This is a genomic window from Acinetobacter sp. P1(2023) (assembly GCF_028367635.1).
Taxonomy (GTDB): domain Bacteria; phylum Pseudomonadota; class Gammaproteobacteria; order Pseudomonadales; family Moraxellaceae; genus Acinetobacter; species Acinetobacter pittii_E.
On record NZ_JAQNDD010000012.1, the window covers coordinates 57,672 to 115,342 of the forward strand.

Here is a 57,671-nt window from a genome sequence, read left to right on the forward strand (position 1 = left end):
CGTTCACCTGATTTTTATGGCGAACCGTACCAAGTTCCAAGAATGCAAAACCTGCGTGCATGGCAAGAACCAAAACTGCACCAAGTAATAAGAAAAATAGATCTACATTTTGCATAGCATGCTCGAAAAAAGTGCTAAATTCCATTTTGGAACAAATCTGGGTCTGTAAATTGCACCAAAATAGATTTAAGGAATCTAAAAACCTAAGTTTGTCGAAACAAACTCAATTGCATAAAAGTGAATATGCAATAAGTGCACCAATTTGAATTAGAAAAGTGGTTTTTGGCGATAAATGGTGCGTCTATTTGGTTAAGATAGGGCAGTTATGGCGCTTTTTACGTTACAAGTCATCTAATGTGCTGATAAATTGACCTGAAAGAGTTCGTTATTAAAGTTTAAAAAGAATCGTTCATATTCTTAATGATCTGACCAAACTGATTGTGCGACTTCAATAAATGCTTTCACAGCAGGACTGATATGTTTTTTGTTTTTCACCGCGAGTCCAATAGAACGTTTAAGGTTCGGTTTAAAAGGGCGCTTAACCACATTTGGATAAAGTGAGAGGAACTCTTTGGTGATGACCATATCAGAGACAATGGACACCCCTAACTGGTTGTGAACCATGCTGACGATACTTAAAATTTGTGAAACATAAAATTTGATGTCTGGTTTCACATTAAAGTTTTTTAAAATTAATTCGACCTGATGTCGACTACCCGCCATTGTCATAATGAAAGGGCAGTTTTCTAGCTGTGCTGGATCAATGTAGAGCTGCTCTGCGAGTGGGTAACCATTTGGAATTAGGGCAACAAAACGGTCTTCAATTAAGGGAAATGTATCGAAGCGCTCATCGGGCATAATTAAAAAACCAACCTCGATGCGCCGTTCTAATAACCACTGAGCAACTTCTTTATCTTCACCTTCATCAATATAAATTTCGATTTTTGGGTAGCGTTGCCGAAAGGCTTCTAAAATTTCAGGCAATAAATAAATAGAGGATGAAGCCCCAAAAGACCCTATACGTAAAGTTCCTTCATTTAAACCGTGGATGGCAGCCACTTCTTTTTCTAAGGTATCAGAAATACTCAATAACTCTTTTACATGTGTAAGAAGCTGTTGACCTGTCGTGGTGAGCTCAATATCACTCTGGGCTCTTGAAATCAGGTTAATGCCCCATTGTTGTTCTAATGATTTAAGCGCATGGGAAACTGCCGACTGTGAAATGCCCAATTTTTCAGCGGTAGCAGTAAAGCTTTTTAGTTCAGCAATGAGTGCAAAAATTTCAAGCTGGGTAAAGGTCATGTTGTATTTGTTATGAGTAAAAACTCATTTTATCATGAGTTTTCATTATCTTTAATATATGAGTAAACCAAGGTAGTTGCCAAAAATAGCAAGCCCCACCAAACTCGAGTAAAGAAATGAATAGCATTGTTTTATCTCTTTTTCCCTTAGTTGCATTAATTGCATCGGGATACCTGTTTAAAAAATATCGTTTTTTTAGCGATGAGTTTTGGGCTGGGGCAGAGAAGCTGAATTACTATATTTTATTTCCCGCTTTGCTTTTCAGTACGCTATCGACCGCAAAAATTGACTTACAAAGCTTGAGTACAGCCATTATTGCAATGTTGATTGTGGTTTTAACAGTGACCGCCTTTTTATACATAATCCGAATGTTTTGGCACATACCACCCACACGTTTTGGTGTGCATGTACAAAGTATGGTTCGTTTTAATACCTATATTGGTTTGGCTTTAGTGACCTCACTTTTTAAAAGTGAAGGAATGGCAATTCTGGCAATTTTATTGGCGCTTTGCATTCCACTGGTAAACGTTATTTCGGTGCTTGCATTAACCTCTAAAGAACACATGGCAATTAAACCTGTTTTGATTGCACTCCTTAAAAACCCGTTAATTGCATCATGTGTGGTCGGGGCAGCAGTCAATGCACTTCACATCCCGATTTGGGAGGGTTTTGCTCAGTTTATTAAGCTTTTTTCAGTGTCGAGTTTGCCACTAGGTTTGTTATGTGTTGGCGCAGCTTTGCAGTTTATGCAAATTAAAAAAGACATTGTGGTATTAGCAGCAGACACGTTTGCTCGACTTTTAGCAGTGCCTGCCTTGGCTTATATGGTCTGTACGTGGTTTGATTTACCAATTTTTCAAACACAAATTTTAGTCATTTTCTTTGCGCTACCGACTGCTTCTGCTTCATACATTTTAACCAAAGTTTTAGGTGGCGATAGTCAGCTCATGGCAGCCGTGATTAGCTTTCAAACCTTATGTGCTGCGGTGACTTTACCACTGATGATTTGGTGGATTTCTTAAGATATAAATCTTTAGCCTGACTCGTATTTAAAGAATGCTTGGCTACCTTCCTCATCTGATTATTGCTACACTTTTTTCTTTTTCGGGTAGATGAGTATGTCCTTTGATCTCAAAGTCAGCTTGCAGCAAAGGTCGGAACCGTCTGCACAGCAGAAAAAACTGAATCGCCTGATTGATAAAATTGAGCAGCAAAAAATTAGCCTGAGCACATGGCAAAATGCACAAGCTGAGATTCAACAGCATATTCGGCAAAAACTGGTGCCTGTATATAGCGATTTGCATGAAGTGCTATTTCAGCAGTTAGAGCAACTCTGGAATATGTTGCATAGTCATGAGTTTTCCAAAGTAGATATACAACAACTCGATGAAAAAATTGCTCAGCTTGCACAAATGTTGAAGCGTTCCAAAATCTTATCTGCCGAACAGTTAGAGTTGGTGAAGCAAATCGATATCTTTTATCAACAACATGCAGGGGGAGTCGGTAAAAAGAATAAAAAAGCTCATTCAATAAAATTTGAATACGAAGTAAGTGCTGAGCAAAGTGCAGAGTTAGAGGAAGACTTTGAACAGTATGCGGCTGAGCAACAACAAGCGCGGGAACAGGCCAAACAGCAAAGGCAGCAACAGAAACGTGAACAAGCTGAGCAAATGGCAGCGCAGTCACTCAAAACAGTATATTTAAAAATTGCCGCGATGATTCACCCAGACCGTGAGCAAGATGAAACAAAGAAAGAAGAAAAAACTGAGCTGTTCCAACATGCAAGTCAGGCCTATGAAAAGCAGGATTTGTTTTATTTACTCAAACTCCAGTTACAACTTGAACAGAATAAAGGGTTAGGCGCTAAAGAACTATCTGCCGAGCAGTTGCGGTTTTATAAACTTGCTTTGGATGCACAAAGTCAGCAGCTTGAAAGTCAAATAGCTGAGATTTTGGATTCTTTTCAGTTAGCCAAGAATGTGAAAGCTGAGCATGTGCATATTAGTGATGTTTATAAAGCTGTAGATGCCGACTGTGCTGAGTTAAAACAGCAGGTGAAGTGGGAAAAAGAGCGGTTAAAACATATGAAAAAAGTGAGTGGGGTAGAGATGTTGTTGGGGCATGGGGTGATTTGAAACTTCTCTCCATGTTGGGGGATAGAATAATAATAAAAATCCCCTCATTAGAGGGGATTTTTTGAATCAAATGACTGTATTAAAGCGCAGCAATCTGCTCCATGTTCGCTTTAACTTTCTCTAACTGAGCAGCAAACTCAGCAAGCTTCGCTTTTTCACCTTCAACAACAGCTGCTGGTGCTTTAGAAACAAAGCCTTCATTTGCAAGTTTGCCCGCGATTTGGTCGTGTTGCTTTTGGATTTTATCCAAGTCTTTTTGCAAACGAGCAAGCTCAGCTTTAGGATCGATTAAACCTTTCATTGGTACAAATACCGATGCATGGCTAACAACGCTAGAGCAAGACAAAGGTGGCTCTTGGTCTTTATTCAAGAACTCAATGCTTTCAACTTTAGCCAATGCTTTGAACAATGCTTCAATACGAATGATTTGTTCACGTTCAGCATCAGATGTGTTTTGAAGTAATACTGGCAACAAGCGCGCATTACCTAAGCCCAACTCACCACGAATGTTACGTACTGCACCAATCAAACCTTGAAGCCATTGCATATCTGCTTCAGCTTGTTCATTGATTTTTGCTTGCTCAGGAATAGGGTATTGAGCAGTCATAATCGTTGGGCCGCCTTGACCAAGCATTGGTGCAAGAGTCTGCCAGATTTCTTCTGTCAAATACGGCATAAGCGGATGAGCCAAACGTAAAGAAGCTTCCATTACAGCAAGTAATACACGGCGTACTTCAGCTTTACGCTCTTCTGAAACTTCTGCATCGTTCAGAACTGGTTTAGTTAATTCAACGTACCAGTCGCAGTATTCATTCCAGATAAAGTCGTAAATCGCTTGTGCAGCAAGGTCTAAACGATACGTTGCAAACGCTTGATGTACAGCAGCTTCTGCTTTTTGTAGACGGCTAATAATCCATTGTTCTGGAAGTTCCCAAAGATCAGGACGAGCTTGTTGACCAACAGTTTGACCTTCAACATTCATCAGAACGAAACGAGTTGCGTTCCAGATTTTATTACAGAAGTTACGGTAGCCTTCAACACGTTTTAAGTCGAACTTGATGTCACGACCCGTGTTTGCAAGTGCACAGAACGTGAAACGAACTGCATCAGTACCGTAAGCATTAATGCCTTCTGGGAACTCTTTACGCGTTGATTTTTCAATCTTCGCAGCATCTTTCGGGTTCATTAGGCCAGTTGTACGTTTCGCAACTAAGCTTTCTAAATCAATACCGTCAATCAAGTCTAATGGGTCAAGTACGTTACCTTTAGACTTCGACATTTTTTGACCTTCACCATCACGTACCAAGCCGTGAACGTAAACAGTCTTAAATGGAACTTGCGATGAACCATCTTCATTTTTCATGAAGTGTAGGGTCATCATGATCATACGGGCAACCCAGAAGAAAATGATGTCAAAACCAGTCACCAACACATCTGTTGGGTGGAAGGTTTTTAAGAAATCGTTTGCTGCATCTTTTTGTGCGTCGCCAGTCCAACCTAAGGTTGAGAATGTCCAAAGTGCAGATGAGAACCATGTATCAAGAACGTCTTCGTCTTGTTTAAGTTCAACGTCAGCAGCGATGTTGTTTTTCGCACGTACTTCTTCTTCGTTACGGCCAACATAGATATTGCCATTTGCATCGTACCAAGCTGGAATACGATGACCCCACCAAAGCTGACGTGAAATACACCAGTCTTGAATGTCACGCATCCATGCCATGTACATGTTGCTGTACTGCTCTGGAACAAACTTAATACGGCCATCTTGAACTGCTTCAATTGCAGGCTCAGCAAGAGGCGCAATTTTTACGTACCATTGGTCAGTCAGTAATGGCTCAATGATCACGCCTGAACGGTCGCCGCGTGGAGCTTTTAAGTCATACGGTTGGATTTGATCTAACCAGCCTTCCGCTTCAGCTTGAGTAACTAATTTTTTACGTGCTTCAAAACGCTCTAAACCCGCATAGTCCGCAGGTGCAGTAATCGTTTTAGAAATTTGTTCGCCAGCTTTTGCAATATATTCAAACTCACCTAAAACTTCGGCGTTTTTGTTGAAGATATTAATGATTGGCAAGCTATTACGTTTACCTAGGTCATAATCATTGAAGTCATGAGCAGGGGTGATTTTTACACAGCCAGTACCGAAGTCTTTTTCAACGTAGTCGTCAGCAACGATCGGAATTAAACGGCCTGTGATTGGCAATACAATATTTTTACCAACAAGGTGTGCATAACGCTCATCTTCAGGGTGAACAGCAACCGCAGTATCACCAAGTAAAGTTTCAGGACGAGTTGTTGCAACGACTAAATAGTCTTTGCCGTCTTGAGTTTTAACTGATTTGTCTTCAAAGAAATATTTAAAGTGCCAAAGTGAGCCTTTTTCTTCTTTGCTTTCTACTTCAAGGTCAGAAAGAGCTGTTTGAAGTTTAGGATCCCAGTTTACAAGGCGCTTACCACGGTAAATTAAACCGTCTTCGTGCAAACGAACGAATACTTCTTTAACAGCATTTGATAAACCTTCGTCCATCGTGAAGCGTTCACGTGACCAGTCTACCGAAGAACCTAAGCGACGAATTTGTTTAGTGATTGTGCCGCCAGATTGTTCTTTCCATTCCCAAACTTTGTCGATGAACTTATCACGGCCTAAGTCGTGACGAGTTACACCTTGTAAGCCAAGTTGACGCTCAACAACCATTTGAGTTGCAATACCGGCGTGGTCAGTACCTGGTTGCCACAACGTGTTTTTGCCCATCATACGGTTATAACGGGTAAGGGCATCCATAATGGCATTGTTAAAACCATGGCCCATGTGCAAACTACCAGTGACGTTTGGTGGCGGAATCATGATACAGAATGATTCACCGTGACCAGAAGGTTTGAAGTAACCTTGTTCTTCCCACGTTTTGTACCACTTCTTTTCGATCTCGGTTGGATCGTATGTGGTGGCAATATTTTGAGCGGTTTGAGCGTCAGTCATAGTAGCTTAGATCGAATATGCATAAAAAATTGCACCTATTGTAGCAAAAAAATGCCTCGAAATTAATGTGCTGAAAACAGATAAACGGTTTTGTATTTTTTTCAAAAAACGGTAGATTTATGAAAGATGGATCACAATTTAATCGTGTAGCGACACGACACAAAAATTACAAAAGAATTGAAAAAGGATGCTGCTGATGAGTTATGAAGTTTTTTTGAAAATTTCCGATTCGACTTATACCCAATTCGAGGCTATTCGGCAAAAACTGCATGATGGGGTAAGCCAAAGTCAGGCAAAAGTTTTGGGGGATGTATTGTCTGAACTTTCTTGCGAAATTATTGAGCAGGTTTTTTCTGTACTTTTACAGTCAGGGAATACAACTATGTCTCCAAAACAACAAGCTGAGTCTGAAAAAGTTATTCAGCAAGTTTTAGAGACTTTTCGAAAATACATGCCTTGGTCGGTTTCATTTTTTGGAAATGAACGTCTTTTACCTTTAGTTGACTACATGACCTCTCTCATGAAAGAGCAGGGGCAGCAAGTTTATATTACCTATCCGGTCACACTTCAACTTGTACAACAAACCGAAACCCTTACGCAGCAAATTCGTGACGGTAATATGCAAAGTATTACGGCTGCATTTGAGACGCTTATAGAAATTGTGGATTTAGGCGTAACAAGCCTAGTACGTGAACCAAAAAAGCGTTTAAAATTTAATTTAGTTGTCGATAAAACTCTTAACGGAGTCATCAACATGACAACGCATTTGGGCTATAAACGTTTGGAAAAGTTAGGGACACAGGTCGATCAGACCACAGCAACTCATTATATCAACCACTTTTTGGCCTTCATGCATCAAGCAGCATAATTTAAAAAGATAATAGGAATATCACATGGCCAAACTTGATACTTTGCAAAATAAAGTGGTATGGATTACGGGCGCATCTTCTGGTTTGGGTAAGGCCTTAGCAGGAGAGCTCGCTTTACAAGGGGCAAAGTTGATTTTGACCTCGCGCCGTTTTGAAGAGCTAGAAGAGGTTCGGGTTGGTTTATTAAACCCAGATCATCATTTGTCTGTGGTTGCAGATATTACTGATGAAAAGCAGGTTCAAGAAGCTTACAAAGAGATTTTAAAGGCTAAAGGTCGTATTGACTGGCTCATCAATAATGCAGGTTTGAGTCAACGCGCTTTAATTAAAGATACGACCATGGCAACTGAACGCGCCATTATGGAAGTCGATTATTTCTCGCAAGTCGCGTTAACCAAAACTGTGCTGCCGACCATGCTAAAACAAAAGTCTGGTCGAGTTGTATTTGTGTCGAGTGTAGCGGGTTTATTAGGGACTCAGTACCGTGCAAGCTATTCGGCTGCTAAAGCAGCAATTCACATGTGGGCAAATAGTTTGCGTGCTGAGGTCTCAGATCAAGGTGTTGAAGTTTCAGTTATTTTCCCTGGTTTTGTAAAAACTAACGTTTCGTTCAATGCACTTAATGGTGCAGGGGAACCCCAAGGCCACCAAGATGAAGCAATTGAAAATGGTTTAGACGCGGATGTTTTTGCAGAGCAAGCTGTGAAAGCTTTAATGCAGGGTCAAGAATATATCGTTGTGGGGGGGACTAAAGAAAAACTAGGTGTAATGGTTTCTCGGATGTCACCAAAACTTCTTTATAAAATGATTCGGAAAACAAAAGTAAAATAAAAAAGTGATATTGCCGTGCTAAATTGGTGAAAAACCCGTATAGAAGGTTCGCCATGGATCAGGATTATCACCGTATTTTAGAAGTCATCACGCGTTTTCAATTGGTCTTTGACCAGAAAAATTGGGACGCTTTTGATGAGTTGTTGGCAGATCAGCTTGAGGTGGATTATTTTCAGTTTAGGGGCGAGCCTTTATGTGTCGTGTCTTGTCATGAGTATAAAGGTTCTCGGCAGCAAGCTTTATCCCATTTGCGACTACAGCACAATTTGAGTAATCCAATTATTCGTATTGAACAAGACCAAGCATGGCTAGAGTGTAATTATCAGATTTATCGTTTTTCAGAAAATGACTATTTTCATTCTTTTGGTCGTTATTACTTCACTTTGGCTAAACAACAGGACCGTTGGAAAATTACAGGGATTTGCCAACATTTAACTAAAAATATTGGTAATCCACGCATTCACTTTTCTGCTGTAGGGCAGTATTAATCTTTTACTGCTGTACCATATGCAAATACTTCAACCATTCCACCTTGCATACCAAGTTCGGTTGTACTCAGCCGAACTCCCATAATATGGTTAGCTCCTGCGGTATGGGCTTGTTGTTTTAAACGTACAATAGCCTCTCGGCGAGCACGCTCAACAATACTTTCATAACTGGTCAGTCTTCCACCCAAAACATTCTTTATAGATGCCAATACATATTTAAAATAGTCATGAGAAATGACCACATTACTGCTAATAAAATGGCCCAGTTGATCACTTGTTGCAAAACGATTGGTATCAATTCTGATATGGGCAAATTGTTGCTCTTTTTCTAAAAGTTCATTCAAATGTTTTCTTTCAATATGACGTCCAAAAGCCCAGCCAATACTGAAAAGAATGAGAAAAATAACAAGCTGAAAAATAAGATTGTCCATTTTCTACCTATGCATTAAATGGATCGGGTAGATGGGGCGCTTGAGGTTCCACAACTACTGCTGTGCCATATACGAATAACTCAGAAGCACCTTGGGCAATATTTGAAGTTGAAAAGCGTATACCGACAATTGCATTCGCACCAAGCTGCTGGGCTTTTACAATCATACGTTGCATGGCTTCTTGGCGAGATTCTTCTAATAATTCGGTATAACCCGTAAGTTCACCACCTACAATATTTTTTAAACTTGCCATCAAGTCACGGCCAACATGCTTACTACGAACCGTACTTCCATAAACAACATCAAGCTGTTTCAAAATCTGGTGGCCTGGAACACTTTCTAAATTACTCAGTAACATTGTTTTTTATCAATCTAAATTCTTAAGGTTTCAAGATAAAAAATATTCAGTTGAGTTGCAATAAAAAAGCCCACCGAAGTGAGCTTTTATGAATAAGTTATTTAAAACTTATTGCTTTTTAAGTTCAGCACTAGATGGTTGATTAACCACTGTATCGGAAGTATTTGCTTTTAAACCACCACCTAGAGTTTTGTATAACTCGATTTGGTTGTTTAAGTTTGCTTGTTGAAGCAATAACAAACCTTGTTCTGCTGAATAAGATGAACGCTGTGCATCAAGAACCGTTAAGTAACTATCAATACCAGCACGGAAGCGGGCATTTGAAAGTGTGTAGTTGCGGTTAGTTGCTTCTACTAAACGTTGTTGAGCTGTTAAACGCTCACCAATGTTGGCACGAGTTGCAAGTGCGTCATTAACTTCACGGAACGCAGACTGAACTGATTTTTCATAATCAGACAATGCAATTTTCTGATCAGTTTCAGAAATTTTTACATTGGCACGACGAGTGCCCCAGTCAAAGATTGGTAAATCTAAGCTTGGTCCAATTGACCACACAAAACCACCCGACTTAAATAGATCACTTAAGTCAGTTGATGCGTAACCTGCAGAACCCGTTAAGCTAATCGTTGGGAATAAACGTGCTTTTGCAGCACCGATATTCGCACCAGCAGCGCTTAAGTTATATTCGGCAGCTTTTACATCTGGACGGTTGTTAAGCAAGTCACTTGGTAAACCAGCTGTAAACACATTTTGTTGAGTAATGCGTTTTACAGGTTGGGTTGGCAACAAGTTTTGTGGAACTGATTGGCCTACTAACAAGTTCAACAAGTTTTGTGCTTGAGCAATCTGTGTTTTGTAGTTCGCTACATCATTACGCGCAGTTTCTACAGAAATCTGTGCCTGACGTAGTGGAACTTCACTGTCGATACCCACATCAAAACGTTTTTTGTTGAGATTGTAAGAGTCTTGCTGTGCTTTAAGTGTTTGCTCTGCAAGTCTTAAATTCGCTGTTGCGAAAGAATAATTTAACCATGCTTGAGCAACTTGACTGATTAGACTGATTTGAGTCGAATCACGTGCACTTTGTGTTGAAAGGTAACTATCTAACGCAGCATCTTTTAAGCTACGTACACGGCCCCAAAAATCAAGCTCATAGGCAGTTACACCCAAACCTACTTGATAAGTAGAGTAGGGGTTATTCGGATCACGGCTTTGTGAAACCTGACGAATTGCACTACCACTTGCCCCGATTGTTGGAAGCTGGTTATTCTGCGTAATTCGATATTGCTGTTGAGCACGTTCGATATTGAGCGTTGCTGTACGTAAGTCGCGGTTGTTGGCAAGTGCCAAATCAATCACTCCGAGCAAACGAGGGTCAGCAAAGAACTGTTTGTAACCCTGTTCAGCAATAGACGTACCAGAAGCGCTATATGTATAGCTTTGTGGAATATCGGTTTTCACGACTGGTTCTGGGCCGCGCATGCTTTGACAAGCTGACAAAGCAAGCGCAAGTGCAGATACCGCAATGCTACGACCTGAAATAGACCATACGTTTTGCATCACGATTTATGCTCCTGAGTGTTTATGGTTTTTGGTTTGTACTTAAAGATACTACGAATCCACACATAGAATACAGGGATAAAGAAGATACCTAAGAACGTTGCACTGAGTACGCCACCGAGTACACCGTAACCGACAGAGTGCTGACTTCCTGCACCAGCACCAGTTGAAAGGGCAAGCGGAAGTACACCAAAACCGAAGGCAAGGGTAGTCATGATAATTGGACGTAAACGCATTTTTGCGGCATGTAAAGTTGCCTCAATCAGGTCTTCACCTTTTTCCTGCAGCTCTTTTGCGAACTCAACAATCAAGATCGCATTTTTTGCAGAAAGACCGATTACCGCAATCATTGCTACCTGGAAGTAAATGTTATTTGAGAGATTTGGATCTCCTTTAATAATCATGCCCAAGTAAGTTAATACGATTGCACCAATAATACCGAGTGGTACTACAAGTAAAACCGAGAACGGAATCGACCAGCTTTCATACAATGCGGCCAAGCAAAGGAAAACGATTAACAATGAAAGTGCATATAAGAATGGAGCTTGAGCACCAGACTCACGTTCTTCAAGTGATAAACCTGTCCATTCATAGTCGAAACCTTGTAAGCCCATAGATGGTAACTTAGCAATAATTTCTTCCATCGCTTTCATTGAGTCACCAGAGCTTACGCCAGGTGCAGGTGTACCTTGAATGTTAACCGATGACACGCCGTTATAACGTTCAAGACGTGGAGAACCATATGTCCATTCGCCAGTAGCAAATGCAGAGAACGGAACCATCTCGCCTTTGTTATTACGTACATACCACTTGTTTAAGTCTTCAGGCATCATACGGCTACCCGCATCACCTTGAACATAAACTTTTTTCACACGTCCACGGTCAACGAAATCGTTAATGTATGAGCCACCCCATGCAATACGCATCGTATTGTTAATGTCGGCAATACTCACGCCCATAGCACCAGCTTGAGCCTGATCTACATTAATTTGATACTGCGGTGTATCTTCTTGACCATTAGGGCGAACACCCACAAGACGTTTATCTTGTGCAGCCAAACCTAAGATCGTATTACGTGCAGCAATAAGTTTCTCATGGCCTTGACCACTTGAATCTTTAAGTTGCAAGTTGAATCCGGCTGTTACACCTAATTCAGGCATTGCTGGAAGCTGTAATGGCATAACGTAAGATGCGTCTTTAACGATCATGTTTAATGCCATACCACGCTGAATCAATGCGCCAATTTGAGACTCAGGTGAAGTACGTTCACTCCAGTCTTTCAATTTAACGAAGCCAATACCAGCATTTTGACCAACACCTGTGAATGAGAAGCCCGAAACGGTGAAAATAGATTCCACAGTGTCTTTTTCATTCATGAAGAAGTTTGTCATGGTGTCAATCACTTTACCTGTACGGTCAAGCGTTGCATTTGGTGGTAATTGAACAAGTGTCATTACCACACCCTGATCTTCTTCTGGTAAGAATGAAGACGGGAGTTTTTGGAACAAGAACACTAATAAAGCAATAACCACAGCGTAAAGTACGCCAGAGAAGATTTTGCCTTTAAGCATGCGATTAACACCATTTTGGTAGCTATGCGACATGCGGTCAAAACCATTGTTAAAGCCTCTAAAGAAACGAGCAAAAATATTATTACTTGGTTCTTTGTTAGGATCATGCTGTTTTAAAATGGTTGCACAAAGTGCCGGTGTGAATGTTAACGCCACAATTAACGATAAAACCATTGCTGTTACAAGGGTAATCGAGAACTGACGGTAAATTACACCAGTTGTACCACCAAAGAATGCCATTGGTACGAATACAGCTGTTAATACACTCGTAATACCAACTAACGCGCCAGAAATCTGTTGCATTGATCGTGAAGTCGCCGTAACCGGATCGGTATGCTCTTCACTCATAACACGTTCGACGTTCTCGACGACGACGATGGCATCATCGACCAGAAGACCAATTGCCAATACCATGGCGAACATGGTTAAGGTGTTAATTGAGAAGCCAAAGATATTAATAACAGCGAATGTACCTAATACAACAACTGGTACAGCAAGTGTTGGAATAATCGTTGCACGCCAATTCTGTAAGAACAAGAACATGACAATGAATACCAAAATTACCGCTTCAATTAATGTGTGTACAACACTTTCAATTGAAAGACGAATAAATGGAGTTGTGTCATAAGCCAGTTTGTCTTCAAGACCCGCTGGATAGTTCTTACGTAATTCAGATAAACGATGTTCAACTGCTTCGGCAGTATCAAGTGCGTTCGCACCAGTTGCAATCTTAATTGCAAGACCAGCTGCTGGTTTACCGTTAAACTTCGAGTCGAATTGATAGTTATCAGAACCTAATTCTACGCGAGCAACATCTTTTAATCGAACCTCAGCACCAGATGCTGTGTTCTTTAAGAAGATATTTTTAAACTGTTCAGGAGTTTGCAGCAAACTTTGTGCATTTACTGTTGCGTTAAGCACTTGACCTTGTACAGCCGGTGCACCACCTAATTGACCTACAGCTACTTGTGAGTTTTGCGCTTGTAAAGCTGTCGCAATATCACTAGGTGTAAGCTGATAACTGGTTAACTTAGCTGGATCAAGCCAGATACGCATTGCGTATGAACCACCAAAGACCGTTACCTCACCAACACCAGCCACACGGCTAAGCGGTTCTTTAATAGACGAGTTTACATAGTCTTTAATGTCAGAGTCAGACAAGTTGTTATCTGGTGAATAAAATGCAATAACTTGCAAGAAGCTTGCACCAGATTTAGTAACAGTTACACCTTGACGTTGTACATCTTCAGGTAAAAGTGCAGTTGCAGATTGCAGCTTGTTTTGAACCTGAACCTGTGCAATATCTGGATCAATACCTTGTTCAAAGTTTAATTGAATAGAGGCTTGACCGTTACCAGCACTGTTAGATGAAATATAACGTAAACCATCTAGACCATTCATTTGTTGTTCAATGATCTGGGTTACGGTGTTTTCAACAGTCTCAGCCGATGCACCAGGATAAGTTGCAGCAATCGTAACTGTTGGCGGTGCAATCGTCGGATACTGTGCAATAGGCATTTTTGTTAGCGTGAGAATACCCGCCAACATAATGACTAATGCAATCACCCACGCAAAAATGGGGCGATGAATAAAAAATTGTGCCATTCAATCTACCCCTTATGCATTTGAAGATGCTTTCTGTTCTGCTTGAGGTTTACCTGATTGAGCCGGTTTTGTCGCATTTGGAGCTGCGCCTTGTGGATTTGCTGGTTGAGCTTGGTAAGGTTTTGCTGAAACTTCTTGCCCTTCTTTAACCTTGGCAACACCATCAACAATCACTTTATCACCAACTTTAAGACCGTTAGTCACAATCCAGTTTTGTCCTTGAACACCAGAGGTTTCAACAGGACGACTCTCAACAGTACCTTTGGCATTAACAAGCATTGCTACGGCTTGACCTGTAGGTAAACGCGTAATTGCAGCTTGAGGAATCAGGTAAGCATTAGGCACTACACCTTGAACAATCTGTGCAGTGGTATACATGCCTGGAAGTAACAGGTGATTCGGGTTTGAGAATACGGCACGTAAAGTAATCGTTCCTGTATCCTGATTAACCGAAGCATCAGAGAAAGCAAGTTGTCCTTCGATTGGGTAAGTTGAACCATCTTCGAGCTTCAATTTCACTTTCGTGTTGTTACTATTGTTTAAACTGCCTTTGCTGAGTTGTTGACGTAAACGCAATAACTCGGCACTAGACTGGTTAATATCAACGTAGATCGGGTCTAACTGCTGAATCGTCACTAAAGGATCAGTTTGGTTTGCAGTAACTAAAGCACCTGCTGTTACAGAAGAACGTCCAGACTGACCAGAAATTGGTGAACGAATTGTAGAGTAGCCAAGATCAACATTTGCATTCGTTACTTGAGCTTTAGCTGCAGAAACTTGTGCTTCGGCAACATTAACCTGACCAAGTAAGTCGTCATATTCCTGTCTAGATACAGCATTACTTGAAACAAGTTGCTTATAACGGTTTAGCTTGGTACGTAGTGAAGCTAGATTTGCCTGTTGTTGTAAAAGAGCAGCTTTTGCATTCTCAAGCGTTGCACGGTTCGTTCTAGAGTCGAGCTCATAAAGCGCCTGACCTTCACGAACATAGCTTCCTTCAGCAAACAAGCGTTTTAAAATCACACCGCTTGTTTGAGGGCGAACTTCAGAAATTTGATATGCTGAAGTACGGCCAGAAAGCTCAACGCTTTGTTCAACACTTTGTGGTTGAGCAACAATAACACCTACTTCTGCAGGCGGCATTTTCTGAGCAGCAGCAGCTTGCTGTTTCTCATCGGAGCCTTTGCTACAACCAACAAGTGCGATACTTGTTGCTAATGCGCAAGCAGTAAGGGCAGGAGCCCAAAGCTTAGCCGACATCATTGTTCCACCTCGTTTAGATAAAATCTAAAAATATATTTGTTTTCTACTTAACCTACTTTGTGTTTGTAATAACCAGAGCCAAAGCAGTGCAATCCAAATAAAACCTATGCCCCAACCGGCGAGTACATCTGTTGGAAAATGAACTCCAGCATATATTCTTGAAAGCCCCATGCAGATAAACCAAAAACAGGAGATCAAAATGATATAAGGAGAGTTAATGTTGGGCCTATGGCATAACATTAACATTGCCAGACAAGCTAGTGTTGATGCATAAACACTATGTGCACTTGGGAACGATGCACCATAACTTTCGACAATATGATATGCCTGTGAAGGTCTAGGACGGTCAACACACCACTTGAGCAGCCAACCCATGGTGATACTGCCAAGAACCCCCACGCTAATGAAAATAACAGTAATATATTTTTTATACCATGCTTGATATACACATACCAGAAAGGATAAAAAACATACAAAAGGCATACCGCCTATACGTGCTAAAAAGATCGTAATAGAGTTAAGATAATCTGAACGATTTTCACTCAATATTTGAACGGTGAGAAGATCCAAAGATTGAAGTCTCGGTACAAAAAGGCCAAGAACACCTAATCCTAAAAAAATACAACCAATAAAAAGCAATATATAGGGCATGTATATACCTTTGCTTATTCAAGCAGTGTCCACTACTGAAAGCCGTTAAAAGTGTACTTGCCAGTACACTTTTTTTCAAGCCTGATAGATCATCGTAAATTCATTTTGAAATTTTTTTAACATTTGGAAAAACAATCACAACAAAATTGACGAAAGTCACATTCTGTGTACAAAGCAAAACTTTTAGTGTTCTGTTTTTTTTCCGCTATTTGTTGAGGTATTTTCTTCAAGTTCTAATGGTTGTTTTGGTGGCCAGAAAAAATCGCTCGGGCGAGTCAGGAAATGGGTCATGACTAACTTGGCTAAAGGTTTCCATTGTTCAAAGCGGACTCGACGCGCTCTTAATGCCACAATAATAGTAAGGGTGAAACTCACGAATAAGTTAGTCAGACCAATACATAGCACACCGAGAAAGGAGACTATAATCAAGCCAATATCCGGGCTGCCATTAATGGTCATTAAACCTTGAATAAAGTTGGCAGATGCAAAGGCAATATGACGAATATCTAAAGGTAAGCCTAAAATAAAGCCTATGGTCCCCATACTTCCTAACATGATGCCGAATAAGAAGTTACCGGCTAAAGCACCTAAATTACGTTCAATATATTCAGCAAAACGATTAAGTCGATCTTGCCCAAACCAGTTAGCTAAACGACGATGCGCTCTTAAGCGTGGACCAACTTTTCGATAAACAGCCATGTTGTCAAAATATCCAGCAATCAGACCGGACAAAAATAGACATACTCCCGCAATTGCGGCATGAGGCACTGCTAATGACGTAAAGGGGTTTAAGCTGTGTAGTAGATAAGTCGCCTTGGTATGGGTTAATAACGGTTCATCGAGGTAAAACTGCCAAGCAAAAGTAATCAGTGCTGCAGTAGGGATTGCAATTGAAATGTTACCCAAAATAGCAATGAACTGTGTTCGGATAATATTAATAATGAGGGCCGCTAACTCTGCAATCTGAGCTGTTTTAGAGCCTTTACGTTGTTGTACCGTTGCAGCGAGGGCCGCAGCAGTCATAGCGGGTTGTTTGGTTGCAACAGTAAAGTGCAGAACATGAATCAGAATGAAACCCAGAGAATAATTCATACTGAACGTAAAGGCTTGCATGAGCGGAGCCATGGTCATTCTTGATGCAAGAATTTTTAAAGATGCCATAAAGGCAATAATGACACCTGCACCAGCGGCTGCTTTATACATTCCCCAAAAGCCTTTGGTATCTGTACTTACATAATGCTCACCTGTACGGCTGGCATTTTCGGTAACCTGAAAGGCAATGAGTTCACTGGTTGTGCTGAGTAAAGAGCGCACACTTTTTTCGCTGTAGTGTGCCTTGGTTAAATCGGAAATAAGATGTCCTAAGGAAATATATTTTCCATGAGTGTTGTCTACGACCAGATAAAGTAATAGTTCAATACGATCAAGACATTGTTCAAGTAATGACAGTAAATAAGTCAAACTTAAACTAACACCAATTCTTTTCGTAGCACGGCGAATCTTTAATACAACATCCCGACATTGTTCCAACATAACGAATGCTTGTGATGCATCGGGAGGAGCAATAACTGCAATTTCATGATCAGAAAGTTCTTGTTTCTTATATTTTTCTATAAACTCAATAATTTCACGATTTTGAACTAAAAATGGAGATTCATATTCCGTTAATTCTGGTTGAGCATTAATAAATTCGGGATAAAGTCCAATTCCACTAATTCGATAAGATAAGACAGTGATGGCTTTAATCATTTCACTTTGAATGACAAGCTTTTCATCGACATTACTTTGGCTTTGCCCAATAAGACTAAATAAATTTGACCAATCTTCATCAGCAATATTATTGAGCCAGATTTTGTCACTTTCTAAATAGAAAATTTTTCCAATTAAAATTTTGAGTTGGCTTGAGTCTTCGATTAGCGGTAAAAAATGTGCTCCAAGTCTTTGTCCGAGCTGGTTCCAGAAACCATCTAAAGACAAAATCCCGCTGTCCGCATATAAGCTGACTTGCTTATAGCGATTAATCAAACGTAATAAGAAAGTTTGTAATAAAAAGGGTGCTGTAGGTGTGCGTAAAAGACTTTCAATTAAAGCCTGTATTTTGTTCTTAATTTCATCCGTATCCTCTGGGTCGGATGGGCGGACGACATTGACGAGTTCAATCAGTAGATTTTCATCAATGACAGCTTGAGGATCCTCAAGCTGCTTCTCTATTTTTAAAAAATGTTCTGAAAAATTTACATGCATAGGCAAAATAATATCTATTGTATTCGATGTAACGCAAGCTGAGTTAAGTTAATCAATGCCTGACGATACGGTGTATCGGGTAGGTTTGATAAAGCTTGCAGTGCTGCTTCTGTTTCTTCTTGGGCACGTTGGTTGCAATAATCTAAAGCACCAGACTTCTGTACAATTTCGATGACCTGAGGTAATTGGTCTACTCCACCAGTGGCGATACTGCGACGAATAATCGCATGCTCTTCACCTGTTGAGTGCGCTAATGCAGAAATTAACGGTAAAGTTGGCTTACCTTCCATTAAATCATCACCAATATTTTTACCTAATGTTTCAGCATCTGATGTGTAGTCTAAAATATCATCAATGATTTGGAACGCATTACCAAAATGACCAGCAAACATTCTTAATGGTTCACGGTAAGCTTCTTGCCCTGCCAAAATAGCAGCACCTTCTGTAGCCAACTCAAACAGGCGAGACGTTTTACCATGAATAATTTTTAAATAAGTTTCTTCAGTTGTATCTGGTTGATGCTGGGATTGCAGTTGTAATACTTCACCTTCAGCAATTTCACATGTACCTGTTGAAAAGTCTTTCAATAAAGTCATGTTGTTTAAATCAACCAATAAATCGAAAGCACGGGCAATAAGGAAGTCACCGACTAATACGGCTGTTTGATTGTTCCATGTCGCATTTGCTGTAGGACGACCACGACGAAGCCCAGATTCATCTACTACATCATCATGGACTAATGTCGCAGTATGCAACATTTCAATGATTGCAGCTAAACGCTGTGCGTTTACCATGTTATCTAAACCACAAGCACGGGCTGCAAGTAAACACATGATTGGGCGCATACGCTTTCCGCCAGCTTCAACGACATGCTTGCTGACAGACATGACTAAACCGACTTTTGAGCTAATTCCTTCATTAATCAAGTGATCCATCGCAGCAAAGTCTGAGGCAACAGGCGCAAGAATGTCTTGCTTGAAATCGATGACCATATGAAGAAAAACCCCGTATTGGTAGATAAGTGGCGTTAGTGTATCAATTAAAGATGAGTTGCACAGGTTAACAAGTGGCTGATATTAATCATTTCTATTGTCTTTAAGCGTTCTTTGTTCTTTATTTAAGCAAAACATGATGTTTCCGGCAAAACAATAAATTTAATGACATCAGCATTAATACAACTTGTTCTTGACGCAATTTGTGTCTGGAACTGTATTTTAATTTTCATTCAGAATCAATGAAAACTGCTAAATTCCAATCCAAGCTGTTCGATTTTGTAAGAATAGGGGATCATGCTTTACTGATAGATAGAAAATACTTGTCGTTTGATCAAATTTCACTTAAAATCTGTCGCCTTGTATAACCCCAGTGGCGATCGTTTTAAGATCGATATATCCCTTTATCGACACGACGACACGGGCTGATTGGAGTACATTATGTACGCAGTAATCCAAAGCGGTGGTAAACAGCACCGTGTAGTTGAGGGTGAAACCCTTAAAGTTGAATTATTGAAAGCTGAATCTGGTGCGACTATTACATTTGATGATGTATTAATGGTTGTAAACGGTGACAACATTCAAATCGGTGCTCCAGTTGTAGCTGGCGCTAAAGTAACTGCAGAAGTGATTGGTCATGGTCGTCACGACAAAATCCGCATCATCAAAATGCGTCGTCGTAAACACTACCGTAAACAACAAGGTCACCGTCAATGGTTCACTGAGTTGAAAATTACTGGTATTTCAGGCTAATCACGAGGAGTAAGAGACATGGCAACTAAAAAAGCCGGTGGATCGACGAAGAACGGTCGTGATTCAAACCCAAAAATGTTAGGTGTTAAAGTTTACGGCGGTCAAGCTGTAACTGCTGGTAACATCATCGTTCGTCAACGTGGTACAGAGTTCCACGCTGGTGCAAATGTTGGTATGGGCCGTGACCATACTTTATTTGCTACTGCTGACGGCGTAGTAAAATTCGAAGTGAAAGGTCAATTTGGCCGTCGCTACGTAAAAGTTGAAACTGTATAAGTTTTAGCTTCAAAAAAGCCCACATTTTGTGGGCTTTTTTTATGGTTTTAATTTTTATTTATCTTCATCATGATGAATGAAATTCTACAAACAACATGAATAACATAACAAAATATCTTATTTTCTCAATGATTAGCACAGAGTTTGTCGGTTAATATGAGTCTTGAATTAAGAGCTTGCCAAGTTTCATAACTTTGAAAGAAGGCAAGTTGTCTTACAGCAACTAAAAAGGTGATGACATGAATATGCTTCGTAAAACTATGTGTGCTATTACACTTAGCGCGTCAGTGCTTGCTCCTGTAATGAGCACTACAGTGTTTGCTGCGCCTGTAGCAGCACCGGAGCAACAGGCAATTGGGAACCTGGTTAATCAGTTATCAGGTTTACAGCGTTTGACTGCCGACTTTGAACAAACAACAAAAGCCAATACAAAAACTGTGGCACAGAAAAAGAGTTTAAGTGCACAGCATATGAACCAGACATTTAAAGGCTCAATGAAAGTTGAACGTCCTGGGAAATTTTATTGGGAAACAGTAAGTCCTGCTAAACAAACAATTGTAACGAGCGGGAAAACAGTTTGGATCTATGACCCAGATTTACAGCAAGCAGTCCGTCAAAGCTTAGATGAGCAGGTTGCAGATACGCCAGCGTTATTACTCTCTGGTAATACCAACCAAATCATGAAGTCTTATCGTGTAACGCAACCCGATAAATCTAAACTCTATTTCACATTATTCCCTAAAAAAGAAGATGGTGCATTCCAAAGCTTAACCATTAGTTTTGGAGCAAATAAAGCCCCTACACTGATGGTGTTGCAAGATTCATTAGGTCAAACCACCTATGTGCGCTTTAAGAATGTTAAGGTAAATGCCTCAATTCCTGCATCTGTCTTTAACTTTACGCCGCCAAAAGGTACAGATGTTATTGACCAATAATGAATACCTCTCAAAAAAAGCTACCTTCACGGTAGCTTTTTTCTATGCAAGAGAGATAGATACATTTTTTAACCCCGTCTTATTCTTACGCTTTGTATAGTAATAGGGGTAAATTCATGGGGATTATTATGCGACTTTACGATAAAAAAATTATTTGTATTCTTCCATTAATGGCTGCAATGGCAATTGTGAGTGGTTGCCAACCAAAGTCAGCAGCTAAAGAGGAGCAGGCCACTTCAACTGCAAAAGTTAAAGAGACTAAAGAGGCTGATGTTCCTGTGATTCAAGCAAAAGTAATCCCAGTAAAATTGCCAAAATCAAAAGTTTGTTTAGAAGACGGGTGTACGGAGTATGATTTTCAAACCGTACAGACTAGTCAAAAATGGATTAATGATTACTTCACCAATCGTATAAAGAAAGCAGATCCGAATGCTTTTGCAAATTTAGCCGATCAACCTGTCGAAGTACCTGAAGGTGAACCGAGTTCGAGCCAAAGTGCAATTTATGTTCGCTATTTAGGACAAAATTATAATCTTGCGACTTTTGCATTACAGACTTATTCGTACTCAGCTGGTGCGGCTCATGGTATGTCTCATCAAGAGTTTGTAAATTTTGATTTATTAAATAAAAAGCACATTACTGTTGCTGAACTTATTCAACCAGACGTTGAAAAACAGTTGGTTGATGCCCTCTATGATGCAAATACAAATTGGCTTCAAGAGCACAATATCAATCGTGAAAAACTTCAGCTAAGCGATAATTTTTACTATGGAGCGAATGGCATTGTATTTGTATATCCAATCTATGAGTTGGCGTCTTATGCAGAGGGAATGTCTGAATTAACACTGCCGTATTTTGAAGCGAGTAAATTCATTAAACTTGAGTATTTGCCGAGTGTGCCAAACTATAAGTTCTAAAATAGGTGATCTATTCTAAGAATTGTGTGAAAGCTATTCGTTATGAAGATGATCACTATATTTTTTAGTGTTAAGGCCTTACACTATAGCCAGTTTTTTACCCATATTATGATTGATTATGATCGACCCTAAGTTACTCAGAAATAATATTGAAGCCGTTAATGCGGCTTTGGCAAAACGTGGTGTTCAATTAGATGTTCAAGAATGGGCTTCTTTAGAAACTCGCCGTAAAGACTTGCAATCGAAAACTGAAAAATTGCAGGCAGAACGTAATGCCGGTGCAAAACAAGTGGGTCAGATTAAAAAATCCGGTGGCGACGCTTCTGAAATCATGGCGCGTATGCAAGCCATTGGTGATGAAATCAAAGCTGCTGAAGTTGCTTTATCAGAGCTACAAAACGAGATTGAACAAAAAGCGCTGAGTATTCCTAACTTACCAGATGAATCTGTTCCTGCTGGTAAGGATGAAGATGATAACGTTGAAATCTCAAAATGGGGCACGCCTCGTCAGTTTGATTTTGAAATCAAAGATCATACTGATTTAGGTGAGTGGATGGGCGGTCTAGAGTTTGAGACTGCGACTAAATTGACTGGCTCACGTTTTAGCGTATTGAAAGGCCCTTTAGCACGCTTACAACGTGCATTAACACAATTCATGCTCGATACCCATACTTTAAAAAATGGCTATACAGAAGCTTATGTGCCTTATTTGGTAAATGCTGATTCACTGCGCGGTACTGGTCAGTTACCAAAATTTGAAGAAGATTTATTCAAACTTCAAGGCGAAAAAGAATATTACCTCATCCCTACAGCAGAAGTTCCTGTTACTAACTTTGTTCGTGATGAGATTATTGATGCCGAACGTTTACCTTTAAAATATGCAGCGCATACGCCATGTTTCCGTAGCGAAGCAGGCTCTTATGGTCGCGATACACGTGGTTTAATTCGTCAGCATCAGTTTGATAAAGTTGAGATGGTGCAAATCGTTAAACCTGAAACTTCTATGCAGGCACTTGAAGAACTTACTGCTCATGCTGAGGGCATTTTGCAGGCACTTGGCCTGCCATATCGCAAAATTTTGCTCTGTGGTGGGGATATGGGCTTCGGTGCGACTAAAACTTACGACTTAGAAGTTTGGGTGCCAAGCCAAAATACTTATCGTGAAATTTCAAGCTGCTCTAATATGGGTGATTTTCAGGCACGCCGCATGAAAGCACGCTACAGAATGGATCAAAAGAAGACCGAATTGGTGCACACTTTAAATGGTTCAGGTCTTGCAGTTGGACGTACTTTGCTTGCTGTAATGGAAAATTACCAACGTGAAGACGGTTCTATCGAGATTCCAGAAGTATTACGCCCATATATGGGTGGTGTAACGTTTATTGACTAAGCTTTGCATCTAAATTGTGCACGGTTTTTGCTTAACCTAAATCAGATGATTCATGTAGAGGTTTAAGGTGGATATTTTTCCAATCTCTTTAAAGTTGCAAAAGCAACGTTGTCTGATTGTGGGTGGTGGGCATATTGCGCTACGTAAAGCAAACCTTCTAGCCAAAGCAGGAGCGGTAATTGATATTATTGCTCCTGCAATTGAAGAGCAGCTTTTACAATTGGTCAAAACGACTGGTGGAGAGTATTTTGCTGAGTCTTTTGCCGAAAAAGTATTAAATACGTCTTATCGATTAGTCATTGCGGCAACTAATGATGCGCAGGTGAACAAAGCTGTTTTTGAGCAATGTGAAGCGCGTAATTTACTAGTAAATAGTGTCGATGATATTCCGCACTGCCGTTTTATGGTTCCAGCCATTATTGATCGTTCTCCATTGATCATTTCTGTTGCCTCAAATGGTGCATCGCCAGTTTTATCGAGACAACTTCGTACTCAAATCGAAACGATTGTTCCACATGGCATGGGTAAATTGGCTGAGTTTTCTGGTCAATGGCGTAAGCAAGTAAAAGAAAAGATTACTAACCCCGATGAGCGTCGAATCTTTTGGGAAAACCTCTATGCTAGCCCATTAAAAGAACAAGTTTTTAATGACAATTTAGACGTTGCAAATGATTTGATTCAGCAAGCCTTAACAGAATGGACTGCACCTAAAGGTGAGGTTTATTTGGTAGGGGCTGGACCCGGCGATCCAGAGTTGCTGACACTAAAAGCATTACGTCTTATGCAACAAGCAGATGTCGTGATTTATGATCGTCTTGTTTCTGCACCCATTTTAGAACTTTGCCGCCGTGATGCGACTAAAATTTATGTGGGTAAAGCTCGTTCGAATCACTCTGTTCCCCAAGATGGCATCAATGCTTTACTGGTTGAGTATGCTCAAAAAGGAAAGCGTGTTTGTCGTCTAAAAGGTGGTGATCCGTTTATCTTTGGGCGTGGTGGTGAAGAAATTCAAGAGCTGGTTGAAGCGAATGTCACTTTCCAAGTTGTACCGGGTATAACTGCAGCATCAGGCTGTTCAGCTTATGCAGGTATTCCTTTAACACATCGTGATTATGCACAAAGTGTTCGTTTCTTGACTGGGCATTTAAAGGAAGGTTCACCTGAACTTCCTTGGAATGAGCTGGTTTATGAAAATCAAACTTTGGTTTTATATATGGGGCTAGTTGGCTTGGAGCGTATTTGTGAGCAACTTATTGCTCATGGTCAGCGTGCCAATATGCCGGTGGCTTTAATCTCTAAAGGAACCACACCAGAACAGAAAGTTGTTGTTGGAACATTAGCTGATATCGCAACTAAAGTATCTGAACATCATATCGTGGCGCCAACTTTAACTATTATTGGTGAAGTGGTAAGTTTACGTGAACAGTTAAAATGGCAATAAGCTCATTTGAGTTTATTGCTGGTTATTTAAGTCGAGAAAATTTGTGATTCATGTTGTCCTATACGAGCCTGAAATTCCTGCCAATACAGGCAATATCATTCGTTTATGTGCTAATACGGGCGCACAGTTGCATTTAGTCAAACCTCTAGGTTTTGAATTAGATGATAAAAAGCTCAAACGAGCAGGCCTTGATTATCATGAATGGGCACGTATGCAGATTTGGGACAATATAGAGCTTTGCCTTGCAGATTTAAAAGCTAAAGGTGTCGAGCATGTTTTTCCCCTCACAACTAAAGGTTCTGCAACTCCACATACGGTTGATTTGAACCGGCCTGTGGCTTTACTGATGGGGCCAGAAACACGTGGTTTGCCTGAACATGTTCGCTTAATGTTTCCACAAGAACAGTGGATTCGTTTGCCGATGGCTGAAAACTCAAGAAGTTTAAATTTATCTAATGCAACCGCCGTAATTGTTTATGAAGCATGGCGTCAGCAGGGTTTTAAAAACTTAGGATAAGCTATCGGATTTTGAATAAGAATAAGGCCACAATTGTGGCCTTATTTGCTTTAGATGTCTTATTTAGGGAAAACTACACCACTTGCCAAATCATAATTCGTTGGTGAGTTTGTATAGACTGATCCGAGTCGGACCGCAAAGAACCAGCCTAATTTACCTTGGTCTTGAATTCGATTTTCAACAAGATATGGCTCATCTGTTTCGGATGCAGCATCTTCAATAAATACTTTATATTCAATAGGTCCTGTATTTTCGCTATCACGTTCAAATAGATAACCATCAATATTAAAGAAGCCGAGATTATTGTTCGCATCAACCAGTCTATAACCTTCAGCTGCCTGCTCTTTAAGGAGTTTCTCAAGTTTTATTGCATCCTCCTTGTTAAACGGAATATGTTTTGGAACTTCAAAATAACGATAAGCATAGGTTCCGTTATGTGTACTGCTATTTACGCAAGTAGGTACATAGAAGGTTCCATTCGTTGTGCCATTATTGGTGAACTCTGAGTTAGCGTAAATTAGCTTACAACCTTGTGCACCAAGTTCATTGAAGGCATTTAAAATTGTTGTGCGAGAGGTGTTAGTTAAGAATCGATTTGAGTAAGTATAAGTTGCTGGTTTCTTATCATTTTTCACAAATAAATATTTATCTGTATTCGAAGTCACTTCTCCAAATGAGAGTTTATATATATAGCCTAAGCTACCTTGTTTATTTAACTCATTCACCCATAGTAAATAACGGTTTGCTACTGAGTTAGTTTTAACATCAACTGTTTTATAGGTGTATGTGTCAGTGGATTTATTATTTTTGACATATAAATTTTTATACAGAGCAAAGCTACTATCAGGATTATCCAAACTTACAGATGGTGTGAGAAGGGCGTAGCCTTGGCGTCCTTGATCATTAAGTTGAGTTAATAGATCTGCCCAAGATTCTTTATTGTCCGCTAGTCTATAACTTGCTGTTGCCAATACTTGTGTCGGCTTTTGCATGCTTGCTGGTGGAGTTGTTTTTGTGAAGCAAGTATTCATGAGATCAAAGTTTGCTTGCTGCAAATAATTATGTATCGCATTTGGTTCATTCGTAGGAACTAGGCAGAATTGATTTGCATTTTTAAAACCTAAAATAGCAGGTTGTTTTTGCTCCAATTCTCCAGCTACAACAAGCTGCCAATCTACTTTGTTATAGCTTGAGGTTTGTATTGTCTGAGGTGCTCCAATATTTGAAACCAGACTAAAATCTTCAGCTTGGCGGTAACTTGCAACAATGTTACCTGTACAGTTCGATTCATTCTCATAGCGTATAGTTTCACTAGCAAATCGTACGCTGTTATCAGAAACCTTAATAACATTCATTTTTAGAGCAGAACCGTTAATACAACCTCCTTTGCCCGCTAACCAACTTCCAACGAAGCGGTCCGCTACACTTGTTGGTGTTGGTGTTGGTGTTGGTGTCGGTGTCGGTGTCGGTGTCGGTGTCGGTGTCGAATCATTATCGTCAGACCCACAACCACTTAAAGCTATAAAAATTAAAGCAATACTGCTTCCTTTTACTATGTTATTCATCACATGAACCCTTTTTTTATTAAAAATGTGAAAATTTAACATTTTTAAAATAGATCAATTATAATGCAGTTGTAAAGATCAAATTTGAAAAAAGGTTCAACATGACAGCTTATAATCAAATTGAAATATTCGAACAAAGCCAAAAGTGGTTTGACCAGTTGCCATTAGAATGGAAAAATTGGCTTGAAGAAAATTTAGAAAAAGGGTGTGGAATTGAACAATTAGTCGATGTACTAAAAGCAAATGGATTTGAGCCAAAGTTTGAAATGAATGATTTAAAATTTCAGACTTTATGTACTTATGAGCAAGAGTGGATAATTGAACAAGTTTTAAATGAGGTCACGTCTGCGGAGATTATAAAATTATTAATAGAGAAGGGGCATGAGGGTTTAAAAGTAAAAGAATATTTAAATAATTTAGAAAATAATCAACTCTATAAAATTTTGAAGAAAAAGCATCATCAACTTAAAAAATGTCAATGGTTAATAGAAACTGTAGATCAATTGGCACAGCTAAACTCTGGCTATAGTGAAGAAATTCCTTCAATTACTGCTCCACAGTTCTCTGTTTTTATAAAGGATTACTATAGTCAACATCGCCCTGTGATTTTAAAAGAAGGAATAGAACATTGGCCAGCTTTGCACAAATGGACTCCGCAATATTTTGCTTCTAAATTTGGCCATCATTCAGTTGAAGTTCAGATGAATAGAAATTTGGATGAGCAATTTGAAAGACATTCTCCATCACTAAAACAGAAAATGAAGATGTCAGAGTTTGTATCAAAAGTGATGTCAGTTGATGCGAGTAATGATTTTTATATGACTGCGAATAATGCGACCAACAGCCATCAGATGCTTCAAGAATTATTTTTAGATATTGGTGATTTTGCAGAAGGTTATTGTGACTTGGCTTTAAAAGATGAGCGTAGTTTCTTATGGTTTGGACCTAAAGGAACATTTACGCCATTACATCATGATTTAACTAATAATATGTTAGTCCAAATTTATGGACGCAAAAAAGTAACTTTAATTCCTGCCTTGCAAGTTCCACATTTGTATAACGATCATTGGGTGTTTAGTGAATTAAGTAATGCCAATAAAATTGATTTTGAAAAATATCCTTTAGCAAGATCAATTACTCCAGTTGAATGTATTTTGAATGCTGGGGAAGCTTTGTTTATCCCAATTGGTTGGTGGCATAGCGTAGAAAGTCTAGATGTCTCAATCAGTATTTCTTTTACGCATTTTAATGCTCCAAATCATTATGTTGATCGGTTTCCAAAAGAGGTCTAAGAATGAAAATTGCATCTTAAACCGTTCAGTGTGACAATTGCTCGGCCCATACCGTTTTCAAATATGAAGGAAAATTGTTACCCTATGACCACACTCCAAACGAACAATGCAGAACTTAATCAAAAGCAGGTATTAATGTTAATGGAATACCTGACTCAGTGGTTAATTCGTTCGGGAGTTGGATATAACGACTTTGTGACAGCTTTAAAACCAGTTTTCTATCAACAGGCTTTAGCTGAATTAGAGCGTATAGAGCAAAAACCAACTGACTCAGCAGTTAGTTTACTTTCAGGGTTACATCGCAAAGACGTCAATGCATTTAAAAAAGCAATGCAGGCTGGGCAGCCTTTAACAGAGGCAAAAGTAGCAGAGCCAGTAAGTGTGCCTGCTCGGGTGATTGGTTTGTGGCTTGCGGAGGGATTGGCAGAAAAAATTCCATTTGTAAGTAATGATCAGATTAGCTTTGAAAATTTAGTAAAGAAAGTTTCAACTGAAAAACATCCGCGATCTATTTTGAACGAACTCGAACGTCTTAATATTGTGAAAGAAGAAGATGGCCTTGTGATGTTACAGCAGCGTAGTTTTATGCCTGATGTGGAGCAATTCGAAGTTCGAAAATTATTAACGAATAACTTAGAGGCACATTTAGCTGCTGGAGTTCATAATTTATTTCAGCCAGAAAAAGAACCCTATTTAGAACAAGCAATTTTTGCTGATGAACTAACCGATGAATCGATCACTTTACTCAAAGAAGCAAGTTTGCGCTTATGGGAAGATTTATCACTACAAGTACTCAAGTTAGCCATTGAACGTTGTGCACTCGATGAAGGAAAAGAGGGTGCAACCAAAACTTTCCGTTTCGGAGCTTATCAATATGATCAAAACAACTTATAAAAAACTAATAATATCCATGAGTTTCATTTTGATGGGTGGTCTTTTGACTGCTTGCGGAGAGGATTTATTTGCGGGCGGTGCCAGTTTAGGTGGGTCAGGATATCCGACTAAACCTGGTAAACCGGGTGATTATGAAACACCAGCTGATGGAGAGAAAGGTGAATCTAAAGATAATGAAATCTGGTTACCTGCTCCTGTTGAAGATAATTGTGATGGCCTAAAGCGTAAATTACAGTTTCTCAATAATGTAACGCGTGAACCCATAGAAAAAGAAACAGTTTTTAAATATGCGCAGCAGTTAACTTTAAACGGCACAATTGCTTTGCAAATTACTCAAACTAATAAAGGATTAGAGAAAATACAAGAAAAACAACCTGCGTGTTATGTACCTTTAGAACTCTATTTACTTGGAAATACAAAGCGTTCTTATCCAGAAAATGAGTGTAAAGAGACTCAAACCTACGAATACCAGCCTAATGAAACCAAGACTTTTATTGTCAATTATCCTGCATTTGAAATCATGAATGGTACTTGGAAATATGGTTTAGAAAGTAGCTATTTGAAAAATGGTCAGGAGTTAAAACAATGCGAACCTTTAACTATTCAATTTAAAATAAGTACCCCACCTGAACCAATTAAAATTAATTAAGTGAAGCTATCTTTAAGTTAAGAACAACACTTAATCGATAAAGTTCAATGAAATCTTAAAGGAACTATAAGTTAAGCCTGTTCTAGCATTTTTTCATCATATGTAATTTGGGCTGCTAAAACCTGTTCAATATTGGTTTCAGCCCATTCCTTTAATTGGAATGCCATTGCAGCTACATTTTGCCCTAAAGCAGTCAGTGAGTAATCAACACGAATAGGAGAGGTATTCTGGATTTTACGTTCAATAAAACCGTCTCTTTCTAGCATTTTTAGTTTTTGTGATAAGACTTTAGGAGATATGCCTTGTATATTCTTTTTGAGCAAATTGAAGTGCTGAGTTTCCTCTTCAAGCACATTTAAAATCAATAAAACCCACTTATCTGCAATTTTTTCAAAAAATAAACGAGCAGGGCAATGTTGTTGAAAAATATTATATTTTAGACATTCATTCATACTATTCACCTACTAGTTTCTTAAAAAATTACACTAGTTACCAGTTAGTAACTAATTTACACCTAGTTTCTAAAATATATCATAAAGTGGAATTTAATAAAACAAAGGTTTCCTCCCATGTCTAATTCTAATATCGCGGTTGTATATTTCTCTGGTTATGGCCATACCAAAGTAGTGGCTGAAACGTTTGCAAATGAAATTAATGCTCAGCTCATTCAAATTGATCAGGAAGGTAATATTACTGATCAAGATTGGCAGACATTAAATGATGCAAAGGGGATTGTTTTTGGTGCTCCGACTTATATGGGCACAGCGCCATGGCAGTTTAAAAAGTTTGCTGATGCAACTTCGAAAGTGTGGTTTACACGTGGTTGGCAAGATAAAGTCTTTGCAGGTTTTACAAACAGCGCGAGCTTAAATGGGGATAAGCAGGTTACTCTTATTCAATTACAAACTTTAGCTTCGCAGCATGGTGGAATCTGGGTGAGCCTTGGTTTATTACCAGCGAATACAAAAGATGCAACACGTGAAGATGTAAATAACTTAGGCGGTTCAGTTGGGCTTTTAGTTCAATCACCTTCAGATGCAAGTGTAGAGGAAGTTCCTACTGGAGATCTTGAAACAGCGAAGCTTTATGCTCAACGTGTACAAAAGATTGTGAACAAAATTTTTGGTTAATTTGACCATAAAAAAGGCGCTTTAAGCGCCTTTTTTATTATTCATGTTCATTATGCTGCGGAGCATTATATTTGAAGCCTTTGGTTTTGTAGGCCAAATACCCTACGCCAATAACTGCCCAAGCTAAGCCAATTTGTAAGGCAAGCTTATCAATCTCAAGCCACATCATAAATACACTGGCAAAACCAAGTGTTGGTATAACAATATAATTGACGATGTCTTTAAACGTTTTATTCTTGCCATCTCTTAATGCATATCGAGAAATAACAGAGAAGTTAACAAAACTAAAAGCGGTTAAAGCACCAAAACTAATCAAGTTGACAATATGCTCAAGATCTAAGAAACCAGCAGATAAAGCAACTACACCTACAATAAGAATGTTGTAAGTTGGAGTGTGTAGTTTTGGGCTAATATGACCAAATAATTTCTTGTTGATTACGCCGTCGCGTCCCATCACATACATTAAACGAGATACGCCTGCATGAGCAGAAATACCCGATGCCATAACAGCGACTACAGCAAAATATAAAACCAAAGTTTTAAATGCAATACTACCAATCGCAGCGACCATCACTGGCTGTGACTCATCGAGAGGATTAAAGTAAGCATTTGGGTTACTTGGGAAATATAATTGGATGAAGTAGGTACTTACAATAAAAATAATACCTGCAAGTAATGCCGTGGTGAAAATAGCTTTCGGAAGTGTTTTCTCTGCGTCTTTTGTTTCTTCGGCGAGAGAAGATAAAGCATCAAACCCAGTGAAAGAGAAGCAGAGTACAGTAGCACCAGCAATTAAAGCACTTACAGATGTCATGTCGTTCCAAAAAGGAGTCAATGACCACAATGCTGCTTTATCTGGATTTAAAGTTCCATCTGCATATACACCTTGAGTAAGTAAAATATATACCTGATAAACGAAATAAAAAATTACGCCAAGCTGAATAACAACGATCGTACTGTTAAAACGTGCGACAAATCGTGCACCAAATAAGTTAATAACGGTCATTAGGGTGGTTAAACCAATCACCCATAGCCAGTTATTTACCTCTGGAAAAAGAGCTCTTAGATAAATATCTGCCAAAATAATATTAACAAGCGGTGACAGTAAATAGTCTAACCAAGAAGACCAACCCACCATAAAACCAACATTAGGATGAATTGATTTTTGGGCATAAGTATAGGCTGACCCGGAAGAAGGGTAGCGCTTAATCATATGTCCATAACTGATCGATGTTAATAAAATTGCGACTAATGCAAAGATGTAGGAAGTTGGTACATGACCGCCACTTCGCTCTGATACTAAACCAAAAGTATCGAATAACGTTAATGGCTGAATGTAAGCTAAACCAATAATAATAATGTGCCAAAGCACAAGATTTTTTTGAAGTTTAGCTGTTGGTTTAGTCCCAGATAAATTTGTCAACGGCGTTATCCTCATAATCGTTGATCAAGGATCAGCTTGGTGTTAAGGATCGTTTGAGACGAACGATCCCCCCTACAGAAAAAGATAAAGTGCGCCAATCTATCCTAAATTGATGCAAATTGTCAGTACTTTCATCGATTTTTTAGCAAATTTTTTGCCATATTTCCAAATAAAATGATGAACAAAAATTCATGACTATAAAAAAGGTCTGATTTCATTTAAAAATCAGACCTTTAGAATTGAGGTTCAAATTTAATTTATCGAATTACCATGCTTTTTGTAAGATATCTCGAATATCTTTTAAGCTTGCTTCTTTAGGATTGTAAATAATTGAGCCATCATTTAGTGCTTTCTCTGCAACTTCATCGAGCTGTGCTTCAGTTACTTTACCTGTTTCGCGTAAAGTGCGTGGTAACTTGGTTAAAGTAAATAGACGATCACGCATTGCTAAAATCGTAGCAATCGCTCTGTCTGCACGTTGGGTTGCTGGAGTTTGTGCATAGATATCAGCACCAGCTAATGGCAATAGTAATTCACCAATTTTCTGGCCATTTACTTGCTTATTGTATTCAAGTACATAGGGCAAGAATAAATTCATGCATAAACCGTGAGGCAGGTGAGCCACAGCACCTAAAGCATGACCTAAAGAGTGTACAAGGCCTACCATTGAGTTAGAAAATGCAATTCCCGCCATTGTAGAGGCTTGTGCTAGTTCTAAACGACCTTGTGAGTCATTTGGATTTTCTAAGACATTAAATAAGTTTTCGCTGATTTTTTTAATGCCAGCACTTGCATAAGCATCGCTAAGCGGATTAGCAGCCATACATGTGTAAGCTTCAACACAATGTGTTAATGCATCCATACCTGTCATTGCCGTTAAATGAGGAGGCAATGTAAGCGTCATGCGTGGATCTAAAATCGCTGCATGTGGCATTAAGTAATAAGAAGCGAATGCTAACTTAACATTCTTTTGCGTATCTGAAACCACGGCAACCATAGTCACTTCAGATCCCGTACCCGATGTAGTCGGGATTACGAAAAATGGGTTTAATGGTTTTGGTAGGTTGTGTGCACCAGAATATTGAAGTAAGTCATCTCCACCTTCAGATACTAAAATGTTAGTGGCTTTAGAAGTGTCGATAACTGAACCACCACCGACAGCAATAATCGCATCACATTTGTTTGCACGATAAGCTTCTGCCGCAAGACGAACGACTTCTAAACTTGAATCTGGTGGAACATCATCAAAAACGTGACCAATGACAGCATCAGTCGTGCTGAATGCAGCTTCAATCGGGTTGAGTAAGCCATTTGCGCGCACACCTTTATCTGTAATGATGAGCGGGCGTTTTGCGCCTAAAGTCGCAAGTTCAAACGGAATATGTTCTAACGCAGCATTACCAGCAATGACTTTTACAGGACAAAAGAATTCGTAATATGGTTTAGCCATGTTATGCGCTCCGCTTGAAATAGGACTTAGCTACTTTTAAATAAATATTTGCAGCTTCGTTGAATTTTTCTTTTAGGGTGAGTTCGGTTGGGTATTCTTTCACTGCAAGTGACGCAACCAATTTAGGTAAAATAAGAGATTCCATTTTATTTAGGCAGCGTACTAAGCGAATGGCAGCAGATACATCACCATCAGCAATCATTCGGTCATTAGCAAATGCTTGAGCAGTACTTTCTTGAAAAGAAAACACTAAAAAGGCATGAGTTACATGTTTGAATGTAATAGTTAAGTCTGGCTTTCTTTCAGCTCTTTTGAGTAGCTCTAACTGTTTGTCTTCTGTGACTCGAGCAAAAAATGCTGGTCCATTTGGGAAAACATTCATTGAAAGTACAAAGTGAACAGGAAATTTAGCTACTTCCTCTTGTATTTCAGTGTCCACTTGACTCGCCATGACTAAGCCACGACCAACAACATCCATCATGAGCTTAACGTAGGCAAGTTGCAGAGTAGGCTTTACAGCTTTTGTCGAAATCACTCGCGTATCCCTTGTTAAAATTATGCAAAAGCAAATTTAGAGTAATTACTCTAATCCATTTTTATTTCATCGCAAAGCGATTTATTCAGATTTGACTTCTGGGTCATTAAAGTACCCAGTATTCTTAATATACTCAATAAAGTCTTGGCAAAGTTGAGTGAATGATGGATAGGAAGTCACTAAATCTTGTATGCGGACCATTTCTAAACCTGCATAACCGCAAGGATTAATAGTTTGAAACCCATCTAACGCACAGTCCAAGTTTAATGCTAATCCATGATAGCTACGGCCACGACGAATTTTAAAACCTAAAGAACCAATTTTACGACCATCCACATATACCCCAGGAGCATCGGGCTTGGCATATGCTTCAATTCCGTATTTTTTCAAAATATCTATCATGAATTGTTCAGCAAAACTGACCAATGTACGTACGTTCCATTTTAGACGATTAAGATCAAACATGAAGTAGGCAACGAGTTGACCTGGTCCATGCCAAGTTACTTGCCCACCACGGTCAGTTTGTACTACTGGAATATTTGATGAAATTAGGATGTGTTCAGGTTTACCAGCTTGACCTTGGGTTAAGACATTATGATGTTGAAGTAACCATAACTCATCAGGCGTATCTTGATCACGCTCATTTGTTAATAGTTTCATGGTTTCAAACTTGCTTTGATAATCTTGTAAATCGTTCCATTGCCGAATGATCAAGTTGGGTTTATCAAGGCTCATCACAATATCTTCCTATAAGTTAGTTTATGCGGCATCCAGTTAACATCTACTAGATAAAAGCCGAAAACTTTGTAATTTTAAAGGATTTTATAAAAGGAATTCTAAATATTTGTAGGGCTTTTCGTGGCTTGTTAACTTTAAAATTTCCAAAAAAATACCACAGTAAGAATATCTAACTGTGGTATTCATTGAAGAACTTAAAATTAAAGCGCAGTTCTAATCTGCGGGCAAGCAGCCAAGTCGGCATAAAGTGCATGAACTTGTTCTAATTCTTCAAAGCGCAATTGTGCTGTTAAAGAATGATACTTGCCGGTGCGAGATTCTTGAACTTTTAATGTTGAGTCATCAAAGTCTGGGAAATGTTTCACCAAAATATTGACTACTGCAACACGTAATTCTTCACCCGCATCGCCAATAAGTTTAATTGGATAATCCATCGGAAATACCCAAAGATGTTCTTGTAGTTCGCGAGATGGAGTGCGGTCTAACATAAGTTACCTCATGATTTGAAACGCCTGCATTATCGCAGGCGTTTATAGCTCTTTCTATTAAATGGGGCTTGGTTTTGAAATTTCAAGCTTTCAAAACTTAGTCATTTTCCAAGAAAGAACGTAAGTGTTCAGAACGAGAAGGGTGGCGTAATTTACGCAATGCTTTCGCTTCAATCTGACGAATACGTTCACGTGTTACGTCAAATTGTTTACCTACTTCTTCAAGTGTGTGATCGGTTGGCATATCAATACCAAAACGCATCTTCAATACTTTCGCTTCACGTTCAGTTAAGTTTTCTAATACTTCACGAGTTGCTTCTTTTAAGCCTTCTGAAGTCGCAGCATCAATTGGAGAAGTGATGTTTTGATCTTCAATGAAATCACCAAGATGCGAATCTTCATCATCACCAATAGGTGTTTCCATCGAGATCGGTTCTTTCGCAATTTTAAGTACTTTACGAACCTTCACTTCATCCATTTCTAAACGTTCACCTAATTCTTCAGGTGTTGGTTCACGGCCCATTTCTTGTAACAATTGACGAGATACGCGGTTGATCTTGTTAATCGTTTCAATCATGTGTACTGGAATACGAATTGTACGAGCCTGATCGGCGATCGAACGGGTAATTGCCTGACGAATCCACCAAGTTGCATAAGTCGAGAATTTATAACCACGACGGTATTCAAACTTGTCTACAGCTTTCATCAAACCAATGTTCCCTTCTTGAATCAAGTCCAGGAACTGTAAACCACGGTTGGTATATTTCTTCGCAATCGAAATTACCAAACGAAGGTTGGCTTCTACCATTTCTTTCTTGGCACGACGTGCTTTCGCTTCGCCAATTGCCATACGTTTAGAGATATCTTTAATTTCAGCAACGCTTAAACTAAGCTCTTTCTCAATATCTGCAATCTTTTGCTGGAATGCTAAAACATCAGGACGAACTTTTTCTAAATGTGCCTTGATTTCAGCAGGAGCTTTAGCAATTTGTTCGTCTAACCAAGCTGGATTAGATTCTTGTTTAGGGAAAGATGTACGGAATTGAGTACGGTCCATACGGCCACGACGTACTGCATAACGCATGATTTCACGTTCATTGGCACGAATTTGCTCATGTGTGCCACGAATCATTTCAGAAATGATATCGAATAAACGCGGTGTAAATTTAAACATCATGAACACAGTAGCTAAAGCTTCTAAAGCTTCTTCAGCCTCTGGGCTATTACGACCATGTTTTTCAACTGCAGCTTTTGTTTTAGCCCAAGCAGCTTCTAGTTCAGTAAAACGAACTTTCGCTACTTCAGGGTCTGGACCTGAATCACCTTCAGAGTCATCATCGCCTTCAGACTCTTCTTCTTCATCGTCATCATCAAGCTTAACTTCTTTGGTTGATTTTGAAGATGATTCGTCTTCTTCTTCAAGCTCTTCAACTTCTTCTAAAACTTCTGGAATATCTTCATCAGTTTCAGGATCGAGATAACCAGATAAAATATCGGCAAGACGACGTTCGCCAGTTAAGAAATCATTATATTCTTTTAATACAACTTCAACAGCATTTGGCCAGTAAGCGATTGAATTAAGGACATCACGGATACCTTCTTCAATACGTTTGGCAATGCTGATTTCACCTTCACGGGTTAACAGCTCAACTGTACCCATTTCACGCATGTACATACGTACAGGGTCTGTCGTACGTCCAGGCTCATTTTCAACCGATGCAAGTACGGCAGCAGCTTCTTCTTCAGCAACCTCATCGGTTGCTTCAGCCGACTCACCGAACATGGTATCGTCAGATTCAGGTGCACGCTCGTGTACAGGAATACCAACGTCTTGAAGCATTTGAATAATGTCTTCAATCTGTTCGCTTTCAGTAATCGAGTCCGGCAGATGATCGTTAACCTCAGCGTAAGTTAAGTAACCTTGTTCTTTGCCTCGGCTAATCAGAGCCGCTACTTGAGAAGTAGGGGAATGCATATCGCTCATCTTTGCTTACTCTTTGTTGAATCTGTGGCAGTGAAAAACCGTGCATGATAGCACAATTTGCTTGAAATGTTTTGGCTTTGATCAGTAACCGTTAAATAAAAAATATCTTTGAATTCACGTCTGTTTTTTGAATATTGGGCTAAAATCATTTTTTTCAAGCTTAAATCATCGAAAAGATCATAGAATTTTTTTTTGATCAAAAAAATAGTTCAGGTTTATAAATACACAATTTTTTGGGTGAAAAAAAGTACAAATATGCAGTTTAATGAAAAAAATATAAATAAAACTTGACACGGTTAAATAAGCAAGATAAATAGCGGCTAGACCCATTCACATTTTTTCATTAGAGGTAGTTTTAGTGTCTTCTACAGATTTTGAATTAGATGATAACTACGGTGATGATGATGATGTCGGTTTTGATGAGTCATCAGGCAAAATCACTGCGAAAGAATCATTAGAAAAACGTAGATTAATTGATGATCTATTGGCTCAACGTCGTTTAGAGCGTGAGTTAAAAGATTTTGATTACGATTTAGACGATGATGATCTTGATGATGAAGACTAATCAAATCTGAATAGGGCATCGTCAGCTTAGATGCTATGCTATCGTAGATTTCTTTTTTATAGTCAGGTAACACAATGAGTGCGTTAGATTTAGACCAATTAAGTGAATATCTAGATGGAGACCACAATGAGTATGGTCTAGATTTCGCTGCAACTCATGGTTTTCTGTGTGCAATTGCAGTAGGCCCTCAGTTTGATCGTTGGTTGGATGAATTATTTGATAATAACCATAAAAAGGTTCCTGCCGAAATTATTCAGCAGATCAAAGCATGGTTAGAGTCAATTCGACAAGACTTAGCAAATGAAAATGGGATTGAATTTCCGTTTGAAATTGAAGAAGCCGATGTTGAGTCTAGCTTAGGCGACTGGAGTGTTGGATTTGTTGATGCAATGTTCTTAAATGAAGATGCATGGTTTGCACCTGAATACGAAGAACAACTAATTGATTTAACTTTACCAATGATGGTATTTAGTGGAATTGATGAAGAAGATCCTCAGATGGAATCTTTCCGTCGTAATGGACAGTTAATGGATGAACTAGCAGAAGAAATCCCAGATAATTTGAATGAATTATACTTGATGTATCATACGCCAAATTAATTTATTAGAAGAAATAATAAATAACGTCCTTTCTAGGGCGTTTTTTATTATGAAAAATTAAGTGATATAAAATAAAAAAGGACATTTAGAAATCTAAATGCCCTTTGAAAACTATTTTATATTTTTATAGACGTTTACGCTTTGCAGCAGCAATTTGTGACTGGCGCATACGGAAACCAGCTTTTTGCTTTTCAGTGGTCTTGTCGATGCAATAAACGCAAGAAACACCGTGTTCATAACTAGGTAGAGCCGACTCTTCAGGAGTTAAAGGCCAACCACAAGCATGACATTTAATGTTAACGCCTTCTTCGACGCCATGAGTTACAGCAGTACGGCCATCAAATACGAAACATTCACCTTCCCATAAGCTTTCATCTGCAGGGGTTTCTTCTAAATACTTAAGAATACCGCCTTTAAGGTGGTAAACCTCTTTAAATCCTTCTTGAAGAAGTAAAGAAGTTGATTTTTCGCAGCGAATACCGCCAGTACAGAACATCGCAATTTTTTTATCTTTATGTTGCTCTAATTCTTTCTTAACGTATTCTGGGAATTCACGGAATGTTTCTGTTTTAGGGTCAATTGCACCCTTGAACGTACCTGCTTTATATTCATAGTCGTTGCGTGTATCGATTAAAATTACGTCATCACGTGCAATTAAATCATTCCATTCTTTTGGATCAAGGTAGTGACCCACTAAATCACGGGGTTTAACTTCAACACCTAAAGTTACAATTTCTTCTTTAAGTTTAATTTTCATTTTGCGGAAAGGCTTGTCAGAACTATGGGATTCTTTGTATTCCATAGAGGCGAAGCCTTCATTGAGCAAAAATTGATGTAATGTATCAATTGCTACGCGATCACCAGCAACAGTACCATTAATTCCTTCACCTGCTACAATCAGAGTTCCACAGAGGTTAATTGTTTTCACTAAGTCTAATAAGCGTTGTTGAAGATCGGCAGGATCTTGAACTTCTTTAAATTGATATAGTGCGGCAACAACCCAACCTGCGGTCGCTTGCTGTTCTACAGGTGCAAGCTGTTCTACAGTAGCGTTCATGGAAAACTCCAAATGTATTAAGATAGAAATTTAAGGCGCATATTTTAGCGCGAAAATTTGTAATAAGCGAGAAAACCATAAAAAGTATATGGTTTATTTAAGGAGTTTGTTTTGAGTAATGATCATCGAACGCTCTCTCTCACCCCATGTGCAGGGCGTTGTTCAACAGTTTTTGGTGATCAGGTTTGCCGTGGTTGTCGTCGTTTTAACCACGAAGTGATTCAATGGAATACTTATACAGCAGAGCAGCGTTTGGCTGTGTGGAAGCGTTTGGACGATCAGTTGAATCAAATCTTAGTACCGATGCTGCCTCATGCAGACTTACAGCATGTTGAGGGCTTCATTTTAAGTAAGCGTGTTCGGTTAATGGAAGGGGCGAGCCAAGGTCGTAAGCTTTATCACGCTTTAAAAATATGCGAAAAGAATAAACATCTTGCACACGAGAGTGGTTTGGGTATTTCGGAGTCTCAAGTCAAAACCATATGGGTGGAATTTGAAAGACGTGTTTTAGCTCTGGCTAAAGCGAGTTATGAGTTGGCTTGGTTACGTGCTGATGGAATTAGCCATCACTTGTTAAGTATGTTTGAAGAAGAATAAATATCGTGTAAAAAACTCTTAATAAAAAAGCTGCCAGAAGGCAGCTTTTTTTCATTAATTTTCTTTCGAATATTAACGTTTGATATCGCGTTGAGTCGGGCCAGTATAAAGCTGACGAGGACGACCGATTTTGTAAGGTGCACTGTGCATTTCTAACCAGTGGCTGATCCAACCAACTGTACGTGCAAGTGCAAAGATTACCGTAAACATTTCTGTAGGGATACCAATCGCTTTAAGGATGATACCTGAGTAGAAGTCTACGTTAGGGTAAAGTTTACGTTCAACGAAGTACGGGTCGTTCAAAGCAATACGCTCAAGTTCCATAGCAAGCGCTAATTGAGGATCATTGATATTTAATGCTTCAAGAACTTCGTCACAAGTTTGTTTCATGACTTTTGCACGTGGGTCGAAGTTTTTGTACACACGGTGACCGAAGCCCATGAGTTTAACTTCTTTACGTTTTACTTTTTCCATGAACTCGGCGACGTTTTCTACACTACCGATTTCATCAAGCATTTTAAGAACTGCTTCGTTTGCACCACCGTGAGCAGGTCCCCAAAGTGCAGAAATACCTGAAGAGATACATGCGTATGGGTTTGCACCAGTAGAGCCAGCAAGACGTACTGTAGATGTTGAAGCATTTTGTTCGTGATCAGCATGAAGCGTGAAAATACGATCCATTGCGCGAGCAAGAACAGGATTTACTTTGTAGTCACGGTCAGCAGGGGTAGCAAACATCATGTGTAAGAAGTTTTCCGCGTAATTTAAGTCATTACGTGGATAGATGAATGGTTGACCTACTGTGTATTTGTAACTCCAAGCAGCAAGTGTTGGAATTTTTGCAATGAGACGAATCGCAGTGATTTCACGGTGATTGATGTCTTCAATGTCAAGATTGTTGTGATAGAACGCAGATAATGCACCAACAACACCAACCATGATCGCCATTGGGTGAGCATCACGACGGAAACCATTGAAGAAACGGCTAACTTGATCGTGAACCATGGTATGAGCACGAACTTTGGCATCAAACTCTGTTTTTTGTTCAGCAGTTGGGAGCTCGCCATTTAATAATAAATAACAAGTTTCAAGATAGTCTGCTTGAGTTGCTAACTGGTCAATTGGGTAACCGCGGTGTAATAAAATACCTTTGTCACCATCAATGAAAGTAATTTTAGATTCGCATGCGGCTGTCGCCATAAAACCAGGATCGAAAGTAAAATGACCTTCTTTTAGTATGCTGCTGACATCAATTACATCTGGACCTAAAGTGCCACTGTAGATTGGTAAACCAATTTCTTTGCCATCAAGATGTAATACGGCTTTTTTGCCATTTGCTTCAGACATTCAATAGATCTCCTGTCCTGGTGAATGTTGATCTGACTCGAAATCCTAATGTTCTCATGTGCGAATCAGACGGTGTCAAAATTTGCTATAAGATTAGTGAGTACTGAAATTTTGTCAATTATACTTATGGATAAAAAATGACGTTCCCACAGAGAGTTAGTCATCAAGACCCGAGCAAAAAAGTCAGTAAAATCACTGCATCGGGATGGTATAATAAGTCAATTCAACAGGAACGTGCAGAAAAAAAATGAAGGGTGAGTACAATTGTAAGCAAATTTTTAAATTAAAATTCTAAATAATAAGACGGTAGAAAATGCCAATCTAATTAAAAAAATCATAAAACTCATGGTGTAATTTCAAATTGCTAATCAAAAAACAATGTATTTTTATTTAGTTGTAACAAAGAATATTGTTCTTTTTTTAAGTTTAATTGTATAAAAAATAGCTTATCAGACATGATTGAAATGATAAGAAATTTTTAAAATAGATTTAATCTTTTAAAAAAATAGTTCAGATTACTTAATATGTATTTGAATATAAGTAGTTTCACTTATTTGAATTGTGACCTGATTACAAAATATGAGGTATTGCCATCATTTTTCTATTTATATGAGGAATTTATAACTTTATCTTTAGTCTAAAATAGACTTATTTAAAAGAAATTTCAGAAAAAATGAAATTAAATAAAAAGTTATTTTAAACAATGACATGATGTGTAGGAACTTCTTCTTTTTATAGGAGTAGTGAAGGAATATTGTTATGAATGATTCTTATTTAATGATTTTTTGCTGAAAAGGCAAAGTGGATCGTTTGTATTTTGATACTTCGCGTTTTATAATTCAGTGTCGTTTATAGGTTAGGCATGAGCTGTGCTTGCCTAACAATGCCAGCTTTCCTTGGAATTAATTCAACAAACTCCGGTCGGAGTTTCTACCTACAGGATGCCCGCTGTGAAAAGCAACAGACCTGTCAATTTGTCCATGGGTCAGGTGTTAGCGGTAAATTTACGCTCACCCGTGGCTATTGCATCAATTTTACACCGTTTATCAGGTGTCATCGTTTTCTTATTAGTACCAGTTCTCTTATGGATTCTAGATAAATCATTATCTTCACCAGAAGGATTTGACTACGTTAAAAATGTCGTTTTTGGAAATATCCTTGTACGTTTTGTTGTTTGGGTATTTGCAGCCGGCTTGATATTCCACTTTATTGCTGGAGTTAAGCACTTACTTGCAGATTTAGGTTTTGCTGAAGAACTGCAAAGTGGTCGTATTGCAGCGACAATTTCATTGATCTTATCTGTGGTAGCCATTATCGCAGCCTTTGTATGGATTATGTTCTAATGAAAAGTGCTACAGGTTTAACTGGTTCAGGTTCTCGTGATTGGTTTATCCAGCGTGTAAGTGCGGTTGTATTAGCGGCTTATACTGTTGTTCTTTTTGGTTGGATTCTCTGCAAAGGCGGATTTGACTATCAACAGTGGGCTGGCTTCATGATGACATTACCAATGAAGATTTTTTCTTTATTGGCAATTTTATCGCTTATCGCACACGCATGGATTGGTATGTGGCAAGTTTTCACTGACTATGTCACTACACGTCAAATGGGTCCTTCAGCGAAAGGTTTACGCCTTGTACTGACGACGGCTGTCATTATTGCAGTGTTTGTGTACGCAATCTGGGGTATCCAGATTTTCTGGGCGAATTGATAGGAAGATATCATGGGCGCGATAACCCCTAAAGAAGATTATTCAAATATTCAAAACCTCACTTTCGATGCAGTTATCGTTGGTGGTGGTGGTTCTGGTATGCGTGCATCTTACCAACTCGCTCAAGCGGGTTTGAAGGTTGCAGTGCTCACTAAAGTTTTCCCGACACGTTCGCACACAGTAGCCGCTCAAGGTGGTATCGGTGCGTCGTTAGGTAACATGCAAGAAGATAACTGGCATTTCCACTTTTACGATACAGTAAAAGGTTCTGACTGGTTAGGTGACCAAGACGCAATTGAATTTATGTGTCGTGAAGCACCAAAAGTTGTGTATGAACTTGAACACATGGGTATGCCTTTTGACCGTAACGCTGATGGTACAATTTACCAACGTCCGTTCGGTGGTCACTCTGCTAACTATGGTGATAAACCAGTTCCACGTGCTTGTGCTGCAGCAGACCGTACTGGTCATGCGTTATTGCACACGCTTTATCAAAGCAACGTGAAAATGGGTACTCAGTTCTTCGTTGAATGGATCGCTCTTGATTTGATCCGTAACGAAGCAGGTGATGTTCTTGGTGTAACAGCGATTGACCAAGAAACTGGTAACATCGCAGTATTCCAAGCAAAAGCGACATTATTTGCGACTGGTGGTGCTGGTCGTGTTTACCGTGCATCAACAAATGCTTATATCAATACTGGTGACGGTCTTGGTATGGCTGCTCGTGCAGGTATTCCATTACAAGATATGGAATTCTGGCAATTCCACCCAACAGGTGTTGCGGGCGCTGGTGTATTGTTGACTGAAGGTTGTCGTGGCGAAGGTGCGATCCTTCGTAATAAAGACGGCGAACCGTTCATGGAACGTTATGCACCGACTTTAAAAGACTTGGCTCCACGTGACTTTGTATCACGCTCTATGGACCAAGAAATTAAAGAAGGTCGTGGTTGCGGTCCAAAAGGTGATTATATCTTACTTGATATGACTCACTTGGGTGCTGATACAATCATGAAGCGTTTACCATCTGTATTTGAGATTGGTAAAAAATTCGCGAACGTTGACATCACTAAAGAGCCAATTCCTGTAGTACCAACAATCCATTATCAAATGGGTGGTATTCCTACGAATATGCATGGTCAAGTGTGCTTACCTGAAGCAGGTACAGACAATTACACTAAACCTGTAAAAGGTTTCTATGCAATTGGTGAATGTTCTTGTGTATCAGTACATGGTGCAAACCGTTTAGGTACTAACTCACTTCTTGACTTGGTTGTATTTGGTAAAGCTGCTGGTGAGCACATTATCGACTACGTAACTAAGCATCATGGTGATGAATATGCACCGCTTCCAACAAACGTATTAGAGCAAACATTAGATCGCGTACGTAAATTGGATGAGTCAACTTCTGGTGAAAATGCTCAAGAAGTTGCTGATGCAATTCGTGATATCGTTCAAGACCATGCTGGTGTATTCCGTACTCAAGCTTTGCTTGATAAAGGTGTAAAAGAGATCCTTGCTCTTGAGCCACGTGTACGTAATATTCACTTGAAAGATAAATCTAAAGTATTTAACACTGCACGTGTTGAAGCGCTTGAAGTTGAAAACTTATATGAAGTTGCAAAAGCGACATTAATTTCAGCTGCTGCGCGTAAAGAATGTCGTGGTGCGCATACGGTAGTTGATTATGAATTGCCAGCTGATCACCCAACTTATTCATACGGTCGCCGTGATGATGAGTGGATGAAGCATACTTTATGGTATTCATCAGACAACCGTTTGGAATATAAGCCAGTGCGCTTCAAACCGTTGACTGTTGATGCAATTCCACCAGCACCACGTACATTCTAATCGGGAGTATAAAGATGAGTAGAGGTACTCGTACATTCGAAATCTACCGCTATGATCCTGATAAGGATAAAGCGCCGTACATGCAAACTTTCAAGCTTGAATTGACTGATAAGCACCGTATGTTGCTTGATGCATTACTTGCATTGAAAGTTCAAGACGAAACATTAACATTCCGTCGTTCTTGCCGTGAAGGTATTTGTGGTTCGGATGGTGTGAATATTAATGGTAAAAATGGTTTGGCTTGTTTATGGAATTTAAACGACCTACCTGAGAAAATTGTAATTCGTCCATTACCAGGTTTGCCGGTTATTAAAGATTTGGTTGTTGATATGAACCAATTCTATGATCAATATGACAAAATTCAGCCATTCTTGATCAATAACCAGCCAGCTCCACCTAAAGAGCGTTTACAGTCTCCTGAAGAGCGTGAACACTTAAATGGTCTGTATGAGTGTATTCTTTGTGCATGTTGTTCAACTTCATGTCCATCATTCTGGTGGAACCCTGATAAATTCTTGGGTCCTTCAGCATTGTTGAATGCATACCGTTTTATTATCGACTCTCGTGATACTGCTACTGCAGACCGTTTGGCTCGTCTTGACGATCCGTTCAGTTTGTTCCGTTGTAAAGGTATTATGAACTGTGTGTCAGTATGTCCTAAAGGTCTAAATCCTACAAAAGCAATCGGTCACATCCGTAATATGCTATTAGATCAAGCGGGTTAATTCTGCACAAATGGAAAACGCGCATCCTTGATGTGCGTTTTTTTTTAATTTTATAATGTAAACTTTAGACTTTGGTCGAAAAGAGCGAGGTTTTTATATATTGCACCATATATTAAAAGATAAAATCGCTTATGTATTTCGCCAATTTATAGATGGTATGTGTCAAAAAAATCAATCGTTGTTTAAGAACATGATACGATTTGCCACAAAGTTATAGGTGAAAAAAGCGTATACTAGTAGAATTAATTTAAGTAGCACGATCTTAGATCTGTGCTTAATTTTTATGGTTAAAGTCATTTTAGAAAAGTTAATTTTAAAGTTAATTTTTCTAAAAAGATTTGCAAAAAATTGCTCGGTTTTAATCGAGTATAAGGTGAGTGATGATGCCATTGAGGGCGTTGTGATTCATTAATTACCTATGGAGTTTTCTCTCTAGGTAGTATGACGCCCCATGGTCTTAAAGACCTGTTGGGTAAGTAATGCCTTTTTTACCAATTTGGCATTATGCATCATGGGTATGCTTAAAAGGCAGCCTGTAATATTTTTTGCAATAGGAAATGGGTCCACAAATGCAAGAAGTTGCTGACGCATTGCGTCTTGACACTGAACTTTCCGCTGATAGTGCAGCGTATATTGAAGAACTTTACGAGCAGTACCTGACTTCCCCAACCTCTGTAGCTGAGGACTGGCGCCAATATTTCGATAAATATCCAAAGGGTGACCAACCACACAGCGCTGTGCGTGAGCAATTCCTATTACTAGGACGTAATGCTAATCGTGTTCAACCTGTTGTACAAAGTACGGTAAGTACTGAGCATGAGCGTCGTCAAATTGGCGTTTTACAACTTATTGCTGCTTATCGTAATCGCGGACATCAAAAAGCTAAATTAGATCCATTAGGTCTTGCTAAGCGTGAAGAGATTCCAGATTTAGATCTTTCAGCTCACGGTTTAACCAAATCAGATTTAGACACTGTATTCAATACCGGCAATCTTGAAATCGGCAAAAGTGAAGCAACGCTTGCTGAAATGATTGAAGCAATGGAGGCAATCTATTGTGGTTCAATCGGTGTTGAATACATGCATATCGTGGACACAAAAGAAAAGCGTTGGATTCAACAGCGTCTTGAAAGTGCTCGTGGTAAATTCAATTACACAAATGATCAAAAGAAAGGCTTCTTAGAGCGTTTAACTGCTGCAGAAGGTCTTGAAAAATATCTTGGTAATAAATACGTCGGTGCTAAACGCTTTGGTGTTGAAGGCGGCGAATCTTTTATTCCTATGGTAAACGAGATTATCCAGCGTGCTGGTGCTGTAGGTTGTAAAGAAGTTGTTATTGGTATGCCACACCGTGGACGCTTAAACCTTCTTGTGAATATTATGGGTAAAAACCCTGCGGACTTATTTGGTGAGTTCGAAGGTAAATCAATTCATAAAAAAGGTTCTGGCGACGTTAAATACCACCAAGGTTTCTCAAGTAATGTAATGACTCCAGGTGGCGAAGTTCACTTGGCATTGGCATTTAACCCATCTCACTTGGAAATTGTTGGGCCTGTAGTTGAAGGTTCTGTACGTGCACGTCAAGTACGTCGTAGAGACATTGGCGGTGATGACGTTTTACCAGTGATTGTTCATGGTGATGCGGCATTTGCAGGTCAAGGCGTGAACATGGAAACCTTCCAAATGTCACAAACTCGTGGCTATACGGTTGGTGGTACAGTTCATATTATTGTGAACAACCAAGTAGGTTTCACAACTTCTGACCCTCGTGATGCACGTTCTACAGAATACTGTACAGACGTTGCTAAAATGATTCAGGCGCCAATTTTCCATGTAAATGGTGATGATCCTGAAGCTGTTATCTTTGCTACTCAATTAGCACATGATTTCCGTCACGAATTCCGTAAAGATGTTGTTATCGATTTGTTCTGTTATCGCCGTCGTGGCCATAACGAAGCAGATGAGCCATCTGGTACACAACCATTGATGTATCAAGTAATTGCTAAGAAGGCAACTACTCGTACACTTTATGCTGATCAACTTGTTCAACAAAAAGTAATTGATCGTGCTGAAGCAGACCAAATGGTTGAAGATTATCGTTCTGATTTAGAAGCGGGTAATCATGTAGCAAATGCATTAATTCTTGAACCAAATACCAAGATGTTTGTAGATTGGACTCCATATTTGGGCCATGACTACACAGACGATTGGGATACTTCATTTGACTTAAATCGCTTAAAAGAATTAGGCGAGGGCATGAGCAAACTTCCTGAAGGGTTTGTAATGCAGCGTCAGGTTCAAAAAGTAATTGAAGATCGCGTAAAAATGCAAACTGGTGAAACTCCTTTAAACTGGGGTGCAGCAGAAACTTTAGCTTATGCAACTTTACTAGATGAAGACTATCTAGTTCGTATTACTGGTGAAGACGTGGGTCGTGGTACCTTCTCACACCGTCATGCGAAATTGCATAACCAAGCTGACGGTTCAACTTACATTCCTCTTTGTCATGTTAAAGAGAACCAACCACGTTTTGCAATTTACGATTCTTTATTGTCTGAAGAAGCTGTTCTTGCTTTCGAATATGGTTATGCAACTACAATTCCTAAGAGCTTAATTATTTGGGAAGCACAATTTGGTGACTTCGTAAACTGTGCTCAGGTTGTAATTGACCAGTTCATTGCTTCTGGTGAGACTAAGTGGGAGCGTGTTTGTGGTTTAACAATGTTGTTACCACACGGTTTCGAAGGTCAAGGTCCAGAACACTCATCAGCTCGTTTAGAACGTTTCTTACAGTTATGTGCTGAAGATAATATGCAAGTGATCACTCCAACGACACCTGCACAGATTTTCCACGCATTACGTCGTCAAGCTGTACGCCCAATTCGTAAGCCATTGATTGTAATGTCACCAAAATCTTTACTTCGTCATAAACTTGCGACTTCTACTTTAGAAGAGCTTGCAAATGGTTCATTCCAAACTGTAATTGACGAAATCGATCAAATTAATAAGTCAGATGTAACTCGTCTTGTACTTTGTGGCGGTAAAGTTTATTACGACTTACTCGAAAAACGTCGTGAACAAAACTTAACTAATGTCGCAATTGTACGTATTGAACAGTTGTATCCATATCCAGAGCAACGTCTTGCAGAAATCTTGGCTGCATATCCAAACGTGAAAGAACTTGTTTGGGCACAAGAAGAGCCGAAGAACCAAGGCGCATGGTTATTTATTGCACCTCGTTTATATGACGATATCTTAAAGTCTGGCAAACAAATCCGTATCAGTTTTGCAGGTCGTGAAGCTTCTGCTGCACCAGCTTGTGGCTCACCGTACTTGCATGCAAAACAACAAGCTCAGCTAATTAATGATGCATTGGCAATCGAAGCTGAACAATCAGGAGATTCTCAATAATGGCAACCGAAATTAAAGCACCGGTATTCCCAGAGTCTGTTGCAGATGGAACCATCGCAACTTGGCATAAAAAGGTGGGTGAACCTGTATCACGTGACGAAGTGATCTGTGATATTGAAACCGACAAAGTTGTTTTAGAAGTTGTTGCTCCTGCTGATGGTAGCTTAGTTGCGATCATTAAAGATGAAGGCGATACAGTTCTTTCTGACGAAGTGATTGCTCAGTTTGAAGCTGGTGCTGGTGCAGCAGCGGCTGCTCCTGCAGTAGAGCAAGCGGCTGCTCAGACTCAAGCTGGTGCGGCTCCTGTTGTTGAGCGTACAGAAACTGTATCTGACCAAGCTCCTGCAGTTCGTAAAGCGTTAACTGAATCTGGTATTGCTGCTGCTGACGTACAAGGTACTGGCCGTGGTGGTCGTATCACTAAAGAAGATGTGGCAAACCATCAAGCTAAACCAGCTGCTAACGTTACTCCGTTAAGCGTAGCTGTTGGTGAGCGTATCGAAAAACGTGTTCCAATGACTCGTTTACGTAAGCGTGTAGCTGAGCGTCTTCTTGCTGCTACTCAAGAAACAGCAATGTTAACGACATTCAACGAAGTTAACATGAAGCCAATCATGGAATTACGTAAGCAATATAAAGATGCGTTTGAAAAACGCCATGGTGCTCGTTTAGGCTTCATGTCATTCTTTGTTAAAGCTGCTACTGAAGCACTTAAACGCTACCCAGCGGTAAATGCTTCAATTGATGGCGATGATATTGTTTATCACGGTTACTATGACATCGGTGTTGCAGTATCTTCTGATCGTGGTCTTGTTGTTCCAGTATTACGTGATACTGACCGTATGAGCTATGCAGAAGTTGAAGCAGGTATTGCTGCTTATGCTGGTAAAGCACGTGATGGTAAATTATCTATCGAAGAAATGACTGGTGGTACTTTCACAATCACTAACGGTGGTACTTTCGGTTCATTACTTTCAACTCCAATTTTGAATCAGCCACAAACTGGTATCTTGGGTATGCACAAAATCCAAGAGCGTCCTATGGCTGTAAATGGTCAAGTTGAAATCTTGCCAATGATGTATTTAGCGCTTTCTTATGACCATCGTATGATTGATGGTAAAGAAGCTGTAGGTTTCTTGGTAGCAATCAAAGAATTGTTAGAAGAACCAGCTAAACTCATCCTTGATCTTTAATTTCTTCGAATAATATTACCGAGGTAGAGTGATCCTCTATCTCGGACCATGGAGATAAACAATGTCTCAACAATTTGATCTTGTTGTTATTGGCGGTGGTCCTGGTGGTTATGAAGCTGCGATTCGCGCTGCTCAACTAGGTTTTAAAGTCGCTTGTATTGAAAAACGTATTCACAACGGTAAGCCATCTTTAGGTGGTACATGCTTAAACGTGGGTTGTATTCCTTCTAAAGCATTACTTGACTCTTCTCACCGTTATGAAGATACAGTACATCACTTAGCTGATCACGGTATCACTACAGGTGAAGTGAATTTTGATCTTGCTAAGCTTCTTGCTCGTAAAGACAAAATTGTTGACCAATTAACTGGTGGTATCGATCAATTGCTTAAAGGCAATGGTATTGAGTGGTTAAAAGGTACTGGTAAATTACTTGCTGGTAAAAAAGTTGAGTTCGTTTCTCATGAAGGTGAAACTCAAGTTTTAGAGCCTAAATACGTTATTCTTGCGTCTGGTTCTGTACCTGTAAACATTCCAGTAGCTCCTGTAGATCAAGATATTATTGTTGATTCAACTGGTGCATTGAACTTCCCAGAAGTACCTAAGCGTTTAGGTGTTATTGGTGCGGGTGTAATCGGTTTAGAGCTTGGTTCTGTTTGGCGTCGTCTTGGTGCTGAAGTTGTTGTTTTTGAAGCAATGGATGCATTCTTACCAATGGCTGATAAAGCTTTGGCAAAAGACTATCAAAAACTTTTAACTAAGCAAGGCCTTGATATTCGTATTGGTGCTAAAGTTTCTGGTACTGAAATTAATGGTCGTGAAGTGACTGTTAAATACACTCAAGGTGGCGAAGAAAAAACTCAGACTTTTGACAAATTAATCGTTTGTGTAGGCCGTAAAGCTTATGCAGAAGGTTTATTGGCAGATGATTCAGGCATTAAATTGACTGAACGTGGTCTAGTAGAAGTAAACGATCACTGTGCAACTTCTGTAGAAGGTGTATACGCGATTGGTGACTTGGTTCGCGGTCCAATGCTTGCTCATAAAGCAATGGAAGAAGGTGTAATGGCTGTTGAACGTATTCACGGTCATGCAGCTCAAGTGAACTATGACACAATCATTTCTGTTATCTATACACATCCGGAAGCGGCTTGGGTTGGTTTAACTGAAGAACAAGCTAAAGAAAAAGGTCATGAAGTTAAAACTGGTCAATTCGGTTTTGCTGTAAATGGTCGTGCTTTAGCGGCGGGTGAAGGTGCTGGTTTTGTTAAGTTTGTTGCTGATGCAAAAACTGACCGTTTATTAGGTATGCATGTTATTGGACCTGCAGCATCTGATATCGTACACCAAGGTATGATCGCTCTTGAATTTGTATCTTCTGTTGAAGATCTTCAGTTAATGACATTTGGTCACCCAACATTCTCTGAAGTTGTTCATGAAGCTGCACTTGCTGTAGATGGTCGTGCAATTCACGCGATTCAACGTAAGCGTAAATAAAATAAAGAGCGGTTCTCCGCTCTTTTTCACATTCGATGGTGTGATTAAAAAAGCATCAAGGTGAAAGACGTAGACAGCAATTTGCATATGCAACATGAGAATGTTGCGCAAATTGAAGACAACAAACAAAGTTAAGTAGGTAACTAAATGAACTTACATGAGTATCAAGCTAAAGCGTTATTGAAAGAATATGGTATGCCAGTACAAGAAGGTATCTTGGCTACCAATGCAGACGAAGCAGTTGCTGCATTTGAACAGCTTGGTGGTAAATTCGCGGTAATGAAAGCGCAAGTTCATGCTGGTGGTCGTGGTAAGGCTGGTGGCGTTAAAGTTGCAAAATCTAAAGAAGACGTTATCGAATTTGCAAACAATATCATTGGTACTCGTCTTGTAACGTATCAAACAGATGCAAATGGTCAACCAGTAAACAGCATTATTGTTGCTGAAGACGTATACCCAGTTGAGCGTGAGCTTTACTTGGGCGCGGTTGTAGACCGTTCTAGCCGTCGTATTACTTTCATGGCTTCTACAGAAGGTGGTGTAGAAATCGAGAAAGTTGCAGAAGAAACTCCAGAAAAAATTATCAAAGTTGAAGTTGATCCATTAGTTGGTTTACAACCATTCCAAGCGCGTGAAGTTGCGTTTGCGTTAGGTTTGAAAGACAAACAAATCGGTCAATTTGTAAAAATCATGACAGCTGCTTACCAAGCATTTGTTGAAAATGACTTTGCATTATTTGAAATTAACCCACTTTCAGTTCGTGAAAATGGCGAAATTTTATGTGTAGATGCTAAAGTAGGTATCGACTCTAACGCGCTTTACCGTTTACCTAAAGTTGCTGCTTTACGTGACAAATCTCAAGAGAATGAGCGTGAATTAAAAGCATCTGAATTCGACCTTAACTATGTTGCTTTAGAAGGTAACATTGGTTGTATGGTTAACGGTGCTGGTCTTGCAATGGCAACTATGGACATCATTAAACTTTATGGTGGTCAGCCTGCAAACTTCCTTGACGTTGGTGGCGGTGCAACTAAAGAGCGCGTAATCGAAGCGTTCAAAATCATCCTTGCTGATACGTCTGTACAAGGTGTTTTAATCAACATCTTTGGTGGTATCGTACGTTGTGACATGATTGCTGAAGCAATTATTGCAGCGGTTCAAGAAGTAAATGTAACTGTTCCAGTTGTTGTTCGTTTAGAAGGTAACAACGCTGAGTTAGGTGCTAAATTACTTGATGAATCTGGTTTGAAATTAATTTCTGCGAACGGTTTGTCTGATGCCGCAGAAAAAGTTGTAGCTGCAGTTAAAGCGTAAGGGGAGTATCAATCATGAGCGTATTAATTAATAAAGACACTAAAGTATTGGTACAAGGTTTTACTGGTAAAAACGGTACTTTCCACTCTGCACAAGCTTTAGACTACGGTACAAAAGTTGTTGGTGGTGTTACTCCAGGTAAAGGTGGTACTACTCACCTTGACCTACCAGTATTCAACACAATGAAAGAAGCTGTACGTGAAACAAATGCAGATGCATCTGTAATCTATGTACCAGCTCCATTCGTTTTAGACTCAATCGTTGAAGCGGTTGATTCAGGTGTTGGCCTAATCGTTGTGATCACTGAAGGTGTTCCAACAATCGACATGCTTAAAGCAAAACGTTATTTAGAAACTAACGGTAACGGTACTCGTTTAGTTGGTCCTAACTGCCCAGGCGTGATCACTCCAGGTGAATGTAAGATTGGTATTATGCCTGGTCACATTCACCAACCAGGTCGTATTGGTATCATCTCACGTTCAGGTACATTGACTTATGAAGCTGTTGCTCAAACAACTAAGCTTGGTTTAGGTCAGTCTACTTGTATCGGTATCGGTGGTGACCCAATCCCAGGTATGAACCAAATCGAAGCTCTTCAATTGTTCCAAGACGATCCAGATACTGATGCAATCATCATGATCGGTGAGATCGGTGGTACAGCAGAAGAAGAAGCTGCTGAATTCATCAAATCTAACGTGACTAAGCCTGTAGTAGGTTACATTGCTGGTGTAACTGCACCTAAAGGTAAACGTATGGGTCACGCTGGTGCGATCATTTCTGGTGGTCAAGGTACTGCTGAAGAGAAATTCGCTGCATTTGAAAAAGCAGGCATGGCTTACACTCGTAGCCCAGCTGAGCTTGGTTCAACAATGTTGCAAGTTTTAAAAGAGAAAGGCTTAGCTTAATCGCTTTATCCTGAATCTTAAAAAGCACCGCATCTGAAAATGATGCGGTGCTTTTTTATTTATTAAAGATAAATAAGCAAAATTTTATAAGTAAAGTTAAATCAAAATAAAATATTTAGGCAAAAAAATACGCAATGATTGGGGTGATCATTGCGTAGAACAACGAATCTGTAAAAACAGTTTCGGTTTAAGGAGAAATGTCGTGAGTCTCATATGATGTGACCTACACAGTAAATAATAAATACAGTTAAGATTCTCTTCATTGCTATTAGCGTTAATAAGTGTTACTTCACGTTAATAGGGTAAAAGCATGTGAATAGTCGTCAATAGGTTAGTAATTCTAAAAAATGAATATTATAAAAATTAAACAAATACAAAAAAAGCCCCGCAGGGCTTTTAGTTTCAAACAGAATTAAAATCTAAATAAACCTAAACCATCTTTAACTTCGTCTAAAGTCTGCTGAGTAATAAGTCGACACTTATCTGTACCTTGGCGTAAAACATCCATAATGTAGTCAGGATCTTTAGCAAGTTCTTCGCGACGTTCACGAATAGGCGTAATTAACTCTTTTAACACACCTTCAAGACGTTTTTTAACTGTACCATCACCAAGACCACCACGACGATAGTGAGCTTTTAACTCTTCAACTTCTTCTTTATTTGGATCAAATGCATCTAAATAGGTAAATACAATATTGCCTTCAACTTGACCTGGATCTTCGATACGAAGGTGGTTTGGATCTGTATACATTGCATTTACAGCTTTTTTAATGTCTTTATCAGAAGCATTTAAAACGATGGTATTGCCTAATGATTTAGACATTTTCGCTTTACCATCAAAGCCAGGTAAACGTGCCATGTTAGAAAGCAAAGCTTTACATTCAGGCAAAAGATCTTGACCAATTTGACGGTTTACACGGCGTACCACTTCGTTCGTTTGTTCAATCATTGGAATCTGATCTTCACCTACTGGAACGACAGTCGCTTTGAAAGCAGTAATGTCAGCCGCTTGTGCAACAGGGTAGCAGAGGAAACCGGCTGGAATATCACGCTCGAAACCACGCATTTGAATTTCAGATTTAATGGTTGGGTTACGTTCTAAACGTGCAACAGTTACGAAGTTAAGATAGAGCATGGTGAGCTCATTCAGTGCTGGCAAGCAAGATTGAACACAAATGGTAGTTTTTGTTGGATCAATGCCGACAGCTAGATAATCTAGAGCTACTTCCAAAATATTGCGACGGACTTTATCTGGGTTATCTGCATTGTCTGTTAATGCTTGTGCATCTGCTAACAAGAGATGTTGATGATGGCTATCCTGTAAACCTACACGAGAACGCAAAGAACCGACAAAATGCCCAAGATGAAGTTGTCCGGTTGGGCGGTCGCCTGTCAAAATAATTGGACGCTGATCAACATTACTCATTATTTATTCCACTGTCTTATTGGCTTAATCAGAGGGTAGTAAGCCCTGCAATATAAAAGATTGGCATTATTGTACGGGAAATAAAAAAAATTCGTCAGCGATTGGATAAACTTTTCTTAAAATAATATTGTGAATTTATTCAGTAAAATTACAGAAATTCAAAAAAATCATCTTACAATAGCTTAATAAATACAAACTTGGATAAGAAATGGCAAGTGGCTTACTTTTATTACTAGATGATATTGCAACAATTTTAGATGATGTTGCTTTAATGAGTAAAATGGCAGCGAAGAAAACTGCCGGAGTTTTAGGTGATGATTTAGCCCTGAATGCCCAGCAAGTAACAGGTGTTCGTGCAGATCGTGAGCTTCCTATTGTTTGGAAAGTCGCTAAAGGCTCATTTGTTAATAAGCTCATTTTAGTGCCTTTAGCTTTATTAATTAGCGTGATTGCGCCTTGGCTTATTAATCCTTTATTAATGCTCGGAGGTTTATTTTTATGTTATGAGGGAGTGGAGAAAGTTCTCCATACCATTATGCATAAAAAAGCTTCTACACAAGAAGAAGCAAAAGCAGAGCTTGATAGTGAAGAATTAGATTTAGCAAATTTTGAGAAAGAAAAAATAAAAGGAGCAGTAAGGACAGACTTTATTTTATCAGCTGAAATTGTCGTTATTTCTTTAGGTACTGTGGCTACAGCTACTTTAATGACTAAGGTAAGTGTTCTCAGCATTATTGCCGTTGTCATGACAATCGGTGTGTATGGTCTGGTTGGCATGATTGTTAAAATTGATGACTTAGGGTTATATTTAACTAAACAAACTGCCTCTTTTAAACAAACTATAGGTCGAGGTCTATTGGCTTTTGCTCCTATTTTGATGAAATTACTTTCAATCGTGGGCACTATTGCAATGTTTTTAGTGGGTGGCGGGATTATTAATCATACAATTCCGTTACTTCATCATTTAACTGAAGATACAGTGGATCACGTAGAAACAATACCAGCGGTAGGTAATATCATTGGTGCTTTAACACCGACACTGATTAACTTTGGAATAGGACTAGTTGCGGGTGCAATTGTTTTATTAATTGTAAGCTTAATACAAAAAATGTGGCCTAAAAAAGCATCGGGTTCATGATGCCATTCTAAAAAGAAGAGGGAAATTATGCGCTGGAAAGGTCGTCGAATTAGTAGCAATGTGGAAGACCGCCGAGGTGGTGGCGGTGTTAGAGCGGGTGGTATCAGTATTATTGGTTTGGTTGTTGCGTTTGTTGCGTGGAAGTTTTTTGGGGTCGATCCACAACAGGCTTATCAAGCAACGCAGCAGGTTACTGCTTCCCAGCAATCAAATGCAACTGCACCAGAGAGTCTAACAGCCGAACAAAAAGAGGCTTCTGATTTTGTTGGAACAGTTTTGGCTGATACAGAGGATACGTGGGCTCCTATATTTAAACAGCTGGGTAAAACTTATACCCCCCCAAGATTAGTATTGTTTAGTGGAATGATTCAGTCAGGATGTGGCACTGCCCAATCTGCCATGGGGCCATTTTATTGCCCGGCAGACCAAAAGGTTTATATCGATACAGAATTCTTTAAAGATATGCGTCAGCAAATGGGAATTTCTGGTGAACAAAACCAAACTGAACTTTCCAGAGAAGATCAGGCTGGTGATTTTGCACAAGCTTATGTTGTTGCACATGAGGTAGGGCACCATGTTCAAACTCTGCTCGGTATTTCGTCACAAGTCCAGCAAGCCCGTGCACAAGTCAGTCAAAGAGAAGGTAACCAATTATCTGTCCGTCAAGAATTACAAGCTGACTGTTTAGCG

54 protein-coding genes (2 of these 54 cut by a window edge) are annotated in these 57,671 nt (G+C 39.4%); 31 read left to right on the forward strand and 23 right to left on the reverse strand.

From position 1 onward, the window contains the following. Both POD11_RS15790 and POD11_RS15795 read right to left on the reverse strand, forming a co-directional pair. Nucleotides 1–115, reverse strand: the 5' portion of a protein-coding gene (locus tag POD11_RS15790; protein WP_262457868.1) for an ammonium transporter. 1,073 nt of this gene lie to the left of the window's left edge; the window shows 115 of its 1,188 coding nt (coding positions 1–115); it begins with the start codon at nucleotides 113–115; the stop codon falls past the left edge of the window. Between the two features lie 302 nt (nucleotides 116–417). Continuing rightward, nucleotides 418–1,302, reverse strand: coding sequence for a LysR family transcriptional regulator (locus tag POD11_RS15795; RefSeq protein ID WP_262457870.1), 885 nt, complete (start codon nucleotides 1,300–1,302; stop codon nucleotides 418–420). Nucleotides 1,303–1,418: 116 nt separating this feature from the next. Between POD11_RS15795 and POD11_RS15800 the strand changes: the two genes are divergently transcribed. Together POD11_RS15800 and POD11_RS15805 are read left to right on the forward strand one after the other, a co-directional pair. After that, complete coding sequence (locus POD11_RS15800; RefSeq protein WP_262457872.1) at nucleotides 1,419–2,324, forward strand: AEC family transporter; 906 nt, start codon at nucleotides 1,419–1,421, stop codon at nucleotides 2,322–2,324. A 96-nt stretch (nucleotides 2,325–2,420) separates the two neighbouring features. After that, the gene (locus tag POD11_RS15805) at nucleotides 2,421–3,437 is read left to right on the forward strand and encodes a molecular chaperone DnaJ (RefSeq protein ID WP_262457874.1); all 1,017 of its coding nucleotides are present in this window, start codon (nucleotides 2,421–2,423) and stop codon (nucleotides 3,435–3,437) included. 79 nt (nucleotides 3,438–3,516) lie between these two features. Here the strand turns inward: POD11_RS15805 and POD11_RS15810 are convergent, their stop codons facing one another. Continuing rightward, nucleotides 3,517–6,414: a valine--tRNA ligase gene (locus tag POD11_RS15810; protein ID WP_262457876.1), complete on the reverse strand. Its 2,898-nt coding sequence runs from the start codon at nucleotides 6,412–6,414 to the stop codon at nucleotides 3,517–3,519. A gap of 196 nt (nucleotides 6,415–6,610) precedes the next feature. On the opposite strand from POD11_RS15810, the gene POD11_RS15815 reads away from it, so the two are divergent. From POD11_RS15815 to POD11_RS15825, 3 genes are read left to right on the forward strand one after another with little or no spacing between them, the layout of a single operon-like run. Beyond that, a complete protein-coding gene (locus POD11_RS15815; RefSeq protein WP_262457877.1) occupies nucleotides 6,611–7,282 on the forward strand; it encodes a hypothetical protein in 672 nt (223 codons plus the stop codon). 25 nt (nucleotides 7,283–7,307) lie between these two features. Beyond that, entirely contained in the window at nucleotides 7,308–8,114 is an 807-nt protein-coding gene (locus POD11_RS15820) for an SDR family NAD(P)-dependent oxidoreductase (protein WP_262457880.1), read from the forward strand. A 53-nt stretch (nucleotides 8,115–8,167) separates the two neighbouring features. Then, nucleotides 8,168–8,602 carry a nuclear transport factor 2 family protein gene (locus POD11_RS15825; protein ID WP_224992908.1) on the forward strand — a complete coding sequence of 145 codons (435 nt, stop codon included), beginning with the start codon at nucleotides 8,168–8,170 and terminating at the stop codon, nucleotides 8,600–8,602. Here POD11_RS15825 and POD11_RS15830 read toward each other — a convergent pair. The 8 genes from POD11_RS15830 to sdsA all read right to left on the reverse strand — a co-directional run bounded on the left by POD11_RS15830 (nucleotide 8,599) and on the right by sdsA (nucleotide 19,277). Next, a complete protein-coding gene (locus POD11_RS15830; protein ID WP_016143192.1) occupies nucleotides 8,599–9,033 on the reverse strand; it encodes a YbjQ family protein in 435 nt (144 codons plus the stop codon). The two genes, POD11_RS15825 and POD11_RS15830, sit on opposite strands and share 4 nt — an antisense overlap. Nucleotides 9,034–9,040: 7 nt before the next feature. Continuing rightward, complete coding sequence (locus tag POD11_RS15835; protein ID WP_262457882.1) at nucleotides 9,041–9,391, reverse strand: YbjQ family protein; 351 nt, start codon at nucleotides 9,389–9,391, stop codon at nucleotides 9,041–9,043. A gap of 108 nt (nucleotides 9,392–9,499) precedes the next feature. Next, nucleotides 9,500–10,951, reverse strand: coding sequence for a multidrug efflux RND transporter outer membrane channel subunit AdeK (gene adeK, locus POD11_RS15840; RefSeq protein WP_239968245.1), 1,452 nt, complete (start codon nucleotides 10,949–10,951; stop codon nucleotides 9,500–9,502). Then, nucleotides 10,951–14,127, reverse strand: a complete 3,177-nt coding sequence (gene adeJ, locus POD11_RS15845; protein WP_016143194.1) for a multidrug efflux RND transporter permease subunit AdeJ — start codon at nucleotides 14,125–14,127, stop codon at nucleotides 10,951–10,953. Before adeJ ends, adeK begins: the two co-directional genes overlap by 1 nt. 12 nt (nucleotides 14,128–14,139) lie before the next feature. Beyond that, a complete protein-coding gene (adeI, locus tag POD11_RS15850) occupies nucleotides 14,140–15,390 on the reverse strand; it encodes a multidrug efflux RND transporter periplasmic adaptor subunit AdeI (protein ID WP_016143195.1) in 1,251 nt (416 codons plus the stop codon). Between the two features lie 24 nt (nucleotides 15,391–15,414). Continuing rightward, entirely contained in the window at nucleotides 15,415–16,041 is a 627-nt protein-coding gene (locus POD11_RS15855) for a phosphatase PAP2 family protein (protein ID WP_016143196.1), read from the reverse strand. Between the two features lie 183 nt (nucleotides 16,042–16,224). Continuing rightward, nucleotides 16,225–18,285, reverse strand: a complete 2,061-nt coding sequence (locus POD11_RS15860) for a site-specific recombinase (protein WP_262457907.1) — start codon at nucleotides 18,283–18,285, stop codon at nucleotides 16,225–16,227. A 14-nt stretch (nucleotides 18,286–18,299) separates the two neighbouring features. Then, nucleotides 18,300–19,277: an All-trans-nonaprenyl-diphosphate synthase gene (gene sdsA, locus POD11_RS15865; protein ID WP_262457883.1), complete on the reverse strand. Its 978-nt coding sequence runs from the start codon at nucleotides 19,275–19,277 to the stop codon at nucleotides 18,300–18,302. A 441-nt stretch (nucleotides 19,278–19,718) separates the two neighbouring features. Here sdsA and rplU point away from each other — a divergent pair, with 441 nt between their 5' ends. From rplU to POD11_RS15900, 7 genes are all read left to right on the forward strand, one after another. Continuing rightward, entirely contained in the window at nucleotides 19,719–20,030 is a 312-nt protein-coding gene (gene rplU, locus POD11_RS15870) for a 50S ribosomal protein L21 (protein ID WP_000271409.1), read from the forward strand. A gap of 18 nt (nucleotides 20,031–20,048) precedes the next feature. Then, nucleotides 20,049–20,306, forward strand: coding sequence for a 50S ribosomal protein L27 (rpmA, locus tag POD11_RS15875; RefSeq protein WP_002116037.1), 258 nt, complete (start codon nucleotides 20,049–20,051; stop codon nucleotides 20,304–20,306). 239 nt (nucleotides 20,307–20,545) lie between these two features. Next, entirely contained in the window at nucleotides 20,546–21,241 is a 696-nt protein-coding gene (gene lolA / locus POD11_RS15880; RefSeq protein ID WP_016143199.1) for an outer membrane lipoprotein chaperone LolA, read from the forward strand. A gap of 116 nt (nucleotides 21,242–21,357) precedes the next feature. Next, a complete protein-coding gene (locus tag POD11_RS15885; protein WP_262457885.1) occupies nucleotides 21,358–22,158 on the forward strand; it encodes an RsiV family protein in 801 nt (266 codons plus the stop codon). A gap of 118 nt (nucleotides 22,159–22,276) precedes the next feature. Continuing rightward, nucleotides 22,277–23,548 (forward strand): serine--tRNA ligase, encoded by a 1,272-nt coding sequence (gene serS, locus POD11_RS15890; protein WP_016143201.1) that lies wholly within the window; start codon nucleotides 22,277–22,279, stop codon nucleotides 23,546–23,548. Between the two features lie 67 nt (nucleotides 23,549–23,615). Continuing rightward, nucleotides 23,616–24,989, forward strand: a complete 1,374-nt coding sequence (gene cysG / locus POD11_RS15895; protein WP_239968196.1) for a siroheme synthase CysG — start codon at nucleotides 23,616–23,618, stop codon at nucleotides 24,987–24,989. A gap of 43 nt (nucleotides 24,990–25,032) precedes the next feature. After that, nucleotides 25,033–25,506, forward strand: a complete 474-nt coding sequence (locus POD11_RS15900) for a tRNA (cytidine(34)-2'-O)-methyltransferase (RefSeq protein ID WP_002116042.1) — start codon at nucleotides 25,033–25,035, stop codon at nucleotides 25,504–25,506. A 59-nt stretch (nucleotides 25,507–25,565) separates the two neighbouring features. On the opposite strand, the gene POD11_RS15905 is transcribed toward POD11_RS15900, so the two are convergent. Beyond that, nucleotides 25,566–27,071, reverse strand: a complete 1,506-nt coding sequence (locus tag POD11_RS15905) for a PT dipeptide repeat lipoprotein (protein ID WP_262457888.1) — start codon at nucleotides 27,069–27,071, stop codon at nucleotides 25,566–25,568. A 101-nt stretch (nucleotides 27,072–27,172) separates the two neighbouring features. Between POD11_RS15905 and POD11_RS15910 the strand changes: the two genes are divergently transcribed. The 3 genes from POD11_RS15910 to POD11_RS15920 all read left to right on the forward strand — a co-directional run bounded on the left by POD11_RS15910 (nucleotide 27,173) and on the right by POD11_RS15920 (nucleotide 29,906). Continuing rightward, complete coding sequence (locus tag POD11_RS15910; RefSeq protein WP_262457890.1) at nucleotides 27,173–28,363, forward strand: cupin-like domain-containing protein; 1,191 nt, start codon at nucleotides 27,173–27,175, stop codon at nucleotides 28,361–28,363. A gap of 84 nt (nucleotides 28,364–28,447) precedes the next feature. Further along, nucleotides 28,448–29,257: a DUF6502 family protein gene (locus POD11_RS15915; protein WP_239968187.1), complete on the forward strand. Its 810-nt coding sequence runs from the start codon at nucleotides 28,448–28,450 to the stop codon at nucleotides 29,255–29,257. 16 nt (nucleotides 29,258–29,273) lie between these two features. Then, nucleotides 29,274–29,906, forward strand: coding sequence for a hypothetical protein (locus POD11_RS15920; protein WP_262457892.1), 633 nt, complete (start codon nucleotides 29,274–29,276; stop codon nucleotides 29,904–29,906). Nucleotides 29,907–29,977: 71 nt separating this feature from the next. On the opposite strand, the gene POD11_RS15925 is transcribed toward POD11_RS15920, so the two are convergent. Beyond that, nucleotides 29,978–30,358, reverse strand: coding sequence for a winged helix-turn-helix transcriptional regulator (locus POD11_RS15925; protein WP_262457894.1), 381 nt, complete (start codon nucleotides 30,356–30,358; stop codon nucleotides 29,978–29,980). Nucleotides 30,359–30,475: 117 nt separating this feature from the next. Between POD11_RS15925 and POD11_RS15930 the strand changes: the two genes are divergently transcribed. Beyond that, nucleotides 30,476–31,036 (forward strand): flavodoxin family protein, encoded by a 561-nt coding sequence (locus tag POD11_RS15930; RefSeq protein ID WP_016143205.1) that lies wholly within the window; start codon nucleotides 30,476–30,478, stop codon nucleotides 31,034–31,036. Nucleotides 31,037–31,073: 37 nt separating this feature from the next. Here the strand turns inward: POD11_RS15930 and POD11_RS15935 are convergent, their stop codons facing one another. The 6 genes from POD11_RS15935 to rpoD all read right to left on the reverse strand — a co-directional run bounded on the left by POD11_RS15935 (nucleotide 31,074) and on the right by rpoD (nucleotide 37,654). After that, nucleotides 31,074–32,459: an APC family permease gene (locus POD11_RS15935; RefSeq protein WP_025470464.1), complete on the reverse strand. Its 1,386-nt coding sequence runs from the start codon at nucleotides 32,457–32,459 to the stop codon at nucleotides 31,074–31,076. Nucleotides 32,460–32,724: 265 nt separating this feature from the next. Further along, entirely contained in the window at nucleotides 32,725–33,909 is a 1,185-nt protein-coding gene (locus POD11_RS15940; RefSeq protein WP_262457896.1) for an iron-containing alcohol dehydrogenase, read from the reverse strand. Between the two features lies 1 nt (nucleotide 33,910). Next, on the reverse strand, nucleotides 33,911–34,444 hold the full coding sequence (locus POD11_RS15945; RefSeq protein ID WP_239968178.1) for a hypothetical protein: 534 nt from the start codon (nucleotides 34,442–34,444) through the stop codon (nucleotides 33,911–33,913). A gap of 81 nt (nucleotides 34,445–34,525) precedes the next feature. Then, nucleotides 34,526–35,179: a lipoyl(octanoyl) transferase LipB gene (gene lipB, locus POD11_RS15950; RefSeq protein ID WP_262457898.1), complete on the reverse strand. Its 654-nt coding sequence runs from the start codon at nucleotides 35,177–35,179 to the stop codon at nucleotides 34,526–34,528. A 203-nt stretch (nucleotides 35,180–35,382) separates the two neighbouring features. Further along, nucleotides 35,383–35,670, reverse strand: coding sequence for a YbeD family protein (locus tag POD11_RS15955; RefSeq protein ID WP_262457899.1), 288 nt, complete (start codon nucleotides 35,668–35,670; stop codon nucleotides 35,383–35,385). 97 nt (nucleotides 35,671–35,767) lie between these two features. Further along, a complete protein-coding gene (gene rpoD, locus POD11_RS15960) occupies nucleotides 35,768–37,654 on the reverse strand; it encodes an RNA polymerase sigma factor RpoD (RefSeq protein WP_016143211.1) in 1,887 nt (628 codons plus the stop codon). A gap of 358 nt (nucleotides 37,655–38,012) precedes the next feature. On the opposite strand from rpoD, the gene POD11_RS15965 reads away from it, so the two are divergent. Together POD11_RS15965 and POD11_RS15970 are read left to right on the forward strand one after the other, a co-directional pair. Continuing rightward, nucleotides 38,013–38,219, forward strand: a complete 207-nt coding sequence (locus POD11_RS15965) for a PA3496 family putative envelope integrity protein (RefSeq protein ID WP_002116495.1) — start codon at nucleotides 38,013–38,015, stop codon at nucleotides 38,217–38,219. Nucleotides 38,220–38,293: 74 nt separating this feature from the next. Then, a complete protein-coding gene (locus POD11_RS15970; protein WP_002116105.1) occupies nucleotides 38,294–38,818 on the forward strand; it encodes a YecA/YgfB family protein in 525 nt (174 codons plus the stop codon). Between the two features lie 124 nt (nucleotides 38,819–38,942). Here the strand turns inward: POD11_RS15970 and trhO are convergent, their stop codons facing one another. Beyond that, on the reverse strand, nucleotides 38,943–39,875 hold the full coding sequence (trhO, locus tag POD11_RS15975; protein ID WP_016143213.1) for an oxygen-dependent tRNA uridine(34) hydroxylase TrhO: 933 nt from the start codon (nucleotides 39,873–39,875) through the stop codon (nucleotides 38,943–38,945). A gap of 111 nt (nucleotides 39,876–39,986) precedes the next feature. Here trhO and POD11_RS15980 point away from each other — a divergent pair, with 111 nt between their 5' ends. Further along, entirely contained in the window at nucleotides 39,987–40,472 is a 486-nt protein-coding gene (locus tag POD11_RS15980; protein ID WP_262457902.1) for a DUF1289 domain-containing protein, read from the forward strand. A gap of 72 nt (nucleotides 40,473–40,544) precedes the next feature. Here POD11_RS15980 and gltA read toward each other — a convergent pair whose 3' ends face one another. Then, nucleotides 40,545–41,819, reverse strand: a complete 1,275-nt coding sequence (gene gltA / locus POD11_RS15985) for a citrate synthase (protein WP_004789414.1) — start codon at nucleotides 41,817–41,819, stop codon at nucleotides 40,545–40,547. Nucleotides 41,820–42,183: 364 nt separating this feature from the next. Further along, nucleotides 42,184–42,288 carry a hypothetical protein gene (locus POD11_RS15990; RefSeq protein WP_080649564.1) on the reverse strand — a complete coding sequence of 35 codons (105 nt, stop codon included), beginning with the start codon at nucleotides 42,286–42,288 and terminating at the stop codon, nucleotides 42,184–42,186. A gap of 472 nt (nucleotides 42,289–42,760) precedes the next feature. Here POD11_RS15990 and sdhC point away from each other — a divergent pair, with 472 nt between their 5' ends. The 10 genes from sdhC to sucD all read left to right on the forward strand — a co-directional run bounded on the left by sdhC (nucleotide 42,761) and on the right by sucD (nucleotide 54,417). Beyond that, nucleotides 42,761–43,162 carry a succinate dehydrogenase, cytochrome b556 subunit gene (gene sdhC, locus POD11_RS15995; protein ID WP_075384165.1) on the forward strand — a complete coding sequence of 134 codons (402 nt, stop codon included), beginning with the start codon at nucleotides 42,761–42,763 and terminating at the stop codon, nucleotides 43,160–43,162. Beyond that, nucleotides 43,162–43,527 (forward strand): succinate dehydrogenase, hydrophobic membrane anchor protein, encoded by a 366-nt coding sequence (gene sdhD / locus POD11_RS16000; RefSeq protein ID WP_000833672.1) that lies wholly within the window; start codon nucleotides 43,162–43,164, stop codon nucleotides 43,525–43,527. The genes sdhC and sdhD overlap by 1 nt, the downstream gene beginning before the upstream one ends. Nucleotides 43,528–43,539: 12 nt before the next feature. Continuing rightward, entirely contained in the window at nucleotides 43,540–45,375 is a 1,836-nt protein-coding gene (gene sdhA / locus POD11_RS16005) for a succinate dehydrogenase flavoprotein subunit (protein ID WP_002116225.1), read from the forward strand. A gap of 14 nt (nucleotides 45,376–45,389) precedes the next feature. Next, nucleotides 45,390–46,100 carry a succinate dehydrogenase iron-sulfur subunit gene (locus POD11_RS16010; RefSeq protein ID WP_004705893.1) on the forward strand — a complete coding sequence of 237 codons (711 nt, stop codon included), beginning with the start codon at nucleotides 45,390–45,392 and terminating at the stop codon, nucleotides 46,098–46,100. Nucleotides 46,101–46,383: 283 nt separating this feature from the next. After that, entirely contained in the window at nucleotides 46,384–46,512 is a 129-nt protein-coding gene (locus POD11_RS16015) for a hypothetical protein (protein ID WP_002116082.1), read from the forward strand. Between the two features lie 157 nt (nucleotides 46,513–46,669). Next, a complete protein-coding gene (locus POD11_RS16025) occupies nucleotides 46,670–49,510 on the forward strand; it encodes a 2-oxoglutarate dehydrogenase E1 component (protein WP_016143215.1) in 2,841 nt (946 codons plus the stop codon). Then, on the forward strand, nucleotides 49,510–50,703 hold the full coding sequence (odhB, locus tag POD11_RS16030; RefSeq protein ID WP_016143216.1) for a 2-oxoglutarate dehydrogenase complex dihydrolipoyllysine-residue succinyltransferase: 1,194 nt from the start codon (nucleotides 49,510–49,512) through the stop codon (nucleotides 50,701–50,703). Before POD11_RS16025 ends, odhB begins: the two co-directional genes overlap by 1 nt. Before the next feature lie 61 nt (nucleotides 50,704–50,764). After that, nucleotides 50,765–52,198 carry a dihydrolipoyl dehydrogenase gene (gene lpdA / locus POD11_RS16035; protein ID WP_002116053.1) on the forward strand — a complete coding sequence of 478 codons (1,434 nt, stop codon included), beginning with the start codon at nucleotides 50,765–50,767 and terminating at the stop codon, nucleotides 52,196–52,198. A 147-nt stretch (nucleotides 52,199–52,345) separates the two neighbouring features. Further along, nucleotides 52,346–53,512, forward strand: a complete 1,167-nt coding sequence (gene sucC, locus POD11_RS16040) for an ADP-forming succinate--CoA ligase subunit beta (RefSeq protein WP_001048573.1) — start codon at nucleotides 52,346–52,348, stop codon at nucleotides 53,510–53,512. A gap of 14 nt (nucleotides 53,513–53,526) precedes the next feature. After that, nucleotides 53,527–54,417, forward strand: coding sequence for a succinate--CoA ligase subunit alpha (gene sucD, locus POD11_RS16045; protein ID WP_000114637.1), 891 nt, complete (start codon nucleotides 53,527–53,529; stop codon nucleotides 54,415–54,417). A 412-nt stretch (nucleotides 54,418–54,829) separates the two neighbouring features. Here the strand turns inward: sucD and trpS are convergent, their stop codons facing one another. Continuing rightward, complete coding sequence (trpS, locus tag POD11_RS16050; protein ID WP_016143217.1) at nucleotides 54,830–55,843, reverse strand: tryptophan--tRNA ligase; 1,014 nt, start codon at nucleotides 55,841–55,843, stop codon at nucleotides 54,830–54,832. A gap of 208 nt (nucleotides 55,844–56,051) precedes the next feature. Between trpS and POD11_RS16055 the strand changes: the two genes are divergently transcribed. Beyond that, complete coding sequence (locus POD11_RS16055; protein WP_016143218.1) at nucleotides 56,052–56,981, forward strand: DUF808 domain-containing protein; 930 nt, start codon at nucleotides 56,052–56,054, stop codon at nucleotides 56,979–56,981. 27 nt (nucleotides 56,982–57,008) lie between these two features. Next, nucleotides 57,009–57,671, forward strand: partial view of a KPN_02809 family neutral zinc metallopeptidase gene (gene ypfJ, locus POD11_RS16060; protein WP_262457904.1) — the 5' portion only. It continues 237 nt past the right edge of the window; 663 of the gene's 900 nt are visible here — the first part of the coding sequence; it begins with the start codon at nucleotides 57,009–57,011; the stop codon falls past the right edge of the window.

Coding starts and splice junctions, on each gene's coding strand:
- sdhD (WP_000833672.1), top strand. CDS start 43,162: ATGAAAAGTGCTACAGGTTTAACTGGTTCAGGTTCTCGTGATTGGTTT.
- POD11_RS15860 (WP_262457907.1), bottom strand. CDS start 18,285: ATGCATGTAAATTTTTCAGAACATTTTTTAAAAATAGAGAAGCAGCTT.
- POD11_RS15915 (WP_239968187.1), top strand. CDS start 28,448: ATGACCACACTCCAAACGAACAATGCAGAACTTAATCAAAAGCAGGTA.
- sdhA (WP_002116225.1), top strand. CDS start 43,540: ATGGGCGCGATAACCCCTAAAGAAGATTATTCAAATATTCAAAACCTC.
- POD11_RS15855 (WP_016143196.1), bottom strand. CDS start 16,041: ATGCCCTATATATTGCTTTTTATTGGTTGTATTTTTTTAGGATTAGGT.
- POD11_RS15905 (WP_262457888.1), bottom strand. CDS start 27,071: ATGAATAACATAGTAAAAGGAAGCAGTATTGCTTTAATTTTTATAGCT.
- sucD (WP_000114637.1), top strand. CDS start 53,527: ATGAGCGTATTAATTAATAAAGACACTAAAGTATTGGTACAAGGTTTT.
- POD11_RS15970 (WP_002116105.1), top strand. CDS start 38,294: ATGAGTGCGTTAGATTTAGACCAATTAAGTGAATATCTAGATGGAGAC.
- POD11_RS15810 (WP_262457876.1), bottom strand. CDS start 6,414: ATGACTGACGCTCAAACCGCTCAAAATATTGCCACCACATACGATCCA.
- POD11_RS15910 (WP_262457890.1), top strand. CDS start 27,173: ATGACAGCTTATAATCAAATTGAAATATTCGAACAAAGCCAAAAGTGG.
- POD11_RS15805 (WP_262457874.1), top strand. CDS start 2,421: ATGTCCTTTGATCTCAAAGTCAGCTTGCAGCAAAGGTCGGAACCGTCT.
- lpdA (WP_002116053.1), top strand. CDS start 50,765: ATGTCTCAACAATTTGATCTTGTTGTTATTGGCGGTGGTCCTGGTGGT.
- POD11_RS15820 (WP_262457880.1), top strand. CDS start 7,308: ATGGCCAAACTTGATACTTTGCAAAATAAAGTGGTATGGATTACGGGC.
- POD11_RS15800 (WP_262457872.1), top strand. CDS start 1,419: ATGAATAGCATTGTTTTATCTCTTTTTCCCTTAGTTGCATTAATTGCA.
- sdsA (WP_262457883.1), bottom strand. CDS start 19,277: ATGGTCATCGATTTCAAGCAAGACATTCTTGCGCCTGTTGCCTCAGAC.
- POD11_RS15940 (WP_262457896.1), bottom strand. CDS start 33,909: ATGGCTAAACCATATTACGAATTCTTTTGTCCTGTAAAAGTCATTGCT.
- sucC (WP_001048573.1), top strand. CDS start 52,346: ATGAACTTACATGAGTATCAAGCTAAAGCGTTATTGAAAGAATATGGT.
- lipB (WP_262457898.1), bottom strand. CDS start 35,179: ATGAGCCTTGATAAACCCAACTTGATCATTCGGCAATGGAACGATTTA.
- POD11_RS15920 (WP_262457892.1), top strand. CDS start 29,274: ATGAGTTTCATTTTGATGGGTGGTCTTTTGACTGCTTGCGGAGAGGAT.
- POD11_RS15825 (WP_224992908.1), top strand. CDS start 8,168: ATGGATCAGGATTATCACCGTATTTTAGAAGTCATCACGCGTTTTCAA.
- adeI (WP_016143195.1), bottom strand. CDS start 15,390: ATGATGTCGGCTAAGCTTTGGGCTCCTGCCCTTACTGCTTGCGCATTA.
- POD11_RS16010 (WP_004705893.1), top strand. CDS start 45,390: ATGAGTAGAGGTACTCGTACATTCGAAATCTACCGCTATGATCCTGAT.
- POD11_RS15795 (WP_262457870.1), bottom strand. CDS start 1,302: ATGACCTTTACCCAGCTTGAAATTTTTGCACTCATTGCTGAACTAAAA.
- POD11_RS15955 (WP_262457899.1), bottom strand. CDS start 35,670: ATGTTAGACCGCACTCCATCTCGCGAACTACAAGAACATCTTTGGGTA.
- POD11_RS16055 (WP_016143218.1), top strand. CDS start 56,052: ATGGCAAGTGGCTTACTTTTATTACTAGATGATATTGCAACAATTTTA.
- POD11_RS15815 (WP_262457877.1), top strand. CDS start 6,611: ATGAGTTATGAAGTTTTTTTGAAAATTTCCGATTCGACTTATACCCAA.
- adeK (WP_239968245.1), bottom strand. CDS start 10,951: ATGCAAAACGTATGGTCTATTTCAGGTCGTAGCATTGCGGTATCTGCA.
- POD11_RS15885 (WP_262457885.1), top strand. CDS start 21,358: ATGGGGATTATTATGCGACTTTACGATAAAAAAATTATTTGTATTCTT.
- trpS (WP_016143217.1), bottom strand. CDS start 55,843: ATGAGTAATGTTGATCAGCGTCCAATTATTTTGACAGGCGACCGCCCA.
- rpoD (WP_016143211.1), bottom strand. CDS start 37,654: ATGAGCGATATGCATTCCCCTACTTCTCAAGTAGCGGCTCTGATTAGC.
- trhO (WP_016143213.1), bottom strand. CDS start 39,875: ATGAACGCTACTGTAGAACAGCTTGCACCTGTAGAACAGCAAGCGACC.
- serS (WP_016143201.1), top strand. CDS start 22,277: ATGATCGACCCTAAGTTACTCAGAAATAATATTGAAGCCGTTAATGCG.
- POD11_RS16025 (WP_016143215.1), top strand. CDS start 46,670: ATGCAAGAAGTTGCTGACGCATTGCGTCTTGACACTGAACTTTCCGCT.
- odhB (WP_016143216.1), top strand. CDS start 49,510: ATGGCAACCGAAATTAAAGCACCGGTATTCCCAGAGTCTGTTGCAGAT.
- POD11_RS15930 (WP_016143205.1), top strand. CDS start 30,476: ATGTCTAATTCTAATATCGCGGTTGTATATTTCTCTGGTTATGGCCAT.
- POD11_RS15925 (WP_262457894.1), bottom strand. CDS start 30,358: ATGAATGAATGTCTAAAATATAATATTTTTCAACAACATTGCCCTGCT.
- rpmA (WP_002116037.1), top strand. CDS start 20,049: ATGGCAACTAAAAAAGCCGGTGGATCGACGAAGAACGGTCGTGATTCA.
- gltA (WP_004789414.1), bottom strand. CDS start 41,819: ATGTCTGAAGCAAATGGCAAAAAAGCCGTATTACATCTTGATGGCAAA.
- POD11_RS15835 (WP_262457882.1), bottom strand. CDS start 9,391: ATGTTACTGAGTAATTTAGAAAGTGTTCCAGGCCACCAGATTTTGAAA.
- POD11_RS16015 (WP_002116082.1), top strand. CDS start 46,384: ATGGTTAAAGTCATTTTAGAAAAGTTAATTTTAAAGTTAATTTTTCTA.
- lolA (WP_016143199.1), top strand. CDS start 20,546: ATGAATATGCTTCGTAAAACTATGTGTGCTATTACACTTAGCGCGTCA.
- POD11_RS15830 (WP_016143192.1), bottom strand. CDS start 9,033: ATGGACAATCTTATTTTTCAGCTTGTTATTTTTCTCATTCTTTTCAGT.
- adeJ (WP_016143194.1), bottom strand. CDS start 14,127: ATGGCACAATTTTTTATTCATCGCCCCATTTTTGCGTGGGTGATTGCA.
- rplU (WP_000271409.1), top strand. CDS start 19,719: ATGTACGCAGTAATCCAAAGCGGTGGTAAACAGCACCGTGTAGTTGAG.
- sdhC (WP_075384165.1), top strand. CDS start 42,761: ATGCCCGCTGTGAAAAGCAACAGACCTGTCAATTTGTCCATGGGTCAG.